This window comes from Bacillus sp. UNC322MFChir4.1 (genome assembly GCF_000746135.1).
Lineage (GTDB): Bacteria > Bacillota > Bacilli > Bacillales > Bacillaceae_G > Bacillus_A.
On record NZ_JQKQ01000034.1, the window covers coordinates 1 to 47,508 of the forward strand.

Below are 47,508 nucleotides of genomic sequence, written 5' to 3' on the forward strand. Positions count from 1 at the left end.
TCCTTCAAAACGTCGAAACCTCGGTTAAACAAAGGAAAAAACCTCTGTCTAACCGAAAGTCCCCCCTTAGGCAGTTCCCGATTGTGCACAACAAGCGATGTTTCTGTACGAAATTTCTCGGTAATGCATCATATCCATTATAGACAAAAGGGAAAATTCTATACAGAAAAATTAAACACGACGACGTTTTGGTGGACGACATCCATTATGAGGAACTGGAGTAACATCTCTAATTGCTGTTACTTCTAGACCTGCAGCTTGAAGAGCACGAATTGCAGCTTCACGACCAGCACCAGGACCTTTTACAGTAACCTCTAAAGTTTTTAAACCATGCTCCATTGCAACTTTAGCAGCAGTTTCAGCAGCCATTTGCGCAGCGAATGGAGTAGATTTACGAGAACCACGGAAACCAAGCGCACCAGCACTAGACCAAGAAAGCGCGTTACCATGAGTATCTGTAAGAGTTACAATTGTGTTGTTGAAAGTAGAACGAATATGAGCTACACCAGCTTCAATATTCTTTTTCACACGTTTTTTACGAGTGTTTGTTTTACGTGCCATTGTTAGTTCAACCTCCTTTACTTATTATTTCTTTTTATTTGCTACTGTACGACGTGGACCTTTACGTGTACGAGCATTGTTTTTAGAGTTTTGACCACGAACTGGTAAACCACGACGGTGACGAAGACCACGGTAAGAACCGATCTCCATTAGACGTTTAATGTTAAGGGATACTTCACGACGAAGGTCTCCTTCAACTTTGATACGATCGACGATATCACGGATACGTCCTAATTCGTCTTCTGTTAAATCGCGAACTCGTGTTTCTTCAGAAACACCAGCTTCAGCAAGAATTTTTTCAGCAGTCGTACGACCAATGCCGAATACGTAAGTTAAAGAAATAACAACGCGTTTGTCACGAGGAATATCTACACCTGCGATACGTGCCATTCCGAATGCACCTCCTTCTGATTAACCTTGTTTTTGTTTATGTTTAGGGTTTTCACAAATAACCATTACTTTTCCACGTCTACGAATAACTTTACATTTTTCGCAGATCGGCTTAACTGACGGTCTTACTTTCATGTCTCGAACCTCCTTAAAGATTACGGAGTGCTATATTATTTAAAGCGGTACGTGATACGACCACGATTTAAATCATACGGAGATAATTCTACCGTAACTTTATCTCCTGGTAAAATACGAATGAAGTTCATACGAATTTTACCAGAAACGTGAGCCAATACAACATGCCCATTCTCTAATTCTACTTTGAACATAGCATTTGGCAACGTTTCAATAACGGTACCTTCGACTTCAATTACATCATCTTTAGCCATTCAATGTTCTCCCTTCTTCAAATCAGTAACATTCTACACTGTTCTGAAATTCCGGAGAGCCAGCTACCTATAAAGTGGTAAGGATTTCGTATCCTGCTTCTGTAAGAGCAATCGTGTGCTCGAAATGTGCACACCATTTACCATCTACCGTTACCACTGTCCAGTCATCAGATAGTGTTTTTACATATCGTCTTCCTTGGTTCACCATCGGCTCAACACAAATGACCATTCCCGGTTTTAACCTAGGCCCTTGATTTGGTGGACCATAGTGCGGGATTTGTGGGTCTTCATGTAAGTCTTGCCCGATTCCGTGACCGACATACTCCCTAACGATCGATAATCCACTATCTTCAACATACGTTTGAATCGCATGTGAAATATTAGATAATCGCTCGCCCGGTTTTGCGTGTTCTAGACCAAGATACAACGATTTTTCTGTGACATCAAGTAGCTTTTGAACAGATTCAGAAATGTTTCCTACTGGATAAGTCCATGCAGAATCTCCATGGTATCCATTGTATTTCGCACCAATATCGATACTAATAATATCGCCTTCTTGGAGCTTGCGCTTTCCTGGAATCCCGTGTACAAGCTCTTCGTTTGCCGAAGCACAAATGCTTCCTGGAAATCCGTTATATCCTTTAAAAGATGGCATAGCACCATATTTAAGAATCGTTTTTTCCGCTATTTGATCGAGCTCTTTCGTTGTAATTCCTGGGGCAATATGCTTTTTTAACTCTTGATGAGTTAAAGCAACAATCTTGCCAGCTTCTCGCATAATCTCAATTTCGCGAGGAGTTTTGCAAATAATCATTACGCTAAGCCTCCGATGAGAAGATCGACATCAGCAAATACTTTATCGATATCTTGCTCACCATTAATGCTTTTTAAGTAACCAAGCTCTTCGTAGAAATCAAGCAAAGGTTTTGTTTGCTTAATATTCACTTCTAAACGATTTGCTACAGTTTCTTCATTGTCATCAGAACGCTGATATAACTCGCCACCACATTTATCGCACACGCCCTCTTTTGCTGGCGGATTGAATTCTAAGTGGTAAGTCGCACCGCACTCTTTACAAATGCGACGGCCTGTTAAACGTTTTAACAGTAATCCTGAATCCACATTAATGTTTAAAACATAATTGATCTTTTTGCCAAGATCTTTCATGATTTCTTCAAGAGCTGAAGCTTGTGCAACTGTTCGTGGAAAACCATCTAATAAGAAGCCTTTTACACAGTCTTCTTGACTTAAACGCTCACGCACGATTCCGATTGTAACTTCATCTGGTACAAGTGCTCCTTTATCAATAAAGGACTTAGCTTGTAGACCAAGTTCAGTTTCATCTTTCATAGCAGCACGAAACATGTCTCCTGTTGAAATGTGAGGGATGTTATACTTGGCAACAATCTTTTCGGCTTGTGTACCTTTACCGGCACCTGGAAGCCCCATTAAAATTAAGTTCATCTGTATTCCCCCTCATGAATGAGCATATGGGAAGATGAATCTTCCCGCTTACTCACTGTTTGATAAACCCTTTGTAATGGCGTTTTACTAATTGACTTTCGAGCTGCTTCATTGTTTCTAAAGCAACACCGACAACAATTAGTAAACTTGTTCCACCTATCTGTGCAGATTGTGGCAAGTTTGCAATTTTAATAAATAAAACAGGCAGGATTGCAATCGCTGCTAAGAAAATTGCACCTACAAAGGTCAAACGATACAAAATCTTTGTTAGATACTGTTCTGTATTCTTACCCGGACGAATACCAGGAACGTATCCACCTTGTTTATTTAAGTTCTCAGCCATCTGTTCAGGATTTACTTGAACAAATGCATAGAAATATGCAAAGGCAATAATTAGTGCAACATATACGATCATACCCACTGGATGAGAATAGTTAAAATTAGCAATAATCCACTTCGATATTTCATGTTTCGGGAAAAACTGTGCAATAGTCGGAGGCGTAATCAAGAATGAAACAGCAAAAATTACTGGAATAACACCAGCACTATTTACCTTAAGTGGTAAATGAGTGTTTTGTGCTCCAGTATAACCACCGTTTCCAGTTACGCGCTTCGCATATTGAATCGGGATTTTTCTAACAGCTTGTTGAATGTAAATAACACCAACAATAACCGCTAACACAGCCAACAAAATTAAACCGACTTTTACGATACGAATGAACAATTGATCTCCGGCATCTTGGAACTGCTGTGCGTACACTTGATTTATAGTACTTGGGATAGCTGCGGTAATACCTGCAAAGATAATAATAGAAATACCATTTCCTACTCCCTTTGCCGTAATTAACTCACCTAACCACATTAAAAATGCAGTTCCGGCAGTTAGTACCGTAGCAATATATAAATAAGTTGACCAACTAGGATCCAAAATTAATTGTCCACTTGCCATACCGTTAAAACCGATTGACATACCGATTGCTTGAATAAAAGCAAGAACAATTGTAAAGTAGCGGGTAAACTGAGCTAGTTTACGACGACCCATTTCACCTTGTTTTGACCACTCCGTAAATTTAGGAACAACATCCATCTGCAATAATTGCACGATGATGGATGCTGTAATGTACGGCATGATTCCCATCGCAAAGATGGAAAAGTTTTTTAAGGCTCCGCCGCCAAATGTATTCAGAATGCCCAATACATTCAACTGGTCTTGCGCTCTCAGTACATCTGCATTTGTATGAGGCACTGGGATGAACGTGCCAATTCGAAACACGATTAACATCGCTAAAGTGAATAATATTTTATTTCTTATCTCAGCAACGCGCATAAAGTTGGAGATTGTGCGAAACATTAGATCACCTCAACTGTTCCGCCAGCTGCTTCAATAGCTTCTTTTGCACTTGAAGAGAATTTGTGAGCTTTAACAGTAAGCTTTTTCTCTACAGCGCCGTTTGCAAGAATTTTAACACCGTCGTTTAATTTGCTGATAACGCCAGTCTCAAGCAATAATTCAGGTGTTACTTCTGTACCGTCTTCAAAACGATTTAACGTTGTTAAGTTAACGATAGCGAATTCTTTACGGTTGATGTTTGTGAAGCCGCGTTTTGGTAAACGACGGAATAATGGAGTTTGACCGCCTTCAAAACCAAGACGAACACCGCCACCAGAACGTGCGTTTTGTCCTTTATGACCTTTTCCAGCAGTTTTACCGTTACCAGAACCGATACCACGACCTACACGATTACGAACTTTACGAGAACCTTCTGCAGGTTGTAATTCATGAAGTTTCATTCCCAGGCACCTCCTTATATTGATAAGTTATCATTAAGCTTCTTTTACAGTTACAAGGTGAGAAACTTTGTTGATCATACCACGAATAGCAGGAGTTTCTTCCTTAACTACAGTTGAATTCAACTTTTTAAGACCTAAAGCTTCTACAGTCGCACGTTGATCTTGCGGACGACCAATTACACTACGAGTGAGGGTAATTTCTAACTTTTTCGCCATTATGTTTTCCCTCCTTCTTAACCTAGTAGCTCTTCTACAGATTTACCGCGTAATTTTGCTACATCTTCAGCACGCTTAAGATCTTTTAATCCGTTCATAGTAGCACGGATCATGTTAATTGGTGTGTTAGAACCAAGAGATTTAGAAAGAATATCTTGTACACCAGCTAATTCAAGAACCGCACGAACTGGACCACCAGCGATAACTCCAGTACCTTCTGCAGCAGGTTTTAATAATACTTCCCCTGCTCCAAAGTTACCGATAATTAAGTGTGGAATTGTTGTACCAACTAATGGTACTTCGATTAAGTTTTTCTTAGCATCTTCGATAGCCTTGCGGATTGCATCTGGTACCTCTTGCGCTTTACCAGTACCGAATCCAACATGACCGTTTTTATCACCAACTACAACCAGTGCAGCGAAGCGGAAACGACGACCACCCTTAACAACCTTCGCAACACGGTTTATCGTAACTACACGTTCTTCAAGTTCAAATTTACTTGGGTCAATGCGACGCATCTATTTTCCCTCCTTTGACCATTAAAATTGTAAGCCAGCCTCACGAGCAGCTTCAGCTAAAGCTTTAACACGGCCATGGTATAAGTAACCGCCGCGATCAAATACTACTTCTTTAACGCCTTTCTCTACAGCACGTTTAGCAACGATTTCGCCAACTTTAGTAGCAGCTTCGATGTTGCTTGTACCGTTAAGAGTAAGTTCTTTATCAAGAGTAGACGCACTTACTAATGTTACACCGTTTACATCATCAATTACTTGAGCGTAAATGTGTTGGTTAGAACGGAACACGTTTAAACGTGGACGCTCAGCTGTACCAGTAAGCTTTGCACGTACACGTGCATGTCTTTTCTTACGAACCGCATTTTTATCAGGTTTAGTGATCATTCTTGTCACTCCTTTCTTTCACCTAACGGGTTTACTTAGCAGTTTTACCTTCTTTACGACGTACAACTTCGCCTTCGTAACGAATACCTTTGCCTTTATATGGCTCTGGAGCACGTACAGCGCGAATGTTAGCAGCGAATTCGCCAACACGTTGCTTGTCGATACCTTTAATTACGATCTTTGTAGGAGCAGGAACTTCAACTTCAAGACCAGCTTCTGGAGTCATCTCAACTGGGTGAGAGTAACCTACGTTTAATACAAGTTTGTCACCTTGTTTTTGTGCACGGTAACCAACACCGATTAATTCAAGTCCGCGAGCGAAACCTGTAGTTACACCTTCAACCATGTTTCCTAGAAGAGCACGAGTTGTTCCGTGTAATGCACGGTGTTCTTTCTGCTCAGTAGGACGTTCTACTGTTAAGATATTTTCTTCAATTTTGATAACCATATCAGCATTGAAAGTACGAGTTAATTCACCTTTAGGGCCTTTTACAGTTACTGTATTATTTTCTGCTACTGTAACTGTAACACCTGCAGGGATTTCAAGAATCTTTTTACCAATACGAGACATGTGGTCACACCTCCGTTCGTTTTAAATATATATTACCAAACGTATGCTACTACTTCTCCACCAGTTTGTAATTGACGAGCTTCTTTGTCAGTCATTACGCCCTTAGATGTAGAAACAAGTGCAATACCTAATCCGTTAAGTACACGTGGTACTTCGTCAGCTTTTGCATAAACGCGTAAGCCAGGCTTACTAATACGCTTTAATCCAGTGATTACACGTTCGTTGTTTACACCGTATTTTAGGAAAATGCGAAGGATACCTTGTTTGTTATCCTCGATGTATTCCACATCACGAATGAAACCTTCACGTTTTAAGATTTCAGCGATTTCTTTTTTGATTTTAGAAGCAGGAACTTCTAATTTCTCATGACGTACCATGTTCGCATTACGGATGCGAGTAAGCATATCTGCAATTGGATCTGTCATCACCATATGTTTTACCTCCTTCCCATTTGTGGGGATTACCAACTAGCTTTTTTAACACCAGGAATTTGACCTTTATATGCAAGTTCACGGAAACAAATACGGCAAAGTTTAAATTTGCGGTATACAGAATGCGGACGACCGCAGCGCTCGCAACGTGTATAGTCTTGTACTTTAAACTTAGGAGTACGCTTTTGTTTCGCAATCATAGATTTTTTAGCCACGTTTTCGCCTCCTCTACTTAGCGTTGGCTTCCATTATTTTTGGAATGGCATACCGAATTGTGTTAAAAGTTCACGAGCTTCTTCATCAGTTTTCGCTGTAGTAACGATTACGATGTCCATACCACGAACTTTGCTCACTTTATCATAATCAATCTCAGGGAAAATTAATTGCTCTTTAACACCTAATGTGTAGTTACCACGACCATCGAAAGATTTCTTAGAAACACCACGGAAATCACGTACACGTGGTAAAGAAACTGATACTAATTTGTCGAAGAACTCATACATTTGCTCGCCGCGTAAAGTAACCTTTGCACCGATAGGCATACCCTCACGAAGACGGAAACCTGCGATAGATTTTTTAGCGCGAGTTACAACAGGCTTTTGACCTGCGATTTGAGTTAATTCTTCTACAGCACTGTCTAATGCTTTAGAATTGGATACCGCGTCACCAACACCAGTGTTGATTACGATCTTTTCGATTTTCGGTACTTCCATAACAGATTTATAGTTAAACTTGCTCATAAGAGCAGGAGTAATTTCTTTTTGGAATTTCTCTTTAAGGCGATTCAATGAAGGGACCTCCTTTCATATTGAACTTATTTATCTAATGATTCACCAGATTTTTTTGCAACACGAACTTTTTTACCATCTTCCACTTTGTAACCTACACGAGTAGGTACACCTGTTTTAGGATCTAATGGCATAACATTAGATACGTGGATAGCTGCTTCTTTCGTGATAATTCCACCTTGTGGATTTAATTGTGATGGCTTAGAGTGCTTTTTAACGATGTTAACACCCTCAACGATAACACGGCTTTCTTTCGGAAAAGCTGCAAGGATAACACCTTGTTTCCCTTTGTCTTTACCACTGATTACCTGTACTTTATCACCTTTTTTTACATGCATCTTACTTCTGCACCTCCTTAGCAAGGCAATACCTTAAATTATAGAACTTCTGGAGCTAAAGAAACGATCTTCATGAAGTTGTTATCACGTAATTCACGAGCTACTGGTCCGAAGATACGAGTACCACGTGGGCTCTTATCGTCTTTAATGATAACCGCTGCGTTTTCATCAAATTTGATGTAAGAACCGTCTGGACGACGAGCACCGCTCTTCGTACGTACTACTACTGCTTTAACAACGTCACCTTTTTTAACAACGCCACCTGGTGTTGCTTGTTTTACCGTAGCAACGATAATATCACCGATGTTTGCGTATTTGCGACCAGAGCCGCCTAATACTTTGATTGTTAAAAGTTCACGTGCGCCAGAGTTGTCAGCTACTTTCAAACGAGATTCTTGTTGGATCATGTTATGAAACCTCCCTTCGGACTTAAAATTCCGATTCGTCTATTTAGATAATAACCGCTTCTTCAACGATTTCAACTAAACGGAAACGCTTAGTAGCAGAAAGCGGGCGAGTTTCCATGATTTTTACGATATCGCCAACTTTTGCTTGGTTTTGCTCATCATGCGCTTTGTACTTCTTAGAATACTTAACGCGTTTTCCGTACAAGGAATGAGTTTTGTAAGTTTCAACTAAAACTGTAATCGTTTTGTCCATTTTGTCAGAAACAACACGACCAGTATAAACTTTGCGTTGGTTACGTTCGCTCACTTTGCAAACCTCCCCTCAATTTATCGATTAATTCCGATCTCTCTTTCACGAACTACAGTTTTCATACGAGCAATCGCTTTACGCACTTCACGGATGCGTGTTGGATTCTCTAATTGTCCTGTAGCAAGTTGGAAGCGAAGATTAAACAACTCTTCCTTTAAAGCTTTAACTTTTGTTTCGATTTCAGCAGTGGTTAACTCACGAATATCATTAGTTTTCATTAGATTCACCACCATTTTCTTCACGTTTTACGAATTTACATTTCACTGGTAATTTGTGAGCTGCAAGACGTAATGCTTCGCGTGCTACTTCTTCAGATACACCCGCGATTTCAAACATAACCTTTCCAGGTTTTACAACTGCTACCCAACCTTCAGGAGCCCCTTTACCGGAACCCATACGTACTTCTAGAGGCTTAGCAGTGTAAGGTTTAGAAGGGAAAATTTTAATCCAAACTTTACCGCCACGTTTCATATAACGAGTCATTGCACGACGAGCTGCTTCGATTTGACGGTTTGTAATCCAAGATGCTTCTTGAGATTGTAAACCAAACTCACCAAAATGTACTTCAGCGCCACCTTTTGCACGACCACGCATTTTACCACGATGCTCTCTACGATATTTTACGCGTTTAGGCATTAACATATTATTTTCCTCCTTCCTCAGAAGCTTTCTTTTTTGTAGGAAGGACTTCTCCACGGTAGATCCATACTTTTACACCTAATTTACCGTACGTTGTATCAGCTTCAGCTGTTGCATAGTCAATATCAGCGCGAAGTGTATGAAGTGGAACAGTTCCTTCACTGTAAGATTCTGCACGAGCGATATCAGCTCCGCCAAGACGACCAGAAACCTGTGTTTTAATACCTTTAGCTCCTGCACGCATAGCACGTTGAATTGCTTGCTTTTGTGCACGACGGAAAGATACACGGTTTTCTAATTGACGAGCAATGTTTTCGCCTACTAATTTAGCGTCAAGATCAGCTCTCTTAACTTCTAAAATGTTGATGTGTACACGTTTGCCTGTTAATTGGTTAAGAGCTTTACGAAGTGCTTCAACTTCTGTACCACCTTTACCAATTACCATACCAGGTTTTGCCGTGTGAATTGTAACATTTACACGATTTGCCGCACGCTCGATTTCTACTTTAGAAACAGCAGAATCTTTTAAGCGAACGTTAATGTATTCACGAATTTTGATGTCTTCATGTAAGAATGTAGCGTAGTCTTTTTCAGCGTACCAACGAGATTCCCAATCGCGAATGATACCGACGCGAAGACCAACTGGATGAACCTTTTGACCCATCGATTATCCCTCCTTCTTTTCAGATACCACAACTGTAATGTGGCTTGTGCGCTTGTTAATTTGGCTAGCACGACCCATTGCACGTGGACGGAAACGTTTTAACGTTGGACCTTCGTCAACGAAAACTTTTTCTACAACTAAGTTGTTTACATCCATTTCGTAGTTATGCTCTGCGTTTGCGATTGCAGATTTTAAAACTTTTTCTACAACTGGAGAAGCAGTTTTTGGTGTGTGGTTAAGGATAGCAATCGCTTCACCCACTTGCTTACCTCGGATTAAGTCTACTACTAAACGAACTTTACGAGGAGCAATACGAACTGTTCTCGCTACTGCTTTAGCTTGCATTGAAGTGCCTCCTCTCATTATCTTCTAGTTTTCTTATCGTCAGCATCATGACCTTTGTACGTACGAGTTGGTGCGAACTCACCTAACTTGTGGCCTACCATATCTTCAGTTACGTATACAGGAACGTGTTTACGACCATCATATACAGCGATTGTATGACCAATAAACTGTGGGAAGATCGTTGAACGACGAGACCAAGTTTTTACAACTTGCTTTTGCTCAGTTTCATTTAACTTTGCAATTTTGTTCATTAAATGATCATCGACAAATGGTCCTTTTTTCAAGCTACGAGCCATTTTGGTGCCTCCCTTCGTGATTGCCGTACGGTTCTAAAAATGAACCGTACTACAACCCCATTATTTTTTACGACGACGAACGATGAATTTGTCAGACGCTTTATTTTTCTTACGAGTTTTGAATCCAAGAGTTGGTTTACCCCATGGAGACATTGGAGACTTACGTCCGATTGGTGAGCGACCTTCACCACCACCGTGTGGGTGATCACATGGGTTCATTACAGAACCACGAACAGTTGGGCGCTTGCCTAACCAGCGAGAACGACCCGCTTTACCAATTTTAATAAGCTCATGGTGTTCATTACCTACTTGACCTACTGTAGCGCGGCAAGTAGCTAGAACTAAGCGTACTTCACCAGAAGTTAAACGTACAAGTACGTATTTACCTTCTTTACCAAGTACTTGAGCAGATGTACCAGCAGAACGAACTAATTGTCCACCGCGACCTGGTTTAAGCTCGATGTTATGAACAACTGTACCTACTGGAATGTTGATTAATGGTAATGCGTTACCGATTTTAATGTCAGCCTCTGGGCCAGACATGATTTCCATACCTACTTCTAAGTTTTTAGGAGCAAGGATGTAACGTTTTTCACCGTCAACGTAGTTAATTAATGCGATATTCGCAGAGCGGTTTGGATCGTATTCGATCGTAGCAACGCGTCCAGGAATTCCATCTTTGTTACGTTTGAAGTCGATGATACGGTATTGACGCTTGTGTCCGCCACCTTGGTGACGTACAGTAATTTTACCTTGGTTATTACGTCCAGCCTTTTTGCTTAAAGGCGCAAGTAATGATTTTTCCGGTCTATCAGTCGTGATTTCAGCGAAATCATTCGTAGTCATGTTACGACGACCGTTAGTAGTTGGATTATACTTTTTAATTGCCATCTGATTTTCCCTCCTTCTTTAGTAAGAATTAAACTCCTTGGAAGATCTCGATTTCTTTGCTGTCAGCAGTAAGCTTAACGATTGCTTTACGACGACGGTTAGTAAAACCAGCGTGACGACCAACACGTTTTGCTTTTGGTTTGTAGTTCATGATATTTACTTTCTCAACTTCAACACCAAAGATCGCTTCTACAGCATCTTTAACTTCCGTTTTATTAGCTTTAACGTCCACATCGAACGTGTATTTTTTTTCAGCCATCATTTCCATAGAACGTTCAGTGATAACTGGGCGCTTAATGATATCACGAGGATCTTTCATTATGCAAGCACCTCCTCTACTTTTTCCACTGCCGCTTTTGTCATGATTAGCTTATCATGATGAAGCACGTCTAAAACGTTTACGCCATCAGCAGTGATTACTGTTACTCCAGGAATATTGCGAGCAGATAACTCAACTGCTTCGTTTACATCAGCAGTTACGATAAGAGCTTTCTTCTCAACAGTTAATCCTTTAAGAACTGCCACCATGTCTTTTGTTTTTGGTGCATTTAACACTAAGTCTTCAAGAACTACGATGTTGTTCTCAACTACTTTAGTAGCTAATGCAGATTTAATAGCTAAGCGACGAACTTTTTTAGGTAGTTTGTATGCATAGCTTCTTGGTGTAGGTCCGAATACCGTACCACCACCGCGCCATTGAGGAGAGCGGATAGAACCTTGACGAGCACGTCCAGTTCCTTTTTGACGCCATGGTTTGCGACCTCCACCGCGCACTTCAGAGCGAGTTTTTACTTTATGTGTACCTTGACGTAAAGATGCACGTTGCATCATTACTGCTTCAAAAAGTACAGCTTCGTTTGGTTCGATACCGAAAATAGTTTCAGCTAATTGGATTTCACCAACTTCAGAACCAGTTTGGTTAAATAACTTTACTTTTGGCATTGGGGTTCCTCCTTTCTTATAGAGAATTATTTGCTAGCCTTAACAGCACTACGAACAACTACAAGAGATTTCTTAGCGCCAGGAACGTTGCCTTTTACTAACAGGATGTTACGTTCAACATCAACTTGAACGATTTCTAAGTTTTGGATAGTAACTTGGTCTCCACCCATACGTCCAGCAAGTTTTTTGCCTTTGAATACACGGTTCGGAGCAACAGGGCCCATTGAACCAGGACGACGGTGATAACGAGAACCATGAGACATAGGTCCGCGAGATTGTCCGTGGCGTTTAATAGCACCTTGGAAACCTTTACCTTTAGAAATACCTGTTACGTCTACAGTTTCACCTGCAGCGAAAACTTCTACTTTTACCTCTTGACCAACTTCTTGTCCTTCAACGTCTGCATCGCGAAGTTCGCGAATGAAGCGCTTAGGAGCAGTAGTTGCTTTAGCAACGTGACCTTGTTCAGGTTTGTTAGCTAATTTTTCGCGTTTGTCATCAAAACCTAACTGAATTGCATTGTAGCCATCAGTTTCAACAGTTTTCTTTTGAAGGACAACGTTTGGAGTCGCTTCGATAACAGTTACAGGAATTAGCTCGCCGTTTTCAGCAAATACTTGAGTCATACCGATCTTTTTTCCTAAGATTCCTTTGGTCATGAGTTACACCTCCTACATTTTAACTTATATAAATTATAGTTTGATTTCGATATCTACACCAGATGGTAAGTCTAAACGCATTAAAGAGTCTACTGTTTGTGGAGTAGGGCTCACGATGTCGATTAGACGTTTGTGCGTGCGCATTTCGAATTGCTCACGAGAATCTTTGTATTTATGAACCGCACGAAGAATCGTGTAAACAGTTTTTTCAGTTGGTAATGGGATTGGACCAGAAACTGTCGCCCCAGAACGTTTAGCTGTTTCTACAATTTTCTCAGCTGATTGATCAAGAATACGGTGATCGTAAGCTTTTAAACGAATACGAATTTTTTCTTTTGCCATTATTTTCCCTCCTTCTTTCGCCTATTTTTAAAATAGACATTCTCCATGGAAATTTCCACACACTCGCCATGGCAAAGCGGCCGGGTGTGTCAGCAACCTTCCACTTCATCGCAGTCAAAGACCAACATTGTTTATTATACAATGTTTCTAGCCTAGATGCAACACTTTATTTGTGCACATCGTCATTTACTGTACTTTTGCTATTATACATGGTACTTTAACGAATTTCAAGTTTTCATCTGTTGTAATTCTTTTTACAGTTTTTGGTTGAAGAGTTTTGCATTTTATATATTAATAGAAGAAACTCGTCAAAACTTAAAAATAGGTTTTATTTATTATAAATAAAAAACCCAAGGGAAAATCCCTTGGGTTTCATATATCAGCTAAGATTACTCAACGATAGTTGCAACTACGCCGTAACCTACTGTACGTCCACCTTCACGAATAGAGAACTTAGTTCCTTCTTCGATCGCGATTGGAGCGATAAGCTCGATAGTCATTTCGATGTTGTCGCCAGGCATTACCATTTCAGTACCTTCTGGTAATTGGATGATACCAGTTACGTCAGTTGTACGGAAATAGAATTGTGGGCGGTAGTTAGCGAAGAATGGAGTGTGACGTCCACCTTCTTCTTTAGATAAAACGAAAACTTCAGCTTTGAATTTAGCGTGAGCTTTTACAGAGCCAGTTTTAGCAAGAACTTGTCCACGTTGGATGTCTTCACGAGCAACCCCACGAAGTAAAGCACCGATGTTGTCTCCAGCTTGAGCTTGATCAAGAAGCTTACGGAACATTTCTACACCAGTTACAGTTGTAGATTTGTTTTCTTCTTCAAAACCGATGATTTCTACTACGTCACCAACTTTAACTACACCGCGCTCTACACGACCTGTAGCAACTGTACCACGACCTGTGATAGAGAACACGTCCTCAACAGGCATTAAGAATGCTTTTTCAGTGTCACGTTCTGGAGTTGGGATATAAGAATCAACTTCAGCCATTAATTCGATGATTTTTGCTTCCCACTCAGCATCTCCTTGAAGAGCTTTAAGAGCAGAACCTTTAACTACAGGGATATCATCGCCTGGGAAGTCGTATTCAGATAATAGATCGCGAACTTCCATTTCTACTAATTCTAATAACTCTTCGTCGTCAACCATGTCGCATTTGTTTAAGAATACAACGATGTAAGGAACACCTACTTGACGAGAAAGAAGGATGTGCTCACGAGTTTGAGGCATTGGGCCATCAGCAGCAGATACTACTAAGATACCGCCGTCCATTTGAGCAGCACCAGTGATCATGTTTTTAACATAGTCAGCATGGCCTGGGCAGTCAACGTGTGCATAGTGACGAGTTTCAGTTTCATACTCAACGTGTGCAGTTGAGATTGTGATACCGCGCTCTCTTTCTTCTGGAGCAGCATCGATTTGGTCGTAACCTTTCGCTTCAGCACCACCAGCTTTTGCAAGAACTGTAGTGATAGCAGCAGTTAATGTAGTTTTACCATGGTCAACGTGGCCGATTGTACCAATGTTAACATGTGGTTTAGAACGTTCGAATTTAGCTTTTCCCATTCTAAATTCCTCCTTAGTTATATAGATTATTTTATATTTAGACTAGAAAGTAAGGGACCTAAGCCCCGCTTTCTAAGCTTACATAAGTAGTTATACTTGAACAATCGATAAAAATCAATTATTCACCTTTATTTTTTTTAACAATTTCTTCTGAAATAGACTTCGGTACTTCTTCATAATGATCAAATGTCATTGAGAATGTTCCACGACCTTGCGTGTTAGAACGTAGAGCCGTTGCATAACCGAACATTTCAGAAAGTGGAACCATCGCACGAACTACTTGTGCGTTACCACGAGCTTCCATACCTTCTACGCGTCCACGGCGAGAAGTTACGTCACCCATAATGTCACCCATGTACTCTTCAGGAATTACAACTTCAACTTTCATCATTGGCTCAAGAATTACTGGGTTACATTTAGAAACCGCAGCTTTAAGTGCCATAGATGCAGCGATTTTGAACGCCATCTCAGAGGAGTCAACATCATGGTAAGATCCGTCAACTAATGCAGCTTTAATGTCTACTAGAGGATATCCTGCAAGTACACCATTTTTAAGTGCATCTTCAAGACCTGCTCCTACAGCTGGGATGTATTCACGTGGAACTACACCACCGACGATCTTGTTTTGGAATTCGAATCCTTTACCTTCTTCGTTAGGTTCGAACTCAATCCAAACGTGACCGAATTGTCCACGACCACCAGATTGACGAGCGAACTTACCTTCAACTTTCGCTGAAGCGCGGAAAGTCTCACGGTATGCTACCTGAGGAGCACCAACGTTTGCTTCCACTTTGAATTCACGGCGCATACGGTCAACGATGATATCAAGGTGAAGTTCACCCATACCAGCGATGATTGTTTGGCCAGTTTCTTGGTCAGTGTGAGCACGGAATGTTGGATCTTCTTCAGAAAGCTTAGATAATGCTGTACCCATTTTATCTTGGTCAGCTTTAGATTTTGGTTCGATAGCTACAGAGATAACTGGCTCTGGGAATTCCATAGACTCAAGGATAACAAGGCTCTTCTCGTCACAAAGAGTATCACCAGTTGTAGTATCTTTCAAACCTACAGCAGCAGCGATATCACCAGCGTAAACTGTTGAAATCTCTTCACGGCTGTTTGCGTGCATTTGTAGGATACGACCTACACGCTCACGCTTACCTTTAGTTGAGTTTTTCACGTATGATCCAGAGTTTAACACACCAGAGTACACACGGAAGAATGTTAACTTACCAACATAAGGGTCAGTCATGATTTTGAATGCTAATGCTGCGAAAGGCTCTTCATCGCTAGAATGACGTTCTACTTCTTCATCTGTATCCGGAAGAGTACCTTTAATAGCAGGTACATCTAATGGAGATGGTAGGTAGTCGATAACTGCATCTAACAGAATTTGAACACCTTTATTTTTGAATGCAGAACCACAGATTACTGGGAAGAATTCTACAGAAGTTGTAGCCTTACGGATACCTGCTTTAAGCTCTTCTACAGTGATTTCTTCACCTTCTAGGTACTTCATCATCATTTCTTCATCAAGCTCTGCTACCGCTTCAATAAGCTTTCCACGGTATTCATCAGCTAATTCTTTATGTTCTGCAGGGATGTCAACGCGTTGAATATCTGTTCCTAAGTCGTTTGTGTACATGTATGCACACTCTTCAACAAGATCGATAATTCCTGTAAACTGATCCTCAGCACCGATTGGTAACTGAATTGGATGTGCGTTTGCTTGTAAACGGTCATGAATTGTTCCTACAGAATATAAGAAGTCTGCACCGATCTTGTCCATTTTGTTAACGAACACGATACGTGGTACGCCGTAAGTAGTTGCTTGACGCCAAACAGTTTCTGTTTGTGGTTCTACACCAGATTGCGCATCAAGTACTGCTACTGCACCATCAAGTACGCGTAAAGAACGTTCTACTTCTACAGTGAAGTCTACGTGTCCTGGAGTGTCAATGATGTTTACACGGTGACCTTTCCATTGAGCTGTAGTTGCTGCAGAAGTAATTGTGATACCACGCTCTTGTTCTTGCTCCATCCAGTCCATCTGAGATGCACCTTCGTGAGTTTCACCGATTTTATGAATGCGGCCTGTGTAGTACAGGATACGCTCAGTTGCTGTTGTTTTACCAGCATCGATGTGAGCCATGATACCAATATTACGAGTGTTTTCTAAGGAGAACTCTCTAGTCATTTGGTGTCTTTCTCCTTCCTAATGTGGATTGGATTATTTTATTTTAAGTAGCAAAAAAGCCACTTTATTTTGTTACATATGTCAGTATGTCCAGTACCCTCATTATGTAAAACGAGCGCCCAATGAAAGGGAGAGGCATTCTCCCTCTCCACACTTCCATAAGCGACAAATAAAGCGGTCTATGCTTACAATTATTTTGCGTTGAATCCTACCAACGGTAATGAGCAAATGCTTTGTTAGCTTCTGCCATTTTATGAGTGTCTTCACGTTTCTTAACAGATGCACCAGAGTTGTTAGCTGCATCTAAGATTTCGTAAGCTAAACGCTCTTCCATAGTTTTTTCACCACGAAGACGAGCGTAGTTTACTAACCAGCGAAGACCTAAAGTTGTACGGCGTTCTGGACGAACCTCAACTGGAACTTGGTAGTTAGCACCACCAACACGACGAGCGCGTACTTCAAGAACAGGCATAATGTTCTTAAGAGCTTGCTCGAACACTTCCATTGGTTCGTTACCAGTACGTTCGCGAACGATATCGAACGCATTATAAAGAATTGTTTGAGATTTACCTTTTTTACCGTCAACCATCATTTTGTTGATTAGGCGTGTTACAAGTTTAGAATTATACATTGGATCTGGTAACACGTCACGTTTCGCAACAGGTCCTTTACGAGGCATATTGAGTTCCTCCTTTCAGTTCAGTTTTATTATTTCTTAGCTGCTTTTGGTCTCTTAGTACCATATTTAGAACGTCCTTGCATACGTTTGTCAACACCAGCTGTGTCAAGCGCACCACGAACGATGTGGTAACGTACCCCTGGTAAGTCTTTTACACGACCACCGCGAATTAATACTACGCTGTGCTCTTGTAAGTTATGACCGATACCTGGGATGTATGCTGTTACCTCGATACCATTTGTTAAACGTACACGAGCGTATTTACGTAACGCTGAGTTCGGTTTCTTTGGAGTCATTGTACCAACACGAGTACATACACCACGTTTTTGAGGTGCAGAGATATCAGTTGCTTTTTTCTTTAAAGAGTTGAAACCTTTGTTTAACGCAGGTGATTTAGATTTCCATACTTTATCAGTACGACCTTTTCTCACTAATTGGTTAATAGTAGGCATTAATTTATCCTCCCTTCGCACGTTTGTATGACCACATATCCAGGTGGTTCATTATTAGTTGAAAACAAAGTTTTTGCAAGGAAGAGCAAATGCTCTCTCCTCACAAAAACAGTTTTAACTTGTTATTTCTATTACTGAAGCTCCTACTTGCATCTCACTCATTTTCATGTTGAGATCCAGTTTTGAAAAAGTATGTTATGTTGCGTTGCTAAAAGCTACGACAACGTTCTAACTATACCGTGTTGAATTGCCTTCAACATTTATTAAGGAGCAACCTTGCTTATATTAACATTTTGCATCGCATCATGTCAACTAAGATTATCTTTTTTTATGCAAAATTTACGACGGAAAATTTTAGTTTTCTACGTAAACCTCGTCATTTTCTACATTTGTTTCTTCTTGTGCTGTTTTCACAAGATCTACTCTACGGTAACGATTCATACCTGTACCAGCTGGAACAAGCTTACCGATAATAACATTTTCTTTCAGACCAAGAAGTTCATCACGCTTACCTTTAATTGCTGCATCAGTTAACACACGAGTTGTTTCCTGGAATGATGCTGCAGATAAGAATGAATCTGTTTCAAGTGAAGCCTTCGTAATACCAAGAAGGATTGGACGTGCTGTTGCTGGTTGTTTGCCCTGAAGCAACACTTTCGCATTCGCATCTGTAAATTGATGGATATCAAGTAATGTTCCTGGTAATACATCTGTTTCACCAGCGTCGATTACACGCACTTTACGAAGCATTTGGCGAACCATTACTTCAACGTGCTTATCACCAATTTCTACCCCTTGCATACGGTATACTTTTTGAACTTCACGAAGCAAGTATTCTTGAACTGCTGTAATATCTGTTACTTTCAGTAATTCTTTCGGATCGATAGAACCTTCAGTAAGTTCTTTACCATGCTCGATGCGGTGTCCTGGAGCTACTTTTAAGCGAGCGCCATAAGGAATTGCATACGTACGAGCTTCTACATCACCTTGTACAACAACTTCTTGGCGATCTTTCACATCGTTAATCGCTGCAACAACACCATCGATTTCACTGATAACCGCTTGCCCTTTCGGATTACGCGCTTCGAAGATCTCTTGAATACGCGGTAAACCTTGTGTGATATCATCTCCGGCAACCCCACCTGTATGGAATGTACGCATCGTTAACTGTGTACCTGGCTCACCGATAGATTGAGCTGCGATAATACCTACCGCTTCCCCTACTTCTACGTCTGTACCAGTAGCTAAGTTACGACCGTAACATTTCTTACATACGCCGTGGCGAGTGTTACATGTAAATGCAGAACGGATGTACAGTTGTTCAACGCCTGATTTTTCGATGATATAAGCGATATCTTCTGTAATTAATTCATTTTCACGAACTAATACTTCGCCTGTTTCTGGATGCTTCAAAGTTTTTCTTGCGAAACGTCCTACAAGACGATCGTATAAGGATTCGATAATTTCGTTTCCTTCTTTAATTGCGCCAATTAATAGACCACGATCTGTTCCACAGTCGTCTTCACGAACGATAACATCTTGTGCAACGTCAACAAGACGGCGTGTTAAGTAACCAGAATCGGCAGTCTTAAGTGCTGTATCGGCAAGACCTTTACGCGCACCGTGTGTAGAGATGAAGTACTCGAGTACCGTTAAACCTTCGCGGAAACTTGATTTGATTGGAAGTTCGATGATACGACCAGATGGGTTTGCCATCAAACCACGCATACCAGCAAGCTGAGTAAAGTTCGATGCGTTACCACGGGCACCGGAATCACTCATCATGAAGATTGGGTTGCGCTTATCTAGCGTTTTCATCAGTTTTCCTTGGATAACGTCTTTTGCATTACTCCAAATAGAGATAACGCGATCGTAACGTTCTTCCTCTGTGATTAAACCGCGACGGAATTGTTTAATTACTGTATCTACTTTAGCTTGCGCTTCATGCAAGATTTCTTCTTTTTCACCTAATACAAGGATATCCGCTACCCCAACTGTAATACCAGCTTTTGTAGAGTATTTAAATCCTAGGTTTTTCATACGATCAAGCATACGAGACGTTTCTGTAATCTTGAAACGTTTAAATACTTCAGCAATGATATTACCAAGAATTTTCTTACTAAATGGCGCCACTTCTTCGCGACTAGCAATAATTTCTCTTACGTTAGAACCTTTTTCAACAAAGTATTCCACTGGAGTTTCCTTCTCCAAGTTTGTCTTTGTTGGTTCGTTAATGTAAGGGAAAGACTTCGGTAAAATCTCGTTGAAGATTAACTTACCAACTGTCGTTAACAACAGCTTGCTGTTTTGCTCCTCTGTAAACGTTTCGTTATTCACAGAGCTCGCTGCAACAGCAACACGAGTATGCAAGTGTACATATCCGTTTTGGTATGCAAGTATTGCTTCGTTCGTATCTTTGAAAATCATACCTTCACCAATTGCACCTTCGCGTTCAAGTGTTAAGTAGTAATTACCTAATACCATATCCTGAGATGGTGTAACAACTGGTTTTCCGTCTTTCGGGTTCAAGATGTTTTGTGCAGCTAACATAAGAAGACGAGCTTCTGCTTGTGCTTCTGATGATAACGGAACGTGAACCGCCATTTGGTCACCGTCAAAGTCCGCGTTGTATGCAGTACATACAAGTGGGTGAAGACGAATTGCACGACCTTCTACTAATGTAGGTTCAAACGCTTGAATACCAAGACGGTGAAGTGTTGGAGCACGGTTTAGAAGTACAGGGTGTTCTTTAATTACAGACTCTAAAACATCCCAAACTTCAGGTTGTACTCGTTCAATTTTGCGCTTCGCACTCTTAATGTTGTGCGCTAAGCCTTTTCCTACTAACTCTTTCATAACGAAAGGTTTGAACAGTTCCAGCGCCATTTCTTTAGGCAGACCGCATTGGTACATTTTTAAGTTCGGTCCTACAACGATAACGGAACGACCAGAGTAGTCAACACGTTTACCTAGTAAGTTTTGACGGAAACGTCCTTGCTTACCTTTTAACATATGTGAAAGAGATTTTAACGGACGGTTACCCGGTCCAGTAACTGGACGGCCACGACGACCGTTATCAATTAAAGCATCTACTGCTTCTTGTAACATACGCTTTTCGTTTTGGACGATAATGCTTGGTGCACCTAAGTCTAATAAACGTTTTAAACGATTGTTACGGTTAATTACACGACGATATAGGTCGTTTAAGTCAGAAGTTGCAAAACGTCCACCATCTAACTGTACCATTGGGCGAAGTTCTGGTGGGATTACCGGAAGAACATCTAGAATCATCCAAGATGGTTCGTTTCCAGAGTTACGGAATGCTTCTAATACTTCTAGACGTTTAATAGCACGAGTACGACGTTGTCCTTGCGCTGTTTTTAACTCTTCTTTCAAGAAGTCTACTTCTTTATCTAAATCGATATCTTGTAATAACTTCTTAATTGCTTCTGCGCCCATAGAAGCTTGGAAAGAGTTTCCGTATCTGTCGCGATACGCACGGTATTCCTTCTCCGAAAGAAGTTGCTTCTTATCAAGCGGTGTATCTCCGCTCTCTGTTACTACATAAGAAGCGAAATAAATTACTTCTTCAAGCGCGCGAGGGGACATGTCTAAGACAAGTCCCATGCGGCTTGGGATACCTTTGAAATACCAAATATGAGATACAGGAGCAGCTAATTCAATATGACCCATACGTTCACGACGAACTTTCGCACGCGTTACTTCAACGCCGCATCGATCACAAACTACACCTTTATAACGGACACGTTTATATTTACCACAATGACATTCCCAGTCTTTTGTTGGACCGAAAATACGCTCACAGAACAAACCGTCTTTCTCTGGTTTCAATGTACGATAATTAATCGTCTCGGGTTTTTTTACTTCCCCATATGACCAAGAGCGAATTTTGTCTGGTGATGCAAGTCCAATCTTCATATATTCAAAGTTGTTTACATCTATCAAGGGGCCTACCTCCCTTTTAGTCTACAGGTTATCCCAATTATTCCGTTATCTCAGCTTCGACATTCAATTTCTCTGCAGATTGATGATCATCGTCATCAGTATCACGCATTTCAATTTCAGTATCGTCGCTAGACATCATCTTAACATCCATACCCAAGCTTTGTAGCTCCTTAATCAATACTTTGAATGATTCAGGAACACCTGGTTCTGGAACGTTTTCGCCTTTTACAATCGATTCGTACGTTTTCACACGACCAATAACATCATCCGACTTAACTGTTAAGATTTCTTGAAGAGTATAAGCAGCACCGTAAGCTTCAAGTGCCCAAACCTCCATCTCACCAAAACGCTGTCCACCGAACTGTGCTTTACCTCCAAGAGGTTGCTGCGTTACAAGTGAGTATGGTCCAGTAGAACGAGCATGAAGTTTATCGTCAACCATGTGTGCAAGTTTAATCATGTACATGACACCAACAGATACACGGTTGTCGAACGGTTCACCAGTACGTCCATCGTAAAGAATCGTCTTCGCATCACGCGCCATACCAGCTTCTTCGATTGTTCCCCATACATCTTCCTCACGAGCACCATCGAATACTGGCGTTGCAACATGAATGCCAAGATATCTTGCTGCCATACCAAGATGAAGCTCTAACACCTGACCGATATTCATACGAGATGGTACCCCTAATGGGTTTAACATGATATCGATTGGTGTGCCATCTGGTAAGTAAGGCATATCTTCTTCCGGTAAAATACGGGAGATAACACCTTTGTTACCGTGACGACCGGCCATCTTGTCACCTTCAGAAATTTTACGTTTTTGAACGATATATGCACGTACAAGTTGATTCACACCTGGTGGTAATTCATCGCCATCTTCACGGTTAAATACTTTTACGTCTAAGATAATACCGCCACCACCATGTGGTACACGTAGTGATGTATCACGTACTTCACGAGCTTTCTCACCAAAGATTGCATGTAATAGACGTTCTTCTGCTGTTAACTCTGTTACACCTTTTGGCGTTACTTTACCAACAAGCAAGTCTCCATCTTTTACTTCTGCACCAATGCGGATAATACCACGCTCATCAAGGTTGCGAAGCGCATCTTCCCCTACGTTTGGAATGTCTCGTGTAATTTCTTCCGGTCCTAGCTTTGTATCACGAGCTTCAGATTCATATTCTTCAATATGAATAGAAGTGTACACATCATCTTTTACAAGGCGCTCACTCATAATGATCGCATCCTCATAGTTATAACCATCCCATGTCATAAAGCCAACAAGCACGTTACGACCAAGTGCAAGTTCACCTTTTTCCATAGAAGGACCGTCTGCAAGAATCTCACCTTTTACAACTTGATCACCAACACTTACGATTGGACGTTGGTTGTAACAAGTTCCTTGGTTAGAACGGATGAATTTCAACATTTTGTAACGATCCAAGTCACCTTTTACTTGTTGACCGTCTACTTCGATATAACGACGTACCCAAACTTCGCGAGCTTCTACACGTTCAACGATACCAGGATGTTTACAAATTACTGCAGCACCTGAATCTTTCGCCGATACGTACTCCATACCAGTACCTACAATTGGAGATTCTGGGTTCATAAGTGGAACTGCTTGACGTTGCATGTTCGCACCCATTAGCGCACGGTTCGAGTCATCGTTTTCTAAGAACGGAATACAAGCTGTCGCAGCAGACACGACCTGTTTTGGAGAGATATCCATGTAGTCGATACGTTCACGTTTTACTACAACGTTCTCATCGCGGAAACGTGCTACAACGTCTTCATCAAGAAAATCTCCATCTTCAGATAAACGTGCGTTTGCTTGGGCAACAACATAGTTATCTTGTTCATCAGCTGTTAAGTAATCTACACGTGTTGTTACGCGTCCAGTTTCTGGATCAACACGGCGATATGGTGTTTCAATGAAACCAAATTCATTTACTTTCGCAAACGAAGATAGAGAGTTGATCAAACCGATGTTTGGTCCCTCTGGTGTTTCAATTGGACACATACGACCATAGTGAGAGTAGTGAACGTCACGCACTTCAAAGCCTGCGCGCTCACGCGTTAAACCACCAGGTCCTAATGCAGATAGTCTTCGTTTATGTGTTAACTCTGCTAATGGGTTTGTTTGGTCCATAAACTGAGATAACTGAGAGCTACCGAAGAACTCTTTAATAGATGCAATAACCGGACGAATGTTAATTAACGCTTGCGGTGTAATTGCATTTGTATCTTGAATTGACATTCTCTCACGAACAACTCGTTCCATACGAGAAAGACCGATACGGAATTGGTTTTGTAACAATTCCCCTACAGAACGTAGACGGCGGTTTCCTAAATGGTCAATATCGTCTGTGTCTCCTACTTTATATAGAAGATTAAAGAAATAGCTAATAGATGCAATAATATCGCCTGGTGTAATATGTTTTATATCACGGTCGATATTCGCATTACCAATAATATTGATAGAGCGCTCTCCGTCTGCATCTGGAGCATAAATCTTAATAGATTGCAATTCAACATCGCCGTCTACCACTCCGCCCATTGGTTTCGCTGTTTTAAAACCAATGTTCTTTTCTAAGTAAGGTAAAATACGATCTAACGTACGACGATCTAAGATTGTTCCTTCTGCTACTAAAATTTCACCTGTCTCAGGATCCACTAAAGTTTCAGCTAAACGTTGGTTAAACAATCTGTTTTTAATGTGTAATTTCTTGTTAATTTTGTAGCGACCTACATTTGCTAGATCATAACGTTTCGGATCAAAGAAACGAGAAACAAGCAAGCTCTTTGCGTTTTCTACTGTCGGTGGCTCACCTGGACGTAGACGCTCGTAAATTTCAAGCAACGCTTTTTCTGTGCTATCCGTGTTATCTTTTTCTAACGTATTGCTTAAGTATTCGTTATCACCAATCAATTCGGTGATTTCTTGATCAGAGCCAAACCCTAATGCGCGTAACAAAACAGTTACAGGCAGTTTGCGCGTACGATCGATACGTACATAAACAACATCCTTAGCATCTGTTTCATACTCCAACCAAGCTCCGCGGTTTGGAATTACAGTAGCAGTAAATCCGCGTTTTCCATTTTTGTCCACTTTTCCACTGAAGTATACACTTGGTGAACGAACTAACTGAGAAACGATAACGCGTTCTGCACCGTTAATTACAAATGTTCCTGTCTCTGTCATGAGCGGGAAATCCCCCATGAACACATCTTGCTCTTTTACTTCACCAGTTTCTTTATTGATTAGACGCACTTTTACACGAAGTGGTGCTGCATACGTCACATCACGCTCTTTACACTCTTCTACAGAATATTTTGGTTCACCTAAACTGTAGTCGATAAATTCAAGCGATAGATTTCCCGTAAAGTCTTCAATCGGAGAAATGTCTTGGAACATTTCTCGCAAACCCTCATCAAGAAACCACTGATAAGAAGAGGTTTGAATTTCGATAAGATTTGGTAATTCTAATACCTCACTAATACGGGCATAACTTCTTCGTTGGCGGTGTCGTCCGTATTGAACTAGTTGACCTGTCAACTGCTTCACCCCTCAAATCAAGAGTATTATAAAATGCACAAAAAATGTGCAAAATCACAACTAAATACGACTGACGCAAATTACGTAGCCTTTTTCCCAAAAAAGATAGATACGTTGAGTGTTTCTAACTGCTCAAAAAAGAAAAATGGCTTCTATAAGAAAACCATCATTCTGTTTCATCATCTGCTGATTTTACTATCTTTTCCAAGACAAGCAAAAATATACATTGTTCTCAACGCAGAAAATCATATATTGGCATTTTATAATGTTAACACAACCAAAAATAACAGTCAACGTTTTTTTGATTTTATGATATAATAGCCTTTTTTCTTTTCTACGACTTCCACAACATCGAGCACTTCTTCTAGTTTTTTCATCGCGGATGGTGCACCTTGCTTTTTCTGGATTACAATCCAAAGTTCTCCGCCCGGCACAAGATAATCCACTGCTTTTTCTAGAATCTCATGCACCACGTGCTTTCCAGCTCGGATTGGCGGATTAGATAGAATAGCAGCGTATTTTCCATTCACATTTTCATATACACTACTTTCATAAATCCGGACATTTCCAATTCGGTTATTAGCTGCGTTTTCTTTCGCAAGCCCAAGCGCCCTTTCATTTACATCCACCATATGAACTACGCGTTCTTGAAACTCTTTCGCTAAAGATAAACCTATCGGACCATATCCACACCCGACATCTAATACATCACCTTGAGCATCCGGCATCTGAAACGCTTCAATTAAAAGACGCGAACCAAAGTCCACTTCACTTTTTGAAAATACTCCGTGGTCAGATAAGAAAACAAATTGCGATCCTCTGAGCGTATATTCCCAACGTTTACGATCACTTTTACTAGAAGGATCGTTAGAAAAATAATGGTCTGCCATACGGCCACCTCTTTTCTTTACAGTTAAAAAAAAAGCTCGCATGAGAGCGAGCTTTTCTTAAAGCTTCAAAAGTTAATTACTTAACTTCTACTACAGCGCCAACTTCTTCAAGTTTAGCTTTGATTTCTTCAGCTTCATCTTTAGAAACGCCTTCTTTAACTGCTTTTGGAGTGTTGTCAGCTACTTCTTTAGCTTCTTTTAATCCAAGACCAGTGATTTCACGAACAACTTTGATAACTTTGATTTTTTGAGCGCCTGCTTCAGCAAGTACTACATCAAATTCAGTTTTCTCAGCAGCAGCTTCACCAGCAGCGCCACCCATTACAGCTACAGGAGCAGCAGCAGTTACGCCGAATTCTTCCTCGATAGCTTTTACTAAGTCGTTAAGTTCTAATACAGTCATATTTTTAACTGCTTCAATGATTTGTTCTTTAGTCATTGTAAATATCCTCCCTTATTAAATAAGTTCATATTGTTTGATCGATAATACGTAATTATCTTTTAAAAAATTAAGCGCCTTGCTCTTCTTTTTGATCAGCAACAGCTTTTGCAGCAAGTGCAAGGTTGCGGATTGGAGCTTGAAGAACGCTAAGAAGCATAGAAAGTAAGCCTTCACGTGATGGAAGAGTAGCGATAGCTTTAACCTCATCAACAGTTACAAGTTTACCTTCAATTACACCAGCTTTAATTTCTAAAGCTTCGTGATTTTTTGCAAAGTCGTTTAATACCTTCGCAGGAGCAACTACATCTTCGTTACTGAACGCGATAGCGTTTGGTCCTGTTAGGAATTCATTTAACTCAGTTAGTTCAGCAACTTCTGCAGCACGACGAGTTAAAGAGTTTTTGTAAACTTTGAACTCAACGCCAGCTTCACGTAATGCTTTACGTAATTCTGTTACTTCAGAAACTGTTAAACCACGGTAGTCAACAACGATTGTTGATTTACTTTCGCTAAGTTTACCAGCGATTTCAGTTACAACATGTTGTTTTGCTTCGATTGCTTTAGTCATGTTATTACACCTCCTGTAGATTATATAGAAGATGTACCGAAAGTGCACTAAAAAGCCTCCGTGCCCAGTTATAGACATGGAGGCATATAGTCACAGAAAAATTCCGTTCCGTATATTTACACCTCGGTAGGATATTAAGCCAAAATGGCACCTACTGTCTACGGTACACTATTAAAATTCACAACATAGATGATTATATTAGAACTTCATCATGAAGTCAACTTCCAATTTTTACGCAATAGTTGAAACGTCAACGCGTACGCCAGGTCCCATTGTAGAAGCAACTGTTACGTTCTTCATGTAAGTACCTTTTGCAGCAGCTGGTTTAGCTTTTAGAAGCGCATCAGCAACTGTTTCTAAGTTTTCAACTAATTTTGCATCTTCGAAAGATACTTTACCGATTGGTACATGGATGTTACCAGCTTTATCAACGCGGTATTCTACTTTACCAGCTTTGATTTCGTTAACTGCTTTTGTTACGTCGAAAGTAACTGTTCCAGTTTTAGGGTTTGGCATTAAACCTTTAGGTCCTAATACACGACCAAGTTTACCAACTTCACCCATCATGTCAGGAGTTGCTACTACTACGTCAAAGTCAAACCAACCTTGTTGGATTTTGTTGATGTAGTCTGCATCACCTACGAAGTCAGCTCCAGCAGCTTCAGCTTCTTTTAGTTTTTCGCCTTTAGCGAATACTAATACACGTTGTACTTTACCAGTACCATGTGGAAGAACAACTGCACCACGAATTTGTTGGTCAGCTTTCTTAGGGTCAACACCTAAACGGAATGCAGCTTCTACACTTGCATCAAATTTAGCTGTGTTTGTTTTCTTTACTAATTCTACTGCCTCTGTTGCAGAGTAAGCAGTCGCACGATCAACAAGCTTTGCAGCTTCTACGTACTTTTTACCTCTTTTAGCCATTTTTATTTCCTCCTCAATGTGGTTTTAGCGGAATAACCTCCCACGTTTACGCATTTTTTCCGATACGATCGAGGATGCGCGCCCATCCTTTTATTTAAAAAACGACATTCATTTACGATAATAAAGGTTGCGAATTGGAACACCAGACCCGCAACCTCTTTTACAAAAAAAACAAATCGAATTAGTCTTCGATAACAATGCCCATACTGCGTGCAGTACCTTCAACCATACGCATTGCAGCTTCTACGCTAGCAGCGTTTAGGTCAGGCATTTTAGTTTCAGCGATTTCGCGAACTTTATCACGCTTAACAGTTGCCACTTTATTACGATTTGGTTCACCAGAACCAGACTCGATACCAGCTACTTTCTTAAGAAGAACAGCAGCAGGAGGAGTTTTAGTAATGAAAGTGAATGAACGGTCTTCAAATACTGTAATTTCAACAGGAATGATTAGACCAGCTTGATCTGCTGTACGAGCGTTGAACTCTTTACAGAAGCCCATGATGTTAACACCTGCTTGTCCTAATGCTGGACCAACTGGTGGAGCTGGGTTAGCTTTACCTGCAGGAATCTGAAGTTTTACCATTTTAATTACCTTTTTAGCCACGAGACACACCTCCTTAAGTCCGTGATGTGGTCAATGGGCAATTATTTTTTGCCCTCCCACTTCATATTTTATCTTTAGCGATAAAATTTTCTCAAAAAACGTCTCCGTTTCCGAAGACGTATTGACTTTAAAGATATTATCACTTTTTACAATTCATTTCAAGTTCGATTTTATAATTTTTCAATTTGGTGGAAGTCTAACTCAACTGAAGTTTCGCGACCAAACATATCAACAAGCACTGTAACCCTTTGTTTTTCTAGGTCAATTTCATTAATAGCACCTGTATAGTTCGCAAACGGACCTTCATTCACACGTACAGTCTCATGAAGTTCAAAGTCAAAATCAACCACTTCATTTTCCATTCCCATGTGTTTTAAGATCACAACTACTTCTTCTTCCAATAACGGAGATGGTTTTGAACCAGATCCAGAAGAACCAACAAACCCTGTTACTCCTGGTGTATTGCGAACAACATACCAAGAATCATCTGTCATGATAAGTTCTACTAATACGTAGCCAGGAAATACTTTCCTCTTCGTTATTTTCTCTTTTCCGTTTTTCATCTCTACTTCTGTTTCCTCTGGAACAATAACACGGAAAATCTTATCTTGCATACCCATCGATTCTACACGTTTCTCTAGGTTCGTTTTTACTTTATTTTCATATCCAGAATAAGTATGGACAACATACCAACGTTTTTCCATTGATTTAGGACGACCGTCCTTCCCTCCCTGACGTACATTTTTTCGCGCAAATGAAAAAACCCGTTCACCGGGCTTTTACACAGTTCGTATAAATAACATTAACATTATATCATGTATAAGTGCTTCTTATTCAAGAATTAAACGAATTAAAGAAGAAATCCCCATATCCACCACTGCAAAGAAAACTGCACAGAACACAACAGTTGCAATTACAGTCAGTGTCGAACGGAATAATTCATCTTTTTTCGGCCAACTTACTTTTTTCATTTCACGGCTTACATCGCCAAAAAAGTTCGTCAAACGCATTTCCGGAACCTCCAGTGCATAATTACGATTGTTTATTTTGTTTCCTTATGAATCATATGCGCATTGCATGTTTTACAAAATTTCTTTATTTCAAGACGCTCTACTGAGCTTGTATCTTTCATTGTGGAATAGTTTCGATTATTGCACTTTTCACATGCGAGTACAACTTTTTTTCTCACTTGTTACACCAGCCTCGTAACATTATTTCCTTAAAAATGTATCATACAATAAAATACAATGTCAATGACACTCCCCCTACTCCAAAAAGAAAAGGAGAGGAAAAGCCCCTCTTTTATATTAATCTATTATTTTAATATACCTTTAAGCAACATCTATATAAACCCGTTTTTTATTCCCAAACATATAAGCTGCCGCTATGTATATTTGGTTTTTTAAATGGCATTTATATATTTCGCTTAATAGAGGGTGCATTAACGGTTGCCGTTTCTCTCATTTCCATATAACGTTCTAGTTTTCTTTTCACTCGTTGCAGAGCGTTATCAATGGATTTCACATGACGATTCAATTGCTCTGAAATTTCTTGATACGACCTTCCATCTAAGTACAAAGACAGTACTTTTCTTTCTAAATCGCTTAATAATTCAGATATTTTTGATTCTATATCAACATACTCTTCTTGGCTAATAATCATCTCTTCAGGATCCGTCATCTTCGCTTCAGATATAACATCTAATAAAGTGCGATCAGATTCTTCATCATAAATCGGTTTGTCTAAAGATACGTACGAATTTAAAGGAATATGTTTCTGTCTTGTCGCAGTTTTAATAGCGGTAATAATTTGGCGTGTAATACATAATTCCGCAAAGGCTTTAAAGGAAGATAGCTTGTCCTCTTTATAATCACGAATCGCCTTAAATAATCCAATCATACCTTCTTGAATAATATCTTCACGATCAGCTCCAACTAAAAAATAAGATCTTGATTTGGCACGTACAAAATTTTTGTACTTATGAATCAAATACTCCAGCGCATCTACATTACCTTTCCTTACTAATTCAACTATCTCTTCATCCTCTAAACCATTAAATATAACATTGTTGTCGCTTACGAAGTCTACTTCCAATCTGATCCCTCCGACCGCTAGTTATTTAACAATATTATACAGTAAGCACAAGGAGAGCGTCAATGTTTCAACGCCCTCCTCGTCTTAACTTTTCTAATTTTTCTGTAACTTCATCACTAAATATCGTTCGCATAGCCGGTTGTGTTTCTTTTGTTTTCTTCGTTTCATCACGTACGGTACGTTCCATCGCCTGAACTTCTATCTCTAACTCCCGCGCTGATTTACGCAGGGCACCTTGTCCAAAAATAGCCCACTGCTCTGTGTAATCAGACGTCGCAACATAAATACGCGTATTAATATTACGTAGTTCAATCGCGAGTTGCTCGATTTTCTCATCAGCTGTTTGGTTCTTTCTTGTAAAAATTACGTCAACACGCGCCTGTTTCATCTTCTTTTCAATTCCATAAACAGAATATGCATCAAACACAATCATAACTTTCGTGCCTGTATACCCTTGATAATCTGCCATTTTATCAATAAGTAAGTCGCGTGAAGCCTGCAAATCTACATCCCTTAGCTTTCTTAAATCTGCCCAAGCCCCAATAATGTTGTAGCCATCAACGATTAAAATATCATTCATTCTTACTTACCGATTGGATAACGTTTCCGATACACTTCATACATTAATAAACTAGCAGCAACTGAAGCATTTAAGGATGTAACTTTACCTGCCATCGGCAAATGGATGAGGAAGTCACATTTCTCGCCAATTAAGCGACTCATACCTTTCCCCTCACTACCAATAACTAAGCCAATTGGCATCTTTCCATCTAAATTACGATAGTCATCTTTTCCTTTTGCATCTGTACCTGCAATCCAAAGCCCACGCTCTTTCAACTCATCAATCGTTCTCGATAAATTTGTCACACGAGCTACCGGAACATACTCAATCGCTCCCGTCGAAGCCTTCGCAACTGCCGCTGTTAAACCAACCGCTCTGCGTTTTGGAATAATAATACCGTGAGCTCCTACCGCATCTGCAGTACGCATAATAGAACCTAAGTTGTGCGGATCTTCAATCTCATCAAGAATTAAAAAGAAAGGATCTTCATTCCGCTTAGCAGCCACTGCAAATAAGTCCTCTAAGTCCGCATATTCATATGCCGCCACTTGCGCAACTACACCTTGATGATTCCCTTCTACAAGTTGATCTAATTTTTTCTTTGGTGAATTCTGTACTAAAATTTTGTTTTCCTTCGCTAATGCAAGTACAATTTGCACTTGTCCTTTTGCAGCACCTTCTGCAATCCAAATCTTATTAATATCGCGCCCTGATCTCAACGCTTCAATTACAGGGTTACGACCAATAATATATTCACTATTCACGCTTACGCGCCTCCCTCCTGATTCTCTAATACACGAATCGCTTCAAATACAATCTCTTCTATTCGCGTTTGATGATTTAATAAATAATGATATCCAATCACCGCTTCAAAAGCAGTACTATGCCGATACGTTTGTACATCCGTATTCTTCGGAACAGAACCTGATTTTGCATTACGCCCTCTTCTTAATACAGCTTCTTCTTCCTCAGTAAGAAATGATGTCTCTAGTAAATGATAAACAACTTTTGCTTGCGCTTTTGCAGAAACAAAGTTTGTACTCAAACGATGTAGTTGGTTCGGACGAACTGTTCCTTTTTGAAGCAGGTGATAGCGGATATATTGTTCATATACCGCATCACCCATATACGCTAACGCTAAGCTATTCAATTGCTTTGCATCAATCATGTTTAACCTCTTTTCCATCTCGTACCTTGTGGTGTATCTTCCAAAATAATGTTACGCTCTTTTAACTCATCGCGAATTTGATCAGATAATGCAAAATCACGATTTTGACGAGCCTCAATACGTTTTTGGATTAATGCTTCAATTTCCTCATCAAGCAATTCTTCTTTCGTTAATTCTAATCCTAAAATTCCAAATAACGCTTCAAATTGCTTCATGTACGATTCAATTACCAATTTTGATGTATGCTCTTCTAATAAATATTGATTTGCATAATTTGCTAAGTTGTATAGCTCTGTTACAGCGTTTGCTGTATTAAAGTCATCATCCATTGCCTCTTCAAATGCAACCTGGAACTTCTCCAGCTCAGCTAACCACTTCTCATTATGATCCGTTAAATCTGTGCTACTTTCCATACGATGCTTTAAGTTACCATAAGCCGTTTTAATACGATCTAATCCGTTACTTGTATGTTGCAATAATTCCTCACTAAAATTAATCGGGTGACGATAATGCACAGATAACATAAAGAAACGAATTAATTGTGGATCGTACTGCTTAATAATATCGTGAACAAGAACAAAGTTACCTAACGATTTAGACATTTTTTCATTATTAATATTAATATATCCATTGTGCATCCAGTAACGTGCAAATGTTTTTCCAGTCAACGCTTCTGATTGCGCAATTTCATTTTCATGATGCGGGAATGTTAAATCTTGCCCACCAGCATGAATATCGATTGTATCACCTAAATACTTACGTGCCATTGCCGAGCATTCAATATGCCAACCTGGGCGACCTTTCCCCCAAGGGCTATCCCAGAAGATTTCTCCTTCTTTTGCTGCTTTCCATAACGCAAAGTCAAGTGGATCATGTTTCTTTTCTCCAACTTCAATGCGCGCACCATGACGAAGGTCTGCAATTGGTTGATGTGATAATTTACCGTATCCTTCAAATTCTTTCGTTTTGTAATACACATCACCTTCAGATTCATATGCATATCCCTTAGTTACAAGTTCTTGAATAAACTCAATAATAATATCCATATTTTCCATTACACGAGGGTGAGCCGTTGCATGTTTGCAACCTAATGCAGTTACATCTTCAAAGTATGCTTTAATAAAGCGGTCTGCAATTGTCGGAACATCTTCTCCTAGCTCATTCGCCACTTTAATTAATTTATCATCTACATCAGTAAAATTAGAAACATATTGTACATCATACCCTTTATGTTCTAAATAACGACGTACTGTGTCGAATACCATAGGTGGTCTTGCATTCCCAATATGAATGTAATTGTATACAGTTGGTCCGCATACATACATTTTCACTTTATTTTCTTCTAAAGGAATAAACGCTTCTTTCTGACGCGTTAACGTATTATAAATGTGAATAGTCATTTTTATCCATCCTTTCTGTTTTCAATACTAATTGTTTTTTCAATTGTTCAAGCTCTTCTTCCATCGCTTTCAACTTATCAAAAATTGGATCCGGAAGATCACAATGATTTAATTCTTGCCCTACTTTTACGCCATTTTGAATCACGACACGACCAGGAATGCCTACAACTGTAGAATGCGCAGGCACTTCTTTCAGTACAACTGAACCAGCACCAATTTTGGAATTTTCTCCAACCGTAATCGATCCAAGTACTTTCGCACCTGTTGCAATTAACACATTATCTTTAATCGTTGGATGACGTTTTCCTTTTTCTTTTCCTGTTCCACCTAATGTAACACCTTGATAAATTGTCACGTTATCTCCAATTTCACACGTTTCTCCAATTACAACGCCCATACCATGATCGATAAAAAACTTGCGACCGACCGTTGCTCCTGGGTGAATTTCAATACCTGTAAAAAAACGACTCATTTGCGAGATAGCACGTGCAAAAAAGAAAAACTTCCGTTTATAAAAGGCGTGCGCAATACGATGTGCCCAAATTGCGTGCAATCCAGAGTAAGTTAAAATTACTTCGATATAACTTCTCGCCGCTGGATCCTGTTCAAAGACGACTTCAATATCCTCCCGAAGCCTCTTAAACATCTGTGTTCCCCCTTTTTATTTAAAGTGAAACTCCCCTCAGTGGATTTCTTTTCCACCAATCTAGTTTTTCCGGCTATCGATACATACAAACTCTATCCACACCTGTAAGGTATATATGAACCCACTTTAAATTCTCGACATATAGAGTGCTGCTACGCATGACCAGTGCTCCCGACCAGCTAAAAAGAATGGTTTTATGTCGCTTTTTCAATTTGAGTTTATATAGAAAAAGGCGTCTCTGTCTATATAGACAGAGACGCCTTACAAGCGCGGTTCCACTCTGTTTAGGCCTAAAAAGACCTCAAACTCAAACATGATAACGGTTTATACCGCTTCTGCTTACTTTACATCATCATGACGTTTCTCGACATACATTCGTTGTTCAGCAGAAGACTCAAAGGGGCACTTCAAAAATCCGCTTTTAAACCACTTCCAGCCAAATGGTGGTTTTCTCTGTGAAAAGCATGATTTTCTACTTCTCCTTCTCGTCGCTTTTGTTTATTTCGTTTTGGAGTATTTTTATTATATTTCTAAATCCGTAAAATGTTAACCAATTACTTTACGAACACGATTTAAAACTTTTTCTTTTCCAAGAAGCGCAATTGCATTTGGAAGTTCTGGACCGTGTGTTTGACCAGTTGTCGCAACACGAATTGGCATGAACAAGCCTTTTCCTTTTTGACCAGTTTGTTTTTGAACAGCTTTAATCGCTGCTTTAACCGCTCCAGGTTCTACTTCTTCTAATGCTTCTAATTCTGCCGCAAACACGCGAAGAACTTCTGGTACTTGTTCGCCTTTCAGTACCTCTTGTCCTTCTTCTTCATAATCTACATGGTCTTTAAAGAACATATCAGATAACTCAACAATTTCAGCACCGAAGCTCATTTGATCATGATATAGAGCAATCACATCGCGAATCCAAGCTAATTCTTGTTCACTTGAATGTTCACTTACACGGCCAGCTTTCACTAAATGCGGTAAGCTTAATTCAACAACGCGATCTAAGTCCTGCTTTTTCATATATTGGTTATTCATCCATTTTAATTTTTGAGAATCGAATAACGCTGGTGATTTCGATAAACGAGCTGCATCGAACATTTCAATAAACTCGTCCTTAGAGAAGATTTCCTCTTCCCCTACTGGTGACCAACCTAATAATGCGATAAAGTTAAAAATTGCTTCTGGAAGATATCCTAACGCTTCATATTGTTCAATAAATTGAATAATTGATTCGTCGCGTTTACTTAATTTTTTACGGCTTTCATTCACGATTAAAGTCATATGACCAAATTGCGGTACATCCCAACCAAATGCTTCATAAATCATCATTTGTTTTGGTGTATTCGAAATGTGATCATCGCCGCGAAGAACATGTGAGATTTCCATAAAATGATCGTCTGCTGCTACAGCAAAGTTATAAGTTGGAATACCATCTTTCTTCACGATAACAAAATCACCGAAATCATTTGAGTTAAAGGATACTTCACCTTTTACGATATCATTAAAAACATATTCACGGTTTTCAGGTACGCGGAAACGAATGCTCGGAATACGTCCTTCTTCCTCGAATTGTTTAACTTGTTCTTCTGTTAGTTCACGGTGATTACCTGCATAGCGAGGTGTTTCACCACGAGCGATTTGCCCCTCACGTTCTGCTTCTAATTCTTCTTCTGTCATATAGCATTTATATGCTAAACCACGCTCAAGTAAATCTTCATATAACTTTTTATAAATATCTAAACGCTCCATTTGACGGTACGGACCGTATTCACCACCAACATCAACACTTTCATCCCAGTCCATGCCAAGCCATTTTAAGTATGTTAATTGGCTTTCTTCGCCGCCAGCAATATTACGCTTTACGTCTGTATCTTCAATACGGATAATAAATTTTCCATTTTGACTACGAGCGAATAAATAGTTAAATAATGCCGTACGTGCATTTCCGATATGTAAGTGTCCTGTTGGACTTGGCGCATAGCGCACTCTCACTTGCTTTTCCATAATTGGTACACCTTCCATTCTTAATGTCAACAGATTCCTTAATTGTACACCAAAAAATTATGATTATCCATCTTGCGAATTAAAAACAACTATTTTTTCTGTAATAATATAATAGCCTGTGAAGCAATTCCTTCTTCTCGTCCTGTAAAACCTAATTTTTCTGTTGTCGTCGCTTTTACATTCACATTCTCGACTTCTGTTTGCAGCAGCTCACTAATTCTTGCACGCATACTTTCAATATGTGGTGCCATTTTTGGCTTTTGAGCAATAATTGTGCAATCTAGGTTTCCAAGTACATATCCCTGCTCTGTAACAAACTCCCATACTTTTTGCAAAAGTACAGCTGAATCCGCATCTTTAAATGCAGGATCTGTATCTGGAAAGTGCTTACCGATATCTCCCGCGGCGATTGCTCCTAAACAAGCATCTGCAATTGTATGTAAAAGGACATCAGCATCAGAGTGTCCAAGTAAACCTTTCTCATATGGAATTGTAATCCCACCAATAATTAATGGTCTTCCCTCTGCAAATGCATGCACATCAAAACCTTGTCCAATTCGAAACATTTCCAATTCCTCCTCAAACTACGCTCATAAATTTTATCCCGCTACTTATGAGCAGCTTCATATTCTATTACTCGCGTGGACCTTTATATGTCCGCACGCCGAAAGTTCCACTCTATACATAGAAAAGCTCGGTAGCTACCGAGCTTTTCTATTATAACATCGCTACTGTATTTGCAAAACGCGCAAGAAGCTTTCAGCAATCACCAAATCTTCAGGTGTTGTCACCTTAATATTGTAATAGCTTCCTTCTACAACTCCTACCTCTTTAGAAAGACGTTCTACCAAACTGGCATCGTCAGTCCCAAGAAAATCCGCTTGTTTTGCACTTTCATGCGCCTCTAACAAAATGGGAACATGAAACCCTTGTGGTGTTTGAACCGCTCGCAACTGGGAACGTTCTACTGTTTCAACAACAGCATCATGCATTACTTTTTTAATTGTATCTTTCACAGGCACTGCACAAATAGAGGCACCTTTTTCTTTCGCCATTTGCAATACATCTTCAATCATCTTCTTCGTCACAAACGGGCGTGCACCGTCGTGGACAAGTACATACTCTACCTCTCTTACATGCATAAGAGCATTATATACACTATCCTGACGCTCATTTCCGCCTTGAACAAATAGGATATCTTTTTGGATATGATAAGTTTGAAGAAGTTCTTCAAAATAAGAACGTTCTCTCTCATTAATTGCTAAAATAATTTGTCCACATTGTTCATCTTTTTCAAAAGCCCGTAATGTATGAACGATAATAGGGGCATCATCAAGTTGCAAAAACAACTTATTTTTCCCCGCGCCCATACGCTTACCTTGTCCTGCTGCTGGAATAATTAATGTATACATCGTCAGCCCTCTACTTATAATGCTTTCTCTAACAATTTACGCTTGGCAAAGATCATACGGCCTGCAGATGTTTGCAATACACTTGTAACAAGTACATCAATTTGAGAACCGACATACTCTCTACCGTCTTCGACAACGATCATTGTACCATCATCTAAATATGCAACACCTTGATTTTGCTCTTTCCCATCTTTCACGACATATACTCTTAACTCTTCACCTGGAAGTACAACTGGCTTAATGGCATTTGCTAAATCATTAATGTTTAAAACCGTCACACCTTGCAATTCAGAAACTTTATTTAAATTAAAGTCATTCGTAACAACAGTTCCACCAGTTAATTTTGCTAGTTTTACAAGCTTACTATCGACTTCTTGAATGTCTTCGAAATCACCTTCATAAATTTCTACTGGGATAGGTAACTCTTTTTGAATACGATTTAAAATATCCAAACCTCTTCGTCCGCGATTACGCTTTAACGCATCCGAAGAATCAGCAATATGTTGTAATTCTTCTAATACAAATTGCGGAATGACAATTGTTCCTTCCAGAAATTTCGTTTGGCAAATGTCCGCAATACGACCATCAATAATAACACTTGTATCTAGTATTTTCCAATCGGAAGTTGACGTTTCTACTTCCTCATTTTCATTGCTCGCATTTTTTTTCTTTCCTCCGCGTTGCGGTAATGTAAACAATCCTAACAATTCATTTCTCTTTTTAAACCCTACTTGGAATCCTAAATAACCAAGTAATAGTGTAAAGAAGATTTGCAATACTGTACTAATGACTTGAATGGTAATTTCGCGAATCGGAATCAAGATCAAATACGCAACAATTAGTCCTGAAATTAACCCTAATGTTCCAAATAAAACATCTGTAACGGGTGCTTTTACAAGCGATTCCTCAATATGTTTAATAAGCTGAACAATATAATCTACAAGCCAAAATGTTGTTAAAAATAAAATGATTGCGCCAATAATTGCACGAATATAAGAGCCTTCAAGCCAAGGTACTGCACCTACACCTAACATATCAATCACTTTTGGAATAAGAAAAATCCCTAACGCTCCTCCGATAACTAAAAAGAAAAGCTGTACGATTCGTTTTAACATTCAACCACCTCCTACTCATTATTAACCATTACTTCGCCACTCAAAACGTCGAGTGCAAAAGTGGACGTGTTTTTTTATGATTTGTTTTATTTACCAATATATCATATCATATATAAAAAATCTTTGAGTGTTGTTATATTATGAAATCAATGTAATATTCTTAATTGTGTCTACTCATATACAAGTGTTCTTGAATTCGTTTTAAACCCTCTCGTATCTTTTTCGCCCGCACTTCTCCAATTCCTTCCACATCATCCAAATCTGCAATTGTTGCACGGCAAATTCCTTGTAAATTCTTAAAACGATTAATTAAGTTTTCGATAATAAGAGGTGGAACTCTAGAAATTTTACTTGCAATTCGATACCCTCGCGGTGTAATGCTTTCTTCTAGTTTCATTTGTCCAGAATATCCAAGTAGTTTTACTAAGTCGCTATCTTCTAGAAGTTGAGCATTCGCAAGCTCTTGTAATTTTTTCAAAATTTGATAGTGATCCTGTGTTTTTTCATGATAATAATCTTTAATTAATAGCGCGGCTTCTGCCTCTACGTCAGCAAGCAATTCTGTTAATTGTAAACGAATAAGTCTTCCTTCTGTTCCTAACTCATGAATGTAACTAAAGATTTCATTTTTAATACGCAGCATCATCTCAACGCTATGCAATACATGTACAACTTCAGACATCGTAACGACTTCTTCAAATTCCAAAATACCAAGGTTCGTTATTCCTTCATTCCATACAGCCTTATACTTTTCTAATGTTTGAATTGCTTGGTTTGCTTTTGTTAAAATAACCCCAATATCTTTCAATGTATAACGTAAATTCCCTTGGTATAAAGTAATTACGTTTCGTCTTTGTGAAATAGCAACAACAAGACTATTTGTTTGCTTCGCTACTCGCTCTGCCGTTCGGTGGCGCATCCCTGTTTCAATGGAGTCAATAGTTGCATCTGGAACTAACTGCCCATTCGCAATTAAAATTTTACTCCCCGTTTCATTTAAGATCAGAGCTCCATCCATTTTTGCTAGTTCGTATAGACTAGCAGGAGAAAAGGCACAATTAATATGAAATCCTCCATCAACAATACCTTTAATTTGCTCATTGTATCCGAGTACAATAAGCCCACCCGTTTGTGCACGAAGCACATTATCAATTCCTTCTCTTAGCGGTGTCCCCGGTGCAACAAGCTGCAAAATATTAATAATACTTTTAGAACGTTGCTTGTTTTCTTCCATATCTTATCCTCCTAGTGCAATTCGAAGAGCCTCTCCTATATTTGATACGCCAACTACTTCAATCCCTTCTGGAATCGTCCATCCACCTAAATTTTTCCTCGGGATAATTACACGTTGAAATCCTAGTTTTGCCGCTTCTTGTACACGTTGTTCAATACGAGAGACACGACGAACTTCTCCAGTTAAGCCAACTTCACCAATAGCAGCATCGCCTGGGGAAGTCGTTTTATCACGAAAACTTGATGCGATACTTATTGCAACTGCCAAGTCTACTGCCGGTTCATCTAACTTGATTCCTCCAGCAACTTTTAAATATGCATCTTGGTTTTGGAGCAATAGTCCTGCCCTTTTTTCAAGCACTGCCATAATGAGAGAGACACGATTATGATCAACCCCCGTTGCCATTCTTCTTGGATTTCCGAAACTTGTAGGAGAAATCAATGCTTGTATTTCTACTAAAACAGGTCTTGTCCCTTCCATAGAGGCAACAACCGTTGAACCCGCAACACCCACAGGCCTTTCTTCTAGAAAGATTTCAGAAGGATTTAATACTTCTGAAAGGCCAAGTTCCTTCATTTCAAAAATCCCCATCTCATTGGTTGAACCGAAACGATTTTTTACTGCTCGTAAAATTCGATATGTATGATGACGATCTCCTTCAAAATAAAGAACAGCATCCACCATATGCTCTAACATACGAGGACCGGCAATAGCTCCCTCTTTCGTTACATGTCCTACAATAAAAATAGGTATTCCTTTTGTTTTCGCAAGCTTCATTAACTCTGCTGTGCATTCACGTACTTGTGCGACACTTCCCGGTGCTGAAGTTACTTCTGGCAAATGAATCGTTTGAATAGAATCAATTACAACAAATGACGGATTCATTTCATCTATATATAGTGCAATTCGTTGTAAATCTGTTTCTGATACAACAAATAAATTATCTCCCTTTACATGAAGACGATCTGCCCGAAGTTTAATTTGTTTTGCAGATTCTTCCCCCGATATATATAAGACATCATAGGAAAGGTCTGCTAGTTGTGATGATATTTGCAACAGCAATGTAGATTTCCCGATACCAGGATCCCCCCCTATAAGTACGAGAGAACCATCTACAATTCCTCCTCCAAGAACCCGATTAAATTCTTGAAAATTCGTTTCAATACGCGCTTCTGTTTTCGTTTCCACTTCTTTCAAACGACGAGGCTTCGTTACTTCAGTTTGAATTGCATTTGCATAATTAAGTCGACGTGATGATACAACTGGCTCCATCTCCTCAACTAGGGTATTCCACTGTCCACATCCTGGACACTTTCCCATGTACTTCGGTGACTGATAACCACATTCTTGACATATAAATTTTGTTTTCTTTTTAGCCATCGTTTTTACACTTCACTTTCATGTGTAACCAAAATATTTCCTTCTCGTACAAGAAAGAGGGCTATCCTTTAGCCCCCTTTTTGTTTGTCTATACTTATTTTACCTTTTCTGCACTACGAATGACAAATGTTTCCCCTTCTGTATCAAAAACAACTTTTTGACCTTTCTCAACAACACCTTTAAGGAGCTCTTCCGATAATCGATCTTCAACATGTTTTTGAATGGCACGGCGTAGTGGACGTGCACCATACTCTGGATCAAATCCTTTATCAGCAATCGCTTCAATTGCCACATCTGTTAGTTCTAAATCAATATCTTGTTCTTTTAAACGTTTAACTAACTGTTCTACCATAAGAATAACAATTTCTTTAATATGTTTCTTCTCTAATGTATGGAACACAATAATTTCATCAATGCGGTTTAAGAACTCAGGACGGAATGCCTTTTTCAACTCATCCATTACTTTACTCTTCATATCTGCATAATCACGACCTTCATCTTGTACATTAAATCCAAGATGTTTATTTCGTTTTAATGCATCTGCACCGACGTTAGAAGTCATAATCACAATTGTATTACGGAAATCGACTGTACGGCCTTTTGAATCAGTTAAACGACCATCTTCTAGTACCTGCAGTAAAATATTGAATACATCTGGATGCGCTTTTTCTACCTCATCAAGTAAGACAACAGAGTATGGTTTTCTACGAACCTTTTCTGTTAATTGGCCACCTTCTTCATATCCAACATATCCTGGAGGCGATCCAACTAAACGAGAAGTAGAGTGTTTCTCCATGTACTCCGACATGTCAATACGAATCATCGCATCCTCATCACCAAACATAGATTCCGCTAATGCACGTGCAAGTTCTGTTTTACCAACACCAGTTGGTCCTAAGAAAATAAAAGAACCGATTGGACGTTTTGGATCTTTTAAACCTGCTCTTGCACGGCGAACCGCTTTTGCAACTGCAACTACAGCTTCATCCTGTCCGATTAAACGATCATGTAAAATTTTTTCTAAGTTCAATAGTTTGTCTGTTTCTGTTTGAGCTAGCTTAGAGACTGGAATTCGTGTCCATGTTGAAACAACATTTGCAATATCTTCTACTGTTACTTCTGAGTTCTCTTTACCTTGCTGCTCTTTCCATTGACGCTTCGTATCCTCTAATTTCTCACGTAGACGTTGTTCCATATCACGTAAAGAGGCTGCTTTCTCAAATTCCTGACTTTGCACTGCTGCGTCTTTTTCTTTTCTTACTTCTTCTAGTTTCAATTCAAGCTCTTTTAAATTTGGTGGTGTTGTATAAGAGCGTAAACGAACCTTTGAAGCCGCTTCATCAATTAGATCAATTGCTTTATCAGGTAGGAAGCGATCTGTAATGTAACGATCAGATAATTTTACAGCGGCATCGATCGCATCATCTGAGATAGAAACGCGATGATGCGCTTCATAACGGTCACGTAATCCTTTTAAAATTTGGATTGATTCTTCTAGACTTGGTTCATCCACTTGAATTGGTTGAAAACGTCGCTCTAATGCCGCATCTTTTTCAATATATTTACGATACTCATCTAGCGTTGTTGCTCCAATACATTGCAATTCTCCGCGTGCTAATGATGGTTTTAAAATATTGGATGCATCAATTGCTCCTTCTGCACCACCCGCACCTATTAATGTATGAAGCTCATCAATGAATAAAATAATATTACCTGCTTGACGAATTTCATCCATGACCTTCTTTAAGCGGTCTTCAAACTCACCGCGATATTTCGTACCAGCAACTACAGTACCCATATCCAGTGTCATAACACGCTTATCACGTAAAGTTTCTGGAACTTCATTATTTACAATTTGTTGTGCTAATCCTTCAGCAATCGCAGTTTTACCAACACCAGGCTCTCCGATTAGTACAGGATTATTTTTTGTTCTTCTACTTAATACTTCGATCACACGTTGAATCTCTTTGCTGCGGCCAATCACTGGATCTAAACGCCCTTCACGAGCTACAACTGTTAAATCGCGAGCTAAACTATCAAGTGTCGGTGTACTTGCATTAGCAGAACCACCACCTTGATGGCCAGATGCTGTCTCATTACTACCAAGAAGCTGCAGTACTTGTTGACGTGCTTTATTTAAACTTACACCTAAATTGTTTAAAACACGGGCTGCGACCCCTTCTCCTTCACGAATAAGACCAAGTAAAATATGCTCCGTTCCCACGTAAGAATGGCCTAGTTTACGCGCTTCATCCATGGACAACTCTATTACTTTTTTTGCACGTGGCGTATAGTGAACTGTTTGAGATACCTCCGTACCACGTCCAATTAGCGCTTCTACTTCCTTTTGAACTTTCTCCGGGCTTAATCCAAGTGCGACCAATGCTTTCGCAGCAATTCCTTCTCCTTCTCGTACAAGACCGAGTAAAATATGCTCTGTTCCAATATTATTATGACCAATGCGAATTGCTTCTTCTTGAGATAACGCTAATACTTTTTGTGCTCGCTCTGTAAATCTTCCAAACATCATATAAATCACACTCCTACTTCGCTCGATTTTGTTCAATTTGTAATCTTTCACGAATAAGTGCTGCTCTGCGGTAATCCCTTTCATCAGGTTGCAGTGGACCACCAGCATATTGCTGCAAAATTCCCGGTTGAGTAAGTACCATTAACTCTGTTAAAATATTTCTGGATATGTTTTCGATATATCCAAGATCAATGCCAAGTCGCACATCCGATAAACATGTTGCAGCCTCAGCAGATTCAATTAAACGGCTATTTGCCAATACACCATAAGAACGATATACCTTATCCTCGAGCTCTACGCTTGAATTTTTCATGATAGATTCCCTCGCCGTTCGCTCTTGGTGAATAAGTTGCTGAACAACACTCTTTAAATCTTCTACAATATCTTCTTCAGGTTTTCCTAATGTCATTTGATTCGAAAGTTGAAATATATTTCCTTGTGCTTCACTACCTTCACCATATATTCCTCTTACCACTAAACCAAGTTGATTAATTGCTTGAACGATACGATTCATTTGTCCTGTTAACACAAGAGCAGGCAAATGCATCATTACTGAAGCTCGTAAACCCGTTCCTATATTTGTAGGACAACTCGTTAAATAACCAACTTGTTCATCGAATGCGTATTCAACCTGACTTTCTATCCAATCATCAATCCGATTTGCACTATGCAGCGCTTCTGATAACTGTAGTCCGGGAAATAAACATTGAATTCGAATATGATCTTCTTCATTAAGCATAATGCTTACTTGTTCATTCTCAGATAATAAACAAGCACCATATTCTGTTCCCACTAAATCTGGACTTACAAGGTGCTTTTCTACTAATACTCTGCGCTGCAACGGCTGAATGCTATTCATTTGTAAAAGCTCAAATATCCCAAAAGGTTCCAGTGTTCGATTAGCAAACCTTTCTTGAAATACTTTAATCATTTGCTCCGCTTCTTCATTTGTTAACATCGTCGGAAATTGGTAATCTCGTAAATTCCGAGCCAACCGGACGCGACTACTTAAAACAATATCGGAATCAGGACCATCTTCCCTCATCCACGGGCTAATCGCTTCGTTCATAATACGATCGAGTGACATAGAACTATTCCCCCTCTCTATGCTCACGAAGCTCATTTTCTAAACTGCGAATTTTATCACGTAATTCTGCAGCCTGTTCAAACTCTTCTTGTTGTATGCATTCCTGCAATTTTAGTTTTAACTCATCTAATTCTTTTTTTAGATGAACATTTCCTCCCATACGGTTAGGAATTTTCCCATTATGACTTGTATGCCCGCCATGAAGCCGCTTTAGCATCGGTTGTAATTGTTCTTTAAATGTTTCATAACAAGAAGAGCAACCAAATCTACCGATCTTTGCAAATTGAGAATACGTCATATTACATTTCGAACATTGCAACGGATCCATATTCGCAGAGCCATTGTCTTTTTTCTCAATTGTAGGTTGTTCACCATGTAGTAAACCTGCTAATAAATTATGAAATGAAAAACTAGATTTGTTTGATTGAAAGAAAGACGTATATCCATTTTCTTGTGCACACTGCTCGCAAAGATGAATCTCCGTCTTTTCTCCATTCATTACTTTTGTAAAATGTAGCGTTGCTGATCGTGAATTACAGTTTTGACAAATCAACGTATTTCCCCACCTTTACAATAGGAACGAATTATGAATTTATAACCTTATTCGTTCAACTAGCCTTTAGGAGATTGATTATTCCTAAAAGAAGTTTTACTTATATTTCAGTGTTCTAAGCATCGCTCGAAGTATACGTGCTCGCAGTTCATCTCGAAGTGGTAAGTCTGTTAGTAGTACAGATCGATCTAACACACTAAACATGAGCTTCGTCTCCCTGCTTGTAACAATATCTTCTTCAGCTAAACGCCTTATTATATTCTCGGCGCTTGACTGAGCAATACTATACTGAATCATTTGTAGCATTTGATCAATAATGTCTATATCATCATGCAATTTGACTTTTATAATGCGAATGTAACCTCCGCCACCTCGTTTACTTTCCACTACAAATCCTCTTTCTAGCGTAAAACGAGTATTAATAACGTAGTTAATTTGAGATGGCACGCAATCAAACTTATCAGCAATTTCGCTTCTTTTAATTTCAATTGCATTATTATTACTTAAGTCAATAACTTGCTTTAGATATTGTTCAATAATATCAGATATATTTCTCATTTATCCTCCACCTTTATTGACTTTGACTATCTTTGACTTTAATTATATACGTATTAAAAAATTTTGCAACTCTTTTGCTTCCTTCTCTATCCTATCCATATCTTCTCACGTTTAATCAACCGTTCTTTATTTTATGAATGAGGAATATAAAGTTTCCTAATTATAAAACGAAACTTCCAACAATGAGGATTTTCAATTCAGCTTTTATAGGATAAAAACACAAAAAAGACGAGTCCATTGACTCGTCTTTCGTTTGCCTGGCAACGTCCTACTCTCACAGGGACAAAGTCCCAACTACCATCGGCGCTAGAGAGCTTAACTTCCGTGTTCGGTATGGGAACGGGTGTGACCTCTCTGCCATCATTACCAGACTTATGAAGGTATATTCCTTCAAAACTAGATAACATCTGCTTCATATTATTTGATTAAGTCCTCGATCTATTAGTATTCGTCAGCTCCACGTGTCACCACGCTTCCACCTCGAACCTATCAACCTGATCATCTTTCAGGGATCTTACTAGCTTAACGCTATGGGAAATCTCATCTTGAGGGGGGCTTCATG

General features: G+C 39.5%; 58 protein-coding genes, 2 rRNA genes and 2 other annotated features. All 60 genes read right to left on the bottom strand.

Features of this window, described 5'->3' with window-relative positions:
* Positions 1-171: 171 nt before the first annotated feature.
* Positions 172-561: a 30S ribosomal protein S11 gene (gene rpsK, locus BR72_RS13580; RefSeq protein WP_000101801.1), complete on the bottom strand. Its 390-nt coding sequence runs from the start codon at positions 559-561 to the stop codon at positions 172-174.
* Positions 562-585: 24 nt separating this feature from the next.
* The gene (rpsM, locus tag BR72_RS13585; RefSeq protein WP_035433696.1) at positions 586-951 is read right to left on the bottom strand and encodes a 30S ribosomal protein S13; all 366 of its coding nucleotides are present in this window, start codon (positions 949-951) and stop codon (positions 586-588) included.
* 21 nt (positions 952-972) lie between these two features.
* Entirely contained in the window at positions 973-1,086 is a 114-nt protein-coding gene (gene rpmJ / locus BR72_RS13590; RefSeq protein ID WP_000868344.1) for a 50S ribosomal protein L36, read from the bottom strand.
* Between the two features lie 35 nt (positions 1,087-1,121).
* Positions 1,122-1,340, bottom strand: coding sequence for a translation initiation factor IF-1 (gene infA / locus BR72_RS13595; RefSeq protein ID WP_020062312.1), 219 nt, complete (start codon positions 1,338-1,340; stop codon positions 1,122-1,124).
* A gap of 67 nt (positions 1,341-1,407) precedes the next feature.
* Positions 1,408-2,154 carry a type I methionyl aminopeptidase gene (gene map, locus BR72_RS13600; protein ID WP_035433698.1) on the bottom strand — a complete coding sequence of 249 codons (747 nt, stop codon included), beginning with the start codon at positions 2,152-2,154 and terminating at the stop codon, positions 1,408-1,410.
* Positions 2,154-2,804 carry an adenylate kinase gene (locus tag BR72_RS13605; RefSeq protein ID WP_035433699.1) on the bottom strand — a complete coding sequence of 217 codons (651 nt, stop codon included), beginning with the start codon at positions 2,802-2,804 and terminating at the stop codon, positions 2,154-2,156. The genes map and BR72_RS13605 overlap by 1 nt, the downstream gene beginning before the upstream one ends.
* A gap of 52 nt (positions 2,805-2,856) precedes the next feature.
* A complete protein-coding gene (gene secY / locus BR72_RS13610; protein WP_035433700.1) occupies positions 2,857-4,155 on the bottom strand; it encodes a preprotein translocase subunit SecY in 1,299 nt (432 codons plus the stop codon).
* Positions 4,155-4,595, bottom strand: coding sequence for a 50S ribosomal protein L15 (gene rplO, locus BR72_RS13615; protein ID WP_020062308.1), 441 nt, complete (start codon positions 4,593-4,595; stop codon positions 4,155-4,157). The genes secY and rplO overlap by 1 nt, the downstream gene beginning before the upstream one ends.
* Before the next feature lie 33 nt (positions 4,596-4,628).
* Entirely contained in the window at positions 4,629-4,811 is a 183-nt protein-coding gene (rpmD, locus tag BR72_RS13620) for a 50S ribosomal protein L30 (protein WP_020062307.1), read from the bottom strand.
* Positions 4,812-4,828: 17 nt separating this feature from the next.
* Positions 4,829-5,329 (bottom strand): 30S ribosomal protein S5, encoded by a 501-nt coding sequence (gene rpsE / locus BR72_RS13625; protein WP_035433701.1) that lies wholly within the window; start codon positions 5,327-5,329, stop codon positions 4,829-4,831.
* A 21-nt stretch (positions 5,330-5,350) separates the two neighbouring features.
* Positions 5,351-5,713, bottom strand: coding sequence for a 50S ribosomal protein L18 (rplR, locus tag BR72_RS13630; protein ID WP_035433703.1), 363 nt, complete (start codon positions 5,711-5,713; stop codon positions 5,351-5,353).
* 31 nt (positions 5,714-5,744) lie between these two features.
* Positions 5,745-6,284, bottom strand: coding sequence for a 50S ribosomal protein L6 (gene rplF, locus BR72_RS13635; protein ID WP_035433705.1), 540 nt, complete (start codon positions 6,282-6,284; stop codon positions 5,745-5,747).
* 32 nt (positions 6,285-6,316) lie between these two features.
* On the bottom strand, positions 6,317-6,715 hold the full coding sequence (rpsH, locus tag BR72_RS13640) for a 30S ribosomal protein S8 (protein WP_035433706.1): 399 nt from the start codon (positions 6,713-6,715) through the stop codon (positions 6,317-6,319).
* A gap of 29 nt (positions 6,716-6,744) precedes the next feature.
* Positions 6,745-6,930 (bottom strand): 30S ribosomal protein S14, encoded by a 186-nt coding sequence (rpsN, locus tag BR72_RS13645; protein WP_020062302.1) that lies wholly within the window; start codon positions 6,928-6,930, stop codon positions 6,745-6,747.
* A gap of 33 nt (positions 6,931-6,963) precedes the next feature.
* Positions 6,964-7,503: a 50S ribosomal protein L5 gene (rplE, locus tag BR72_RS13650; protein ID WP_020062301.1), complete on the bottom strand. Its 540-nt coding sequence runs from the start codon at positions 7,501-7,503 to the stop codon at positions 6,964-6,966.
* Positions 7,504-7,529: 26 nt separating this feature from the next.
* A complete protein-coding gene (gene rplX / locus BR72_RS13655) occupies positions 7,530-7,841 on the bottom strand; it encodes a 50S ribosomal protein L24 (RefSeq protein ID WP_035433707.1) in 312 nt (103 codons plus the stop codon).
* Positions 7,842-7,879: 38 nt separating this feature from the next.
* On the bottom strand, positions 7,880-8,248 hold the full coding sequence (gene rplN / locus BR72_RS13660) for a 50S ribosomal protein L14 (RefSeq protein ID WP_035433708.1): 369 nt from the start codon (positions 8,246-8,248) through the stop codon (positions 7,880-7,882).
* Positions 8,249-8,291: 43 nt separating this feature from the next.
* Entirely contained in the window at positions 8,292-8,555 is a 264-nt protein-coding gene (rpsQ, locus tag BR72_RS13665; RefSeq protein ID WP_011983253.1) for a 30S ribosomal protein S17, read from the bottom strand.
* Between the two features lie 20 nt (positions 8,556-8,575).
* Positions 8,576-8,776, bottom strand: a complete 201-nt coding sequence (rpmC, locus tag BR72_RS13670) for a 50S ribosomal protein L29 (RefSeq protein ID WP_000855718.1) — start codon at positions 8,774-8,776, stop codon at positions 8,576-8,578.
* Positions 8,766-9,200, bottom strand: coding sequence for a 50S ribosomal protein L16 (gene rplP, locus BR72_RS13675; RefSeq protein ID WP_020062298.1), 435 nt, complete (start codon positions 9,198-9,200; stop codon positions 8,766-8,768). Before rplP ends, rpmC begins: the two co-directional genes overlap by 11 nt.
* 1 nt (position 9,201) lies before the next feature.
* Positions 9,202-9,861 (bottom strand): 30S ribosomal protein S3, encoded by a 660-nt coding sequence (rpsC, locus tag BR72_RS13680; protein WP_035433709.1) that lies wholly within the window; start codon positions 9,859-9,861, stop codon positions 9,202-9,204.
* Between the two features lie 3 nt (positions 9,862-9,864).
* Positions 9,865-10,206 carry a 50S ribosomal protein L22 gene (gene rplV, locus BR72_RS13685; protein WP_011983250.1) on the bottom strand — a complete coding sequence of 114 codons (342 nt, stop codon included), beginning with the start codon at positions 10,204-10,206 and terminating at the stop codon, positions 9,865-9,867.
* A gap of 17 nt (positions 10,207-10,223) precedes the next feature.
* On the bottom strand, positions 10,224-10,502 hold the full coding sequence (gene rpsS / locus BR72_RS13690; RefSeq protein WP_020062296.1) for a 30S ribosomal protein S19: 279 nt from the start codon (positions 10,500-10,502) through the stop codon (positions 10,224-10,226).
* A 60-nt stretch (positions 10,503-10,562) separates the two neighbouring features.
* Entirely contained in the window at positions 10,563-11,393 is an 831-nt protein-coding gene (rplB, locus tag BR72_RS13695) for a 50S ribosomal protein L2 (protein ID WP_035433711.1), read from the bottom strand.
* 28 nt (positions 11,394-11,421) lie between these two features.
* Entirely contained in the window at positions 11,422-11,712 is a 291-nt protein-coding gene (gene rplW / locus BR72_RS13700; protein WP_035433713.1) for a 50S ribosomal protein L23, read from the bottom strand.
* Entirely contained in the window at positions 11,712-12,335 is a 624-nt protein-coding gene (gene rplD, locus BR72_RS13705) for a 50S ribosomal protein L4 (protein ID WP_035433714.1), read from the bottom strand. Before rplD ends, rplW begins: the two co-directional genes overlap by 1 nt.
* 26 nt (positions 12,336-12,361) lie before the next feature.
* On the bottom strand, positions 12,362-12,994 hold the full coding sequence (rplC, locus tag BR72_RS13710) for a 50S ribosomal protein L3 (RefSeq protein ID WP_035433715.1): 633 nt from the start codon (positions 12,992-12,994) through the stop codon (positions 12,362-12,364).
* Positions 12,995-13,027: 33 nt separating this feature from the next.
* Positions 13,028-13,336 carry a 30S ribosomal protein S10 gene (gene rpsJ / locus BR72_RS13715; protein ID WP_001040596.1) on the bottom strand — a complete coding sequence of 103 codons (309 nt, stop codon included), beginning with the start codon at positions 13,334-13,336 and terminating at the stop codon, positions 13,028-13,030.
* A gap of 389 nt (positions 13,337-13,725) precedes the next feature.
* Positions 13,726-14,913 (bottom strand): elongation factor Tu, encoded by a 1,188-nt coding sequence (gene tuf, locus BR72_RS13720; protein WP_035433717.1) that lies wholly within the window; start codon positions 14,911-14,913, stop codon positions 13,726-13,728.
* Positions 14,914-15,031: 118 nt separating this feature from the next.
* On the bottom strand, positions 15,032-17,110 hold the full coding sequence (gene fusA / locus BR72_RS13725; RefSeq protein WP_035433719.1) for an elongation factor G: 2,079 nt from the start codon (positions 17,108-17,110) through the stop codon (positions 15,032-15,034).
* 208 nt (positions 17,111-17,318) lie between these two features.
* Positions 17,319-17,789, bottom strand: a complete 471-nt coding sequence (gene rpsG, locus BR72_RS13730; protein ID WP_035433720.1) for a 30S ribosomal protein S7 — start codon at positions 17,787-17,789, stop codon at positions 17,319-17,321.
* A 29-nt stretch (positions 17,790-17,818) separates the two neighbouring features.
* Positions 17,819-18,241, bottom strand: a complete 423-nt coding sequence (gene rpsL, locus BR72_RS13735) for a 30S ribosomal protein S12 (RefSeq protein ID WP_035433722.1) — start codon at positions 18,239-18,241, stop codon at positions 17,819-17,821.
* Between the two features lie 354 nt (positions 18,242-18,595).
* Positions 18,596-22,207 carry a DNA-directed RNA polymerase subunit beta' gene (rpoC, locus tag BR72_RS13740; protein ID WP_035433724.1) on the bottom strand — a complete coding sequence of 1,204 codons (3,612 nt, stop codon included), beginning with the start codon at positions 22,205-22,207 and terminating at the stop codon, positions 18,596-18,598.
* A 37-nt stretch (positions 22,208-22,244) separates the two neighbouring features.
* A complete protein-coding gene (gene rpoB / locus BR72_RS13745; RefSeq protein ID WP_035433726.1) occupies positions 22,245-25,772 on the bottom strand; it encodes a DNA-directed RNA polymerase subunit beta in 3,528 nt (1,175 codons plus the stop codon).
* Between the two features lie 290 nt (positions 25,773-26,062).
* Entirely contained in the window at positions 26,063-26,662 is a 600-nt protein-coding gene (locus BR72_RS13755) for a class I SAM-dependent methyltransferase (protein WP_035433730.1), read from the bottom strand.
* Positions 26,663-26,738: 76 nt separating this feature from the next.
* Entirely contained in the window at positions 26,739-27,101 is a 363-nt protein-coding gene (gene rplL / locus BR72_RS13760; protein ID WP_035433732.1) for a 50S ribosomal protein L7/L12, read from the bottom strand.
* A 70-nt stretch (positions 27,102-27,171) separates the two neighbouring features.
* On the bottom strand, positions 27,172-27,672 hold the full coding sequence (rplJ, locus tag BR72_RS13765; protein ID WP_035433733.1) for a 50S ribosomal protein L10: 501 nt from the start codon (positions 27,670-27,672) through the stop codon (positions 27,172-27,174).
* Positions 27,673-27,712: 40 nt separating this feature from the next.
* Positions 27,713-27,854 (bottom strand) — a sequence feature (ribosomal protein L10 leader region).
* A gap of 49 nt (positions 27,855-27,903) precedes the next feature.
* Positions 27,904-28,596 carry a 50S ribosomal protein L1 gene (gene rplA, locus BR72_RS13770; RefSeq protein ID WP_035433734.1) on the bottom strand — a complete coding sequence of 231 codons (693 nt, stop codon included), beginning with the start codon at positions 28,594-28,596 and terminating at the stop codon, positions 27,904-27,906.
* Positions 28,597-28,777: 181 nt separating this feature from the next.
* A complete protein-coding gene (gene rplK / locus BR72_RS13775) occupies positions 28,778-29,203 on the bottom strand; it encodes a 50S ribosomal protein L11 (RefSeq protein ID WP_001085872.1) in 426 nt (141 codons plus the stop codon).
* 170 nt (positions 29,204-29,373) lie between these two features.
* Positions 29,374-29,907, bottom strand: coding sequence for a transcription termination/antitermination protein NusG (nusG, locus tag BR72_RS13780; RefSeq protein ID WP_035433735.1), 534 nt, complete (start codon positions 29,905-29,907; stop codon positions 29,374-29,376).
* A gap of 126 nt (positions 29,908-30,033) precedes the next feature.
* The gene (gene secE / locus BR72_RS13785) at positions 30,034-30,213 is read right to left on the bottom strand and encodes a preprotein translocase subunit SecE (RefSeq protein ID WP_020062280.1); all 180 of its coding nucleotides are present in this window, start codon (positions 30,211-30,213) and stop codon (positions 30,034-30,036) included.
* A 32-nt stretch (positions 30,214-30,245) separates the two neighbouring features.
* Positions 30,246-30,392 carry a 50S ribosomal protein L33 gene (rpmG, locus tag BR72_RS25645; RefSeq protein WP_081625682.1) on the bottom strand — a complete coding sequence of 49 codons (147 nt, stop codon included), beginning with the start codon at positions 30,390-30,392 and terminating at the stop codon, positions 30,246-30,248.
* 224 nt (positions 30,393-30,616) lie between these two features.
* Entirely contained in the window at positions 30,617-31,297 is a 681-nt protein-coding gene (locus BR72_RS13790) for an RNA polymerase factor sigma-70 (RefSeq protein ID WP_035433737.1), read from the bottom strand.
* Between the two features lie 67 nt (positions 31,298-31,364).
* Positions 31,365-31,877, bottom strand: a complete 513-nt coding sequence (locus tag BR72_RS13795; protein ID WP_035433738.1) for an NYN domain-containing protein — start codon at positions 31,875-31,877, stop codon at positions 31,365-31,367.
* A gap of 2 nt (positions 31,878-31,879) precedes the next feature.
* Positions 31,880-32,623, bottom strand: a complete 744-nt coding sequence (gene rlmB / locus BR72_RS13800; RefSeq protein ID WP_035433739.1) for a 23S rRNA (guanosine(2251)-2'-O)-methyltransferase RlmB — start codon at positions 32,621-32,623, stop codon at positions 31,880-31,882.
* Positions 32,624-32,625: 2 nt separating this feature from the next.
* Positions 32,626-33,027 carry a Mini-ribonuclease 3 gene (locus BR72_RS13805; protein ID WP_035433741.1) on the bottom strand — a complete coding sequence of 134 codons (402 nt, stop codon included), beginning with the start codon at positions 33,025-33,027 and terminating at the stop codon, positions 32,626-32,628.
* A 2-nt stretch (positions 33,028-33,029) separates the two neighbouring features.
* The gene (gene cysS / locus BR72_RS13810) at positions 33,030-34,427 is read right to left on the bottom strand and encodes a cysteine--tRNA ligase (RefSeq protein ID WP_035433742.1); all 1,398 of its coding nucleotides are present in this window, start codon (positions 34,425-34,427) and stop codon (positions 33,030-33,032) included.
* The gene (cysE, locus tag BR72_RS13815; RefSeq protein WP_035433744.1) at positions 34,408-35,073 is read right to left on the bottom strand and encodes a serine O-acetyltransferase; all 666 of its coding nucleotides are present in this window, start codon (positions 35,071-35,073) and stop codon (positions 34,408-34,410) included. Before cysE ends, cysS begins: the two co-directional genes overlap by 20 nt.
* A gap of 249 nt (positions 35,074-35,322) precedes the next feature.
* Positions 35,323-35,571 (bottom strand) — a binding site (T-box leader).
* Between the two features lie 48 nt (positions 35,572-35,619).
* Positions 35,620-37,077, bottom strand: a complete 1,458-nt coding sequence (gene gltX, locus BR72_RS13820) for a glutamate--tRNA ligase (RefSeq protein WP_035433745.1) — start codon at positions 37,075-37,077, stop codon at positions 35,620-35,622.
* An 89-nt stretch (positions 37,078-37,166) separates the two neighbouring features.
* The gene (gene ispF / locus BR72_RS13825) at positions 37,167-37,643 is read right to left on the bottom strand and encodes a 2-C-methyl-D-erythritol 2,4-cyclodiphosphate synthase (protein WP_035433747.1); all 477 of its coding nucleotides are present in this window, start codon (positions 37,641-37,643) and stop codon (positions 37,167-37,169) included.
* Positions 37,644-37,805: 162 nt separating this feature from the next.
* Positions 37,806-38,489, bottom strand: a complete 684-nt coding sequence (gene ispD / locus BR72_RS13830) for a 2-C-methyl-D-erythritol 4-phosphate cytidylyltransferase (protein WP_035433749.1) — start codon at positions 38,487-38,489, stop codon at positions 37,806-37,808.
* A 14-nt stretch (positions 38,490-38,503) separates the two neighbouring features.
* Complete coding sequence (locus tag BR72_RS13835) at positions 38,504-39,604, bottom strand: PIN/TRAM domain-containing protein (RefSeq protein ID WP_035433751.1); 1,101 nt, start codon at positions 39,602-39,604, stop codon at positions 38,504-38,506.
* 160 nt (positions 39,605-39,764) lie between these two features.
* Positions 39,765-40,838, bottom strand: coding sequence for a DNA integrity scanning diadenylate cyclase DisA (gene disA / locus BR72_RS13840; protein ID WP_035433753.1), 1,074 nt, complete (start codon positions 40,836-40,838; stop codon positions 39,765-39,767).
* Between the two features lie 3 nt (positions 40,839-40,841).
* Positions 40,842-42,218, bottom strand: a complete 1,377-nt coding sequence (gene radA / locus BR72_RS13845) for a DNA repair protein RadA (protein WP_035433755.1) — start codon at positions 42,216-42,218, stop codon at positions 40,842-40,844.
* 94 nt (positions 42,219-42,312) lie between these two features.
* Positions 42,313-44,748: an ATP-dependent protease ATP-binding subunit ClpC gene (clpC, locus tag BR72_RS13850; protein WP_035433757.1), complete on the bottom strand. Its 2,436-nt coding sequence runs from the start codon at positions 44,746-44,748 to the stop codon at positions 42,313-42,315.
* A 13-nt stretch (positions 44,749-44,761) separates the two neighbouring features.
* Positions 44,762-45,835, bottom strand: coding sequence for a protein-arginine kinase McsB (locus tag BR72_RS13855; RefSeq protein WP_035433759.1), 1,074 nt, complete (start codon positions 45,833-45,835; stop codon positions 44,762-44,764).
* Between the two features lie 4 nt (positions 45,836-45,839).
* Positions 45,840-46,388 carry a protein-arginine kinase activator protein McsA gene (locus tag BR72_RS13860; RefSeq protein ID WP_035433761.1) on the bottom strand — a complete coding sequence of 183 codons (549 nt, stop codon included), beginning with the start codon at positions 46,386-46,388 and terminating at the stop codon, positions 45,840-45,842.
* Positions 46,389-46,484: 96 nt separating this feature from the next.
* A complete protein-coding gene (locus BR72_RS13865) occupies positions 46,485-46,946 on the bottom strand; it encodes a CtsR family transcriptional regulator (protein WP_035433763.1) in 462 nt (153 codons plus the stop codon).
* 255 nt (positions 46,947-47,201) lie between these two features.
* Positions 47,202-47,317, bottom strand: a 5S ribosomal RNA gene (gene rrf, locus BR72_RS13870).
* 50 nt (positions 47,318-47,367) lie between these two features.
* Positions 47,368-47,508: ribosomal RNA gene (locus tag BR72_RS13875) — 23S ribosomal RNA — on the bottom strand; the annotation flags it as partial.

Coding starts and splice junctions, on each gene's coding strand:
- BR72_RS13755 (WP_035433730.1), bottom strand. CDS start 26,662: ATGGCAGACCATTATTTTTCTAACGATCCTTCTAGTAAAAGTGATCGT.
- rplP (WP_020062298.1), bottom strand. CDS start 9,200: ATGTTAATGCCTAAACGCGTAAAATATCGTAGAGAGCATCGTGGTAAA.
- secY (WP_035433700.1), bottom strand. CDS start 4,155: ATGTTTCGCACAATCTCCAACTTTATGCGCGTTGCTGAGATAAGAAAT.
- cysS (WP_035433742.1), bottom strand. CDS start 34,427: ATGACTATTCACATTTATAATACGTTAACGCGTCAGAAAGAAGCGTTT.
- fusA (WP_035433719.1), bottom strand. CDS start 17,110: ATGACTAGAGAGTTCTCCTTAGAAAACACTCGTAATATTGGTATCATG.
- rpsS (WP_020062296.1), bottom strand. CDS start 10,502: ATGGCTCGTAGCTTGAAAAAAGGACCATTTGTCGATGATCATTTAATG.
- rpsG (WP_035433720.1), bottom strand. CDS start 17,789: ATGCCTCGTAAAGGACCTGTTGCGAAACGTGACGTGTTACCAGATCCA.
- BR72_RS13605 (WP_035433699.1), bottom strand. CDS start 2,804: ATGAACTTAATTTTAATGGGGCTTCCAGGTGCCGGTAAAGGTACACAA.
- rpsK (WP_000101801.1), bottom strand. CDS start 561: ATGGCACGTAAAACAAACACTCGTAAAAAACGTGTGAAAAAGAATATT.
- rpsJ (WP_001040596.1), bottom strand. CDS start 13,336: ATGGCAAAAGAAAAAATTCGTATTCGTTTAAAAGCTTACGATCACCGT.
- rplL (WP_035433732.1), bottom strand. CDS start 27,101: ATGACTAAAGAACAAATCATTGAAGCAGTTAAAAATATGACTGTATTA.
- disA (WP_035433753.1), bottom strand. CDS start 40,838: ATGGAAGAAAACAAGCAACGTTCTAAAAGTATTATTAATATTTTGCAG.
- rpsM (WP_035433696.1), bottom strand. CDS start 951: ATGGCACGTATCGCAGGTGTAGATATTCCTCGTGACAAACGCGTTGTT.
- rpmJ (WP_000868344.1), bottom strand. CDS start 1,086: ATGAAAGTAAGACCGTCAGTTAAGCCGATCTGCGAAAAATGTAAAGTT.
- clpC (WP_035433757.1), bottom strand. CDS start 44,748: ATGATGTTTGGAAGATTTACAGAGCGAGCACAAAAAGTATTAGCGTTA.
- infA (WP_020062312.1), bottom strand. CDS start 1,340: ATGGCTAAAGATGATGTAATTGAAGTCGAAGGTACCGTTATTGAAACG.
- secE (WP_020062280.1), bottom strand. CDS start 30,213: ATGCGTTTGACGAACTTTTTTGGCGATGTAAGCCGTGAAATGAAAAAA.
- rplN (WP_035433708.1), bottom strand. CDS start 8,248: ATGATCCAACAAGAATCTCGTTTGAAAGTAGCTGACAACTCTGGCGCA.
- ispF (WP_035433747.1), bottom strand. CDS start 37,643: ATGTTTCGAATTGGACAAGGTTTTGATGTGCATGCATTTGCAGAGGGA.
- rplV (WP_011983250.1), bottom strand. CDS start 10,206: ATGCAAGCTAAAGCAGTAGCGAGAACAGTTCGTATTGCTCCTCGTAAA.
- rplR (WP_035433703.1), bottom strand. CDS start 5,713: ATGATCACTAAACCTGATAAAAATGCGGTTCGTAAGAAAAGACATGCA.
- rplB (WP_035433711.1), bottom strand. CDS start 11,393: ATGGCAATTAAAAAGTATAATCCAACTACTAACGGTCGTCGTAACATG.
- rplC (WP_035433715.1), bottom strand. CDS start 12,994: ATGACCAAAGGAATCTTAGGAAAAAAGATCGGTATGACTCAAGTATTT.
- tuf (WP_035433717.1), bottom strand. CDS start 14,913: ATGGGAAAAGCTAAATTCGAACGTTCTAAACCACATGTTAACATTGGT.
- rplD (WP_035433714.1), bottom strand. CDS start 12,335: ATGCCAAAAGTAAAGTTATTTAACCAAACTGGTTCTGAAGTTGGTGAA.
- nusG (WP_035433735.1), bottom strand. CDS start 29,907: ATGGAAAAACGTTGGTATGTTGTCCATACTTATTCTGGATATGAAAAT.
- rpsC (WP_035433709.1), bottom strand. CDS start 9,861: ATGGGTCAAAAGGTTCATCCAGTTGGTCTTCGCGTCGGTATCATTCGC.
- radA (WP_035433755.1), bottom strand. CDS start 42,218: ATGGCTAAAAAGAAAACAAAATTTATATGTCAAGAATGTGGTTATCAG.
- BR72_RS13865 (WP_035433763.1), bottom strand. CDS start 46,946: ATGAGAAATATATCTGATATTATTGAACAATATCTAAAGCAAGTTATT.
- BR72_RS13855 (WP_035433759.1), bottom strand. CDS start 45,835: ATGTCACTCGATCGTATTATGAACGAAGCGATTAGCCCGTGGATGAGG.
- BR72_RS13805 (WP_035433741.1), bottom strand. CDS start 33,027: ATGATTGATGCAAAGCAATTGAATAGCTTAGCGTTAGCGTATATGGGT.
- rpmD (WP_020062307.1), bottom strand. CDS start 4,811: ATGGCGAAAAAGTTAGAAATTACCCTCACTCGTAGTGTAATTGGTCGT.
- ispD (WP_035433749.1), bottom strand. CDS start 38,489: ATGTATACATTAATTATTCCAGCAGCAGGACAAGGTAAGCGTATGGGC.
- gltX (WP_035433745.1), bottom strand. CDS start 37,077: ATGGAAAAGCAAGTGAGAGTGCGCTATGCGCCAAGTCCAACAGGACAC.
- rplX (WP_035433707.1), bottom strand. CDS start 7,841: ATGCATGTAAAAAAAGGTGATAAAGTACAGGTAATCAGTGGTAAAGAC.
- BR72_RS13835 (WP_035433751.1), bottom strand. CDS start 39,604: ATGTTAAAACGAATCGTACAGCTTTTCTTTTTAGTTATCGGAGGAGCG.
- rplF (WP_035433705.1), bottom strand. CDS start 6,284: ATGTCTCGTATTGGTAAAAAGATTCTTGAAATCCCTGCAGGTGTTACA.
- BR72_RS13795 (WP_035433738.1), bottom strand. CDS start 31,877: ATGAATGATATTTTAATCGTTGATGGCTACAACATTATTGGGGCTTGG.
- rpsE (WP_035433701.1), bottom strand. CDS start 5,329: ATGCGTCGCATTGACCCAAGTAAATTTGAACTTGAAGAACGTGTAGTT.
- rpsL (WP_035433722.1), bottom strand. CDS start 18,241: ATGCCTACTATTAACCAATTAGTGAGAAAAGGTCGTACTGATAAAGTA.
- map (WP_035433698.1), bottom strand. CDS start 2,154: ATGATTATTTGCAAAACTCCTCGCGAAATTGAGATTATGCGAGAAGCT.
- rplA (WP_035433734.1), bottom strand. CDS start 28,596: ATGGCTAAAAGAGGTAAAAAGTACGTAGAAGCTGCAAAGCTTGTTGAT.
- rplW (WP_035433713.1), bottom strand. CDS start 11,712: ATGAAAGATCCTCGTGATATCATTAAGCGCCCAGTTATCACTGAACGT.
- rpsH (WP_035433706.1), bottom strand. CDS start 6,715: ATGGTGATGACAGATCCAATTGCAGATATGCTTACTCGCATCCGTAAT.
- rplJ (WP_035433733.1), bottom strand. CDS start 27,672: ATGACTAAAGCAATCGAAGCAAAACAACATGTTGTAACTGAAATCGCT.
- cysE (WP_035433744.1), bottom strand. CDS start 35,073: ATGTTTAAGAGGCTTCGGGAGGATATTGAAGTCGTCTTTGAACAGGAT.
- rplO (WP_020062308.1), bottom strand. CDS start 4,595: ATGAAACTTCATGAATTACAACCTGCAGAAGGTTCTCGTAAAGTTCGT.
- rpmC (WP_000855718.1), bottom strand. CDS start 8,776: ATGAAAACTAATGATATTCGTGAGTTAACCACTGCTGAAATCGAAACA.